Origin of the sequence: Nocardioides sp. NPDC057577, assembly GCF_042801335.1 — a bacterium.
GTDB lineage: Bacteria > Actinomycetota > Actinomycetes > Propionibacteriales > Nocardioidaceae > Nocardioides.
Map to the genome: position 1 here is coordinate 1 of NZ_JBHVGB010000027.1, position 48,385 is coordinate 48,385.

General features: G+C 68.4%; 42 protein-coding genes and 1 pseudogene. 21 read left to right on the plus strand and 22 right to left on the minus strand.

All coding sequences use genetic code 11. The annotated features are described in order from the left end of the window. Window positions 1-160 precede the first annotated feature (160 nt). The 5 genes from infB to rimP all read right to left on the minus strand — a co-directional run bounded on the left by infB (window position 161) and on the right by rimP (window position 5,915). Complete coding sequence (infB, locus tag ACFU7D_RS08255; RefSeq protein WP_378865612.1) at window positions 161-3,088, minus strand: translation initiation factor IF-2; 2,928 nt, start codon at window positions 3,086-3,088, stop codon at window positions 161-163. Between the two features lie 94 nt (window positions 3,089-3,182). Further along, window positions 3,183-3,530 carry a YlxR family protein gene (locus tag ACFU7D_RS08260; protein WP_378865615.1) on the minus strand — a complete coding sequence of 116 codons (348 nt, stop codon included), beginning with the start codon at window positions 3,528-3,530 and terminating at the stop codon, window positions 3,183-3,185. 94 nt (window positions 3,531-3,624) lie between these two features. Further along, the gene (locus ACFU7D_RS08265; RefSeq protein ID WP_378865618.1) at window positions 3,625-4,449 is read right to left on the minus strand and encodes an alpha/beta fold hydrolase; all 825 of its coding nucleotides are present in this window, start codon (window positions 4,447-4,449) and stop codon (window positions 3,625-3,627) included. Window positions 4,450-4,451: 2 nt separating this feature from the next. Next, entirely contained in the window at window positions 4,452-5,429 is a 978-nt protein-coding gene (gene nusA / locus ACFU7D_RS08270; RefSeq protein WP_378727894.1) for a transcription termination factor NusA, read from the minus strand. 3 nt (window positions 5,430-5,432) lie between these two features. Next, window positions 5,433-5,915, minus strand: a complete 483-nt coding sequence (gene rimP / locus ACFU7D_RS08275) for a ribosome maturation factor RimP (RefSeq protein WP_378727893.1) — start codon at window positions 5,913-5,915, stop codon at window positions 5,433-5,435. 167 nt (window positions 5,916-6,082) lie between these two features. Between rimP and ACFU7D_RS08280 the strand changes: the two genes are divergently transcribed. After that, window positions 6,083-6,520, plus strand: a complete 438-nt coding sequence (locus ACFU7D_RS08280) for a hypothetical protein (protein WP_378865621.1) — start codon at window positions 6,083-6,085, stop codon at window positions 6,518-6,520. After that, a complete protein-coding gene (locus ACFU7D_RS08285) occupies window positions 6,517-6,948 on the plus strand; it encodes a DUF4439 domain-containing protein (RefSeq protein ID WP_378727891.1) in 432 nt (143 codons plus the stop codon). Before ACFU7D_RS08280 ends, ACFU7D_RS08285 begins: the two co-directional genes overlap by 4 nt. A 235-nt stretch (window positions 6,949-7,183) precedes the next feature. On the opposite strand, the gene ACFU7D_RS08290 is transcribed toward ACFU7D_RS08285, so the two are convergent. Genes ACFU7D_RS08290 through ACFU7D_RS08305 form a run of 4 tightly spaced genes read right to left on the minus strand, consistent with a single transcriptional unit; the run spans window position 7,184 to window position 11,739 of the window. Further along, entirely contained in the window at window positions 7,184-7,888 is a 705-nt protein-coding gene (locus ACFU7D_RS08290) for an HAD family hydrolase (protein WP_378865624.1), read from the minus strand. 26 nt (window positions 7,889-7,914) lie between these two features. After that, window positions 7,915-9,426: an acetyl-CoA hydrolase/transferase family protein gene (locus ACFU7D_RS08295; RefSeq protein WP_378865627.1), complete on the minus strand. Its 1,512-nt coding sequence runs from the start codon at window positions 9,424-9,426 to the stop codon at window positions 7,915-7,917. Window positions 9,427-9,455: 29 nt separating this feature from the next. Continuing rightward, window positions 9,456-9,950, minus strand: a complete 495-nt coding sequence (locus ACFU7D_RS08300) for a GNAT family N-acetyltransferase (RefSeq protein ID WP_378865629.1) — start codon at window positions 9,948-9,950, stop codon at window positions 9,456-9,458. 19 nt (window positions 9,951-9,969) lie between these two features. Next, window positions 9,970-11,739: a proline--tRNA ligase gene (locus ACFU7D_RS08305; RefSeq protein ID WP_378865632.1), complete on the minus strand. Its 1,770-nt coding sequence runs from the start codon at window positions 11,737-11,739 to the stop codon at window positions 9,970-9,972. A gap of 91 nt (window positions 11,740-11,830) precedes the next feature. Here ACFU7D_RS08305 and ACFU7D_RS08310 point away from each other — a divergent pair, with 91 nt between their 5' ends. Continuing rightward, window positions 11,831-12,817, plus strand: coding sequence for a hypothetical protein (locus ACFU7D_RS08310; RefSeq protein ID WP_378865634.1), 987 nt, complete (start codon window positions 11,831-11,833; stop codon window positions 12,815-12,817). After that, the gene (locus ACFU7D_RS08315; RefSeq protein ID WP_378865637.1) at window positions 12,814-13,812 is read left to right on the plus strand and encodes a hypothetical protein; all 999 of its coding nucleotides are present in this window, start codon (window positions 12,814-12,816) and stop codon (window positions 13,810-13,812) included. Before ACFU7D_RS08310 ends, ACFU7D_RS08315 begins: the two co-directional genes overlap by 4 nt. Window positions 13,813-13,815: 3 nt before the next feature. Here ACFU7D_RS08315 and ACFU7D_RS08320 read toward each other — a convergent pair whose 3' ends face one another. After that, complete coding sequence (locus ACFU7D_RS08320; RefSeq protein ID WP_091049798.1) at window positions 13,816-14,661, minus strand: GNAT family N-acetyltransferase; 846 nt, start codon at window positions 14,659-14,661, stop codon at window positions 13,816-13,818. Window positions 14,662-14,717: 56 nt separating this feature from the next. Beyond that, entirely contained in the window at window positions 14,718-15,398 is a 681-nt protein-coding gene (locus ACFU7D_RS08325) for a hypothetical protein (protein ID WP_378865640.1), read from the minus strand. A gap of 191 nt (window positions 15,399-15,589) precedes the next feature. Here ACFU7D_RS08325 and ACFU7D_RS08330 point away from each other — a divergent pair, with 191 nt between their 5' ends. Continuing rightward, window positions 15,590-17,617: a hypothetical protein gene (locus ACFU7D_RS08330; protein WP_378865642.1), complete on the plus strand. Its 2,028-nt coding sequence runs from the start codon at window positions 15,590-15,592 to the stop codon at window positions 17,615-17,617. Here the strand turns inward: ACFU7D_RS08330 and ACFU7D_RS08335 are convergent. Then, window positions 17,552-18,334 carry an SDR family NAD(P)-dependent oxidoreductase gene (locus ACFU7D_RS08335; RefSeq protein WP_378865645.1) on the minus strand — a complete coding sequence of 261 codons (783 nt, stop codon included), beginning with the start codon at window positions 18,332-18,334 and terminating at the stop codon, window positions 17,552-17,554. The two genes, ACFU7D_RS08330 and ACFU7D_RS08335, sit on opposite strands and share 66 nt — an antisense overlap. Next, window positions 18,318-20,321: a hypothetical protein gene (locus ACFU7D_RS08340; RefSeq protein WP_378865648.1), complete on the minus strand. Its 2,004-nt coding sequence runs from the start codon at window positions 20,319-20,321 to the stop codon at window positions 18,318-18,320. Before ACFU7D_RS08340 ends, ACFU7D_RS08335 begins: the two co-directional genes overlap by 17 nt. Window positions 20,322-20,542: 221 nt before the next feature. Between ACFU7D_RS08340 and ACFU7D_RS08345 the strand changes: the two genes are divergently transcribed. From ACFU7D_RS08345 to ACFU7D_RS08370, 6 genes are all read left to right on the plus strand, one after another. After that, window positions 20,543-20,698, plus strand: coding sequence for a hypothetical protein (locus tag ACFU7D_RS08345; protein WP_160024439.1), 156 nt, complete (start codon window positions 20,543-20,545; stop codon window positions 20,696-20,698). After that, complete coding sequence (locus ACFU7D_RS08350) at window positions 20,695-21,105, plus strand: hypothetical protein (protein WP_378727880.1); 411 nt, start codon at window positions 20,695-20,697, stop codon at window positions 21,103-21,105. Before ACFU7D_RS08345 ends, ACFU7D_RS08350 begins: the two co-directional genes overlap by 4 nt. A 229-nt stretch (window positions 21,106-21,334) precedes the next feature. Next, entirely contained in the window at window positions 21,335-22,348 is a 1,014-nt protein-coding gene (locus ACFU7D_RS08355; protein WP_378865650.1) for a phosphoribosyltransferase, read from the plus strand. A 36-nt stretch (window positions 22,349-22,384) separates the two neighbouring features. After that, on the plus strand, window positions 22,385-23,353 hold the full coding sequence (locus tag ACFU7D_RS08360) for a viperin family antiviral radical SAM protein (protein ID WP_378865653.1): 969 nt from the start codon (window positions 22,385-22,387) through the stop codon (window positions 23,351-23,353). 201 nt (window positions 23,354-23,554) lie between these two features. Then, the gene (locus ACFU7D_RS08365; RefSeq protein WP_378865656.1) at window positions 23,555-23,698 is read left to right on the plus strand and encodes a hypothetical protein; all 144 of its coding nucleotides are present in this window, start codon (window positions 23,555-23,557) and stop codon (window positions 23,696-23,698) included. 3 nt (window positions 23,699-23,701) lie between these two features. Continuing rightward, the gene (locus ACFU7D_RS08370; RefSeq protein ID WP_378865659.1) at window positions 23,702-24,163 is read left to right on the plus strand and encodes a hypothetical protein; all 462 of its coding nucleotides are present in this window, start codon (window positions 23,702-23,704) and stop codon (window positions 24,161-24,163) included. Between the two features lie 182 nt (window positions 24,164-24,345). On the opposite strand, the gene ispG is transcribed toward ACFU7D_RS08370, so the two are convergent. The 5 genes from ispG to ACFU7D_RS08395 all read right to left on the minus strand — a co-directional run bounded on the left by ispG (window position 24,346) and on the right by ACFU7D_RS08395 (window position 31,836). Beyond that, window positions 24,346-25,500, minus strand: a complete 1,155-nt coding sequence (gene ispG / locus ACFU7D_RS08375) for a flavodoxin-dependent (E)-4-hydroxy-3-methylbut-2-enyl-diphosphate synthase (protein ID WP_378865662.1) — start codon at window positions 25,498-25,500, stop codon at window positions 24,346-24,348. A 22-nt stretch (window positions 25,501-25,522) separates the two neighbouring features. Then, window positions 25,523-26,881 carry a M50 family metallopeptidase gene (locus tag ACFU7D_RS08380; RefSeq protein WP_378865665.1) on the minus strand — a complete coding sequence of 453 codons (1,359 nt, stop codon included), beginning with the start codon at window positions 26,879-26,881 and terminating at the stop codon, window positions 25,523-25,525. Continuing rightward, window positions 26,878-27,987, minus strand: coding sequence for a 1-deoxy-D-xylulose-5-phosphate reductoisomerase (gene dxr, locus ACFU7D_RS08385; RefSeq protein WP_378865668.1), 1,110 nt, complete (start codon window positions 27,985-27,987; stop codon window positions 26,878-26,880). Before dxr ends, ACFU7D_RS08380 begins: the two co-directional genes overlap by 4 nt. A gap of 214 nt (window positions 27,988-28,201) precedes the next feature. Beyond that, the gene (locus ACFU7D_RS08390; RefSeq protein WP_378865671.1) at window positions 28,202-30,238 is read right to left on the minus strand and encodes an acyltransferase family protein; all 2,037 of its coding nucleotides are present in this window, start codon (window positions 30,236-30,238) and stop codon (window positions 28,202-28,204) included. Window positions 30,239-30,393: 155 nt separating this feature from the next. Next, window positions 30,394-31,836, minus strand: coding sequence for a gamma-aminobutyraldehyde dehydrogenase (locus ACFU7D_RS08395; RefSeq protein WP_378865674.1), 1,443 nt, complete (start codon window positions 31,834-31,836; stop codon window positions 30,394-30,396). Between the two features lie 117 nt (window positions 31,837-31,953). Between ACFU7D_RS08395 and ACFU7D_RS08400 the strand changes: the two genes are divergently transcribed. After that, window positions 31,954-33,342: an aspartate aminotransferase family protein gene (locus ACFU7D_RS08400; RefSeq protein WP_378865677.1), complete on the plus strand. Its 1,389-nt coding sequence runs from the start codon at window positions 31,954-31,956 to the stop codon at window positions 33,340-33,342. Between the two features lie 17 nt (window positions 33,343-33,359). On the opposite strand, the gene ACFU7D_RS08405 is transcribed toward ACFU7D_RS08400, so the two are convergent. Continuing rightward, window positions 33,360-34,772, minus strand: a complete 1,413-nt coding sequence (locus tag ACFU7D_RS08405; RefSeq protein ID WP_378865680.1) for an amidase — start codon at window positions 34,770-34,772, stop codon at window positions 33,360-33,362. 81 nt (window positions 34,773-34,853) lie between these two features. On the opposite strand from ACFU7D_RS08405, the gene ACFU7D_RS08410 reads away from it, so the two are divergent. Beyond that, complete coding sequence (locus tag ACFU7D_RS08410) at window positions 34,854-35,498, plus strand: TetR/AcrR family transcriptional regulator (RefSeq protein ID WP_378865683.1); 645 nt, start codon at window positions 34,854-34,856, stop codon at window positions 35,496-35,498. Here the strand turns inward: ACFU7D_RS08410 and ACFU7D_RS08415 are convergent. Then, the gene (locus ACFU7D_RS08415; RefSeq protein WP_378865686.1) at window positions 35,469-36,083 is read right to left on the minus strand and encodes a hypothetical protein; all 615 of its coding nucleotides are present in this window, start codon (window positions 36,081-36,083) and stop codon (window positions 35,469-35,471) included. The two genes, ACFU7D_RS08410 and ACFU7D_RS08415, sit on opposite strands and share 30 nt — an antisense overlap. Before the next feature lie 18 nt (window positions 36,084-36,101). Between ACFU7D_RS08415 and ACFU7D_RS08420 the strand changes: the two genes are divergently transcribed. Both ACFU7D_RS08420 and ACFU7D_RS08425 read left to right on the plus strand, forming a co-directional pair. Continuing rightward, the gene (locus ACFU7D_RS08420; RefSeq protein WP_378727869.1) at window positions 36,102-36,278 is read left to right on the plus strand and encodes a hypothetical protein; all 177 of its coding nucleotides are present in this window, start codon (window positions 36,102-36,104) and stop codon (window positions 36,276-36,278) included. 521 nt (window positions 36,279-36,799) lie between these two features. Next, a complete protein-coding gene (locus ACFU7D_RS08425; protein WP_378865689.1) occupies window positions 36,800-38,062 on the plus strand; it encodes a DUF222 domain-containing protein in 1,263 nt (420 codons plus the stop codon). 484 nt (window positions 38,063-38,546) lie between these two features. Here ACFU7D_RS08425 and ACFU7D_RS08430 read toward each other — a convergent pair. Together ACFU7D_RS08430 and ACFU7D_RS08435 are read right to left on the minus strand one after the other, a co-directional pair. Next, window positions 38,547-39,716, minus strand: a pseudogene (locus tag ACFU7D_RS08430) (IS110 family transposase); the annotation flags it as partial. Between the two features lie 584 nt (window positions 39,717-40,300). After that, the gene (locus tag ACFU7D_RS08435; protein ID WP_378865692.1) at window positions 40,301-41,689 is read right to left on the minus strand and encodes an NAD(P)/FAD-dependent oxidoreductase; all 1,389 of its coding nucleotides are present in this window, start codon (window positions 41,687-41,689) and stop codon (window positions 40,301-40,303) included. A 124-nt stretch (window positions 41,690-41,813) separates the two neighbouring features. Here ACFU7D_RS08435 and ACFU7D_RS08440 point away from each other — a divergent pair, with 124 nt between their 5' ends. The 6 genes from ACFU7D_RS08440 to ACFU7D_RS08465 all read left to right on the plus strand — a co-directional run bounded on the left by ACFU7D_RS08440 (window position 41,814) and on the right by ACFU7D_RS08465 (window position 48,328). Then, entirely contained in the window at window positions 41,814-42,287 is a 474-nt protein-coding gene (locus ACFU7D_RS08440; protein ID WP_008363265.1) for an Lrp/AsnC family transcriptional regulator, read from the plus strand. Beyond that, window positions 42,284-43,663, plus strand: a complete 1,380-nt coding sequence (locus ACFU7D_RS08445; protein ID WP_378865695.1) for an NAD(P)/FAD-dependent oxidoreductase — start codon at window positions 42,284-42,286, stop codon at window positions 43,661-43,663. Before ACFU7D_RS08440 ends, ACFU7D_RS08445 begins: the two co-directional genes overlap by 4 nt. Window positions 43,664-43,812: 149 nt before the next feature. Then, entirely contained in the window at window positions 43,813-44,136 is a 324-nt protein-coding gene (locus ACFU7D_RS08450; RefSeq protein WP_378865698.1) for a hypothetical protein, read from the plus strand. Window positions 44,137-44,339: 203 nt separating this feature from the next. Next, on the plus strand, window positions 44,340-45,779 hold the full coding sequence (locus ACFU7D_RS08455) for a hypothetical protein (RefSeq protein WP_378865701.1): 1,440 nt from the start codon (window positions 44,340-44,342) through the stop codon (window positions 45,777-45,779). Then, complete coding sequence (locus ACFU7D_RS08460; RefSeq protein WP_378865704.1) at window positions 45,776-47,017, plus strand: hypothetical protein; 1,242 nt, start codon at window positions 45,776-45,778, stop codon at window positions 47,015-47,017. Before ACFU7D_RS08455 ends, ACFU7D_RS08460 begins: the two co-directional genes overlap by 4 nt. 39 nt (window positions 47,018-47,056) lie before the next feature. Further along, entirely contained in the window at window positions 47,057-48,328 is a 1,272-nt protein-coding gene (locus ACFU7D_RS08465) for a YeeE/YedE family protein (protein ID WP_378865707.1), read from the plus strand. Window positions 48,329-48,385: the final 57 nt, after the last annotated feature.

Below are 48,385 nucleotides of genomic sequence, written 5' to 3' on the forward strand. Positions count from 1 at the left end.
ACATACATGTGAAACCGGTTCACCCGCCGGTCCGGGATCGATGGCCCCGCCGCGAACGGGCGGGGACATCAGAACCGTACAACGAACGGACGGGGCCGATCGACGGATATTGTGCTCCGCCGACCGGCCCCGGACCGGTCACTCCCGGAAGGCGCGGTGCTTACACCCGCGGCTTCTCGCGCATCTCGTACGTCGCGATGACGTCGTCGACCTTGATGTCGTTGAAGTTTCCGAGGTTGATACCGCCCTCGAAGCCTTCGCGGATCTCGGTGACGTCGTCCTTGAAGCGACGCAGACCGGAGATGTTGAGGTTCTCCGCGATGACCTTGCCATCGCGCAGCAGGCGCGCCTTGGTGTTGCGCTTGACCTCGCCGGAGCGGACCAGCACACCGGCGATGTTGCCCAGCTTGGACGAGCGGAAGATCGCACGGATCTCCGCCTTGCCGAGGACCTTCTCCTCGTACTCCGGCTTGAGCATGCCCTTGAGGGCCGCCTCGATCTCCTCGATCGCCTGGTAGATGACCGAGTAGTAGCGGATCTCGACACCCTCGCGATCGGCCAGCTCCGTCGCCTTGCCCTGCGGGCGGACGTTGAAGCCGATGATGATCGCGTCGGAGGCAGCAGCCAGGTCGACGTTGGTCTCGGTGATCGCACCGACACCGCGGTCGATGACCCGGATGGAGACCTCGTCGCCACCCACGTCGATCTTGGCCAGTGCGTCCTCGAGCGCCTCGACCGAACCGGACACGTCGCCCTTGAGGATGAGGTTGAGCTCCTGGCTCTCGCCCTTCTCCATGGAGGCCATGAAGTCCTCCAGCGTGCGGCGTACGCGGCGCTTGGCCTGCTGCGCGGCACGCTCGCGTGCCTCGCGCTTCTCGGCGATCTGGCGAGCCATCCGGTCGTCCTCGACGACCAGGAAGCTCTGACCGGCACCCGGCACCGCCGAGAGACCCAGGACCATCGCCGGACGCGACGGGGTCGCCTCGGTGATCTCGTGGCCGTACTCGTCGATCATCGCGCGGACGCGGCCGTGGGCCGGACCGGCGACGATGGACTCACCCACGCGCAGCGTGCCGCGCTGGACCAGGATGGTCGCGACCGGGCCGCGGCCACGGTCGAGGTGAGCCTCGATCACGATGCCCTGCGCGTCCTGGCTGGCGTTGGCCTGCAGGTCGAGCGAGGCGTCGGCGGTCAGCACGACGGCCTCGAGAAGGCCCTCGATGTTGATCCGCGACTTCGCCGAGATCTCGACGAACATCGTGTCGCCGCCGTACTCCTCGGGGATGAGGCCGTACTCGGTCAGCTGGCCACGGACCTTGGTCGGGTCCGCCTCCGGCTTGTCGATCTTGTTGATCGCGACCACGATCGGGACACCGGCCGCCTTGGCGTGGTTGAGCGCCTCGATGGTCTGCGGCATCACACCGTCGTCGGCCGCGACCACGAGGATCGCGAGGTCCGAGGACTGCGAACCACGGGCACGCATGGCGGTGAACGCCTCGTGACCCGGGGTGTCGATGAAGGTGATCTTGCGCTCGTTGCCGTCGACCTCGGTCGAGACCTGGTAGGCACCGATGTGCTGGGTGATGCCACCGGCCTCGCCCTCGATGACGTTGGCGTCACGGATGGCGTCGAGCAGCTTGGTCTTACCGTGGTCGACGTGACCCATGACGGTGACGACCGGCGGTCGGACCGTCCAGTCGGACTCGTCGCCCTCGTCGCCGAGCTCGATGTCGAAGGACTCCAGCAGCTCGCGGTCCTCGTCCTCGGGGGAGACGACCTGGACGATGTAGTTGAGCTCCTCACCGAGCAGCTCGAGGGTCTCGTCGTTGACGGACTCGGTCGCGGTGACCATCTCACCGAGGCCGAACAGCATCTGCACCAGCTGGGCCGGGTCGACGTTGATCTTCTCGGCGAAGTCGGTCAGGCTCGCGCCACGAGCCAGGCGAACGGTCTCGCCGTTGCCCTTGCGGACCCGGATGCCACCGATGGTCGGGGCCTCCATGGCCTCGAACTCCTGGCGACGCGCCCGCTTCGACTTCCGGCCACGGCGCGAGGGACCACCCGGGCGACCGAAGGCACCCTGGGTCGTTCCGCGACCACCGGGACGACCGGCACCGGGACGACCGCCACCGGGACCGCCGCCGAAGCCGCCGCCACCAGGACGACCGGCACCGCCGCCGCCACCGGGACGCCCACCGGCGCCCGGACGACCGCCGCCACCACCGGGACGACCCGGGGCACCGGCACGACCGCCGGGACCGCCACCAGGACGGGCACCGAACGCGGCCGGGGACTTCGGCATCATCGCCGGGTTGGGACGCGGCATGCCGGGACGGCCACCGGCCTGGCCACCCTCACGGGCAGCAGCAGGACGCGGGGGACGCTGGTCGCCGCCGGCCGGGGCACCGCCCTGGCCACCTTGACCCTGGCCTCCACCCTGGCCGCCGGGACGCGGACGCCCCATGCCCTGGTTGGAGGAGAACGGGTTGTTGCCCGGGCGCGGAGCACCGGGCTTGCCGACCGGACGCGGTCCGGGGCGACCGGCACCAGCGCCGCCGGCACCACCCGCGCCACCGCGGGCCGCAGGGGTCTGCGGACGAGCGCCGGGCTTGGGGGCACCAGGCCGAGGCGCACCCGGCTTGGGGGCGGCCGAACGTCGGTCGCCGCTCGCCGGAGCGGCCGGGCTGGGCTTGGGAGCGGCCGGGGCCGATGCCGCAGGGGCGGCCGGCGCGGGCTCGGCCTTCTTGACCGGGGCCTTCGGGCCCGGCTTGGGCGCAGCCGGCTTGGTCGCCGCAGGAGCCTCGGCAGGCTTCTCGGGCGCCGTGTCCGCAGCCTTCTTGGGAGCCGCGGGCCTGGGAGCCGCGGGCTTGGGGCCGGGCTTGGGGGCAGCAGGCTTCTCGTCCGCAGACGCGGAACCGCCGCCCTTCAGGCCGGGGCCGATCTCCTTGCGGAAACGCATCTCCGCAGGCAGCTCGACGGTCGAGCTCGCCGACTTGACGAACTCCCCCATCTCCTTGAACTTCTCGAGAACAAACTTGCTCTCGACCCCGAACTCTTTGGCGAGCTCGTGGACTCGGGTCTTAGCCACAATTCTCCTTCTGGCCACAGACCCAAATCCTGGGTGAAACCTGTGACCGTTAGTGGTTGTAGAACACGCTCATCGCGAAGTACTCATCGAGTGCTCATGAGCTTTTGCTCCAGTTCCTGGTCGGTTGACCGTCGGCGACGGTCGTGGGTGTCTGGCGCGGGTCGAGGTATTCCTCCACCGGCGCGCTGGAAAGCCCACCCTCGGCCCGCAGGGCCCTGGTGAACGCCTTCCGGCGCACCGCGAGTTCGTAACACTCACGCGTGGGGTGCACATGCGCCCCTCGCCCGGGTGCGGTGGCAGTCGGATCGGGCACCACGGCCGGCTGGCCGTTGCGGTCCGAGCCGGCGGTCACCCGCAACAACTCGCGCTTGGCGGCCCGCTTCCGGCAACCCACGCACGTACGGACAGGTCCGTTCTGCGTAGTTTCTTCGAGGCGTGCCACCGATCCTTAACACTACCGCTTCCGGGGTTCGGTAGACGAAACCGGGGCACCGGTCGTTCTTATTCCGTGACCCGTCCTCAGCAGCTGGCGGCGATCACAGGACGGCGGCGATCTCCGGCCACGCCCGCAGGCCGAGCTCGCGGTCGGCCGCCTCCGAACCACCCCACGCGAGCCGCGGGCTGAGCGGGAGCACCGGCTCGCCGGGCAGCACGACCCGATGGCCGGCATCGGGATGAGTGACCACGATCGTCTCCAGGTCGTGGGCCGTACGCCGCCGCCGGACCGCCTCGGCGGAGAGGACCGAGGGCCACAGCGCGTCGTCGCCCCCGGCGACCAGGACGACGTCGCCGGCGATGCGCTCGACCGGGACGGTCGCGGCAGGCACCCGGTCGGCGTACTTCTCCAGGGCCGAGAGGTAGGCCTCGCAGAATGACGGGAGCTCTCCGTGCGCCTCCGTCACCGCGTCCTCGATCGCCTCGTCGTCGAACGGCACGAACGGCACCTGCTCACCACGCAGCGTCCACGAGGACCGCTGTGGACGCTCCTCGCTCAGGCCCGCCCAGGAGACGTACGTCGGGGAGATCCCGACCACGGCGTCGATCTCTGGGTGCAGGGTTCCGAGCAGGAGCGCGGCCTGGGCACCCCAGGACGTACCGAGCACCACCAGCCGCTCGTAGCGGGAGTGGAGGTCGGCGAGGACGTCGTCGAACGTCTCCAGCGGGATCAGCCGGGCCTGGCCCGGCTGTCCGGGACCACCGAAGTAGCGGATCGACGCCGCAGCCACCCCGTGCGAGGCGAGCATCCGGCAGCGGTCGGTCTCGATCCGCCCCGAGGACCCCGAGAGCACGAGTACGCCGGTGCTGGCCCCGTCCGGCTCCAGCAGGACGCCCTCGGGGTCGGTCAGAGCGGTCTCACGCACGATCAGGCGACCGGGGTCTCCTCGTCGGAGCGGATGTCGATGCGCCAGCCGGTCAGGCGAGCGGCCAGGCGGGCGTTCTGCCCCTCCTTGCCGATGGCCAGGGAGAGCTGGTAGTCGGGCACCACGACACGGGCCGACTTGGTCGCCTCGTCGATGATCTGCACCGAGGAGACCCGGGCCGGCGAGAGCGCGGAGGCGACGAGCACCTTGGGGTCCTCGGACCAGTCGACGATGTCGATCTTCTCGCCCTGCAGCTCGGACATGACCTGGCGGACCCGCTGGCCCATCGGGCCGATGCAGGCGCCCTTGGCGTTGACGCCGGGAACGGTCGACGTGACCGCGATCTTGGTGCGGTGGCCGGCCTCGCGGGCGATCGCGGAGATCTCTACGGTGCCGTCGGCGATCTCGGGCACCTCGAAAGAGAAGAGCTTCTTGACCAGGTTGGGGTGCGAGCGCGAGAGCGTGATCTGCGGGCCGCGCATGCCCTTGCGCACGCTGACCACGAGCGCCTTGATCCGGGTGCCGTGGCTGTAGTCCTCGCCCGGCACGCGCTCGGAGAGCGGGATGACGCCCTCGAGCCGGCCCAGGTCGACGAGCACGTCGTCGGGGTTGCGGCCCTGCTGGATGACGCCGGAGAGGATGTCGCCCTCCTTGCCGGAGAACTCACCGAACTTCACGTCGTCCTCGGCGTCGCGCAGCCGCTGCAGCACGATCTGCTTGGCGGTGGTGGCAGCGATCCGGCCGAAGCCCTCGGGTGTGTCGTCGTACTCCCCCACGACGTTGCCCTCGTCGTCGACCTCGGCCGCCAGCACGCGTACGTGCCCGGTCTTGCGGTCCAGGTCGACCCGCGCCTTCGTGTGGGCGCCCGCGGTCTTGTGGTAGGCGGTCAGCAGCCCCTGCTCGATCGCCTCGACGAGCACATCGAGCGAGATCTCCCGCTCCCGCTCCAGCATCCGCAGGATGCTCATATCGATGTCCATGGCCTACTCCCCCTCGTCGATCCGCTTGAACTCGATCTGCACAAGCGCCTTCTTCACGTCCGCGTACGCCACCTCGCGACGTTTGCCGCTGACCTCGAGGCTCGCCCGCTCGTCGTCGGACTCCTTGACCCGGCCGGTGAAGGCAGAGCCGTCGGTGATGGTGACCTTGACCAGGCGACCCTTGTTACGGCGCCAGTGGCGCGGCAGGGTCAGCGGCCGGTCGACACCGGGCGAGGTCACCTCGAGCGTGTAGGGCTGCTCGCCCATCACGTCGGACTCGTCGAGGACCCGGTTGACCTCACGGGTTGCCTCGGTGACCTCCTCATGGGTGATCCCGCCGTCCTTGTCGACGGCGATCCGCAGGATCCGGCGCTTGCCGGCCGGCGTGATCTCCACGGCCTCGATGTCGAAGCCCAGGGCCAGAAGCGGGTCTGCGAGGGCCTTTTCGATGGCACTCGCGATCGCGTCCTTCCGCTCAGCACTCAACGCGATCTCCCCCTGCATCCTGTTGTCTGTTCCTGTTGTATGCGCCTTCGAGCACGCGGTACTTCTGGTGACACCATACCTGTACGCCTCGGGTGTCTCGAACAGCGCGCGGCGGTGTTGGAAAGCCGCTGACGCGACTCCCGCCGGGTGTCGTTAGGGTTTCTCACGTGGCCAGCGCACGTACCCTCCGGATGCTCTCGCGGCGCACCACTGTGGGTGTCGCCGTGGTTGCCCCACTGGCCGCCTCGGCCTGTTCGGCCTCGGAGGTGCTGGATCCTGTCAAAGCACCTCCACCCAGCACTCCCCCGGCCCCCGCCAACCCCGACCAGAGTGTGATCGACGCCACGGTCGCGGAGATCCTCGGCGCCGACGAGGGCGCCCCGGCCGCGTTCGTGCAGCTTCATCGCGTGCACATCGAGGCACTGGCGCCGACCAAGGGCGTGACCGCGGCCTCGGCGACCGGACGCTGGCAGGAGCGCCAGCTCGCCCTGGTCACCACGCTCACCGCCGCGGCCGGGCGCGCGGCGGACCCGCAGCTGATCACGCTGCTCGCCTCGGCCGCCGCCGGCCAGCAGCAGCTCCTGCACGGACGGGGGCTGGCATGACCACGGCCACCTCGGCCTCGACCGAAGCGGTCCAGGCGGCGCTCGCGGTCGAGCACTCCGCGATCTACGTCCTGGGCGCCCTGGGCGGGCGCACCTCGGCGACGTCCTCGCCGGCCCTGGCGCGGGCGCTCACCGATGCGTACGACGACCACGTGAACGCCCGAGAGGCGCTGGCCGCGCACGTGGTGGCCGCCGGGATCGAGCCGGTCGCGCCCTCCGCCGTCTACGACCTGCCCGGCCGGATCGGATCGGAGGCCGGCATCGGCGCCGCGGCGCTGCGGCTGGAGCAGGACACCACCGCGACCTATCTGTCGCTGGCTCCGAAGGCGACCGGGACCGACCGGACGCTGCTCATCGGTCTGCTCTGCCGGGCGGCCGCGCGGCAGCTCGACCTGGGCGCGAAGCCGCGAGCGTTCCCCGGGACCTGATCCGCACGAGCCGACGTGACCGGCGAAAACGAACGTGGCCCGCGAACCGTCCGGCGCGGGAGACTCCCGAGATGTCTCCCGAGACCGGGCGGCTCGCGGGCCAGGTTTTGGCCTGGACACGAGGCCTGAGAAGCCGCCTGGGGGCGGTACCTCTCTTGCAGAAGTATGCAATCCCCGCCGAGACTGGCCCAGACCCGTAAAATCGCATTGCAAGAACTTGCAACTTTTCCCGGCGTCATTCCCAGGAGCGAATGATCTGGTGTATGTCGCCCAGTCGCTGTGCGACGGCGTCCGGAGAGCCCTCGCTGTGGCCCAGCTGGCTGCTCGGGATGTTGCTGTGCGGGATGTGGATCGCCCGCAGACCAGCCTTCTGAGCACCGTACACATCGTCGTAGAGCCTGTCGCCCACGTAGACGCATCGAGACGGATCCGAGACCTTCACGGCCGCCATCGCCGCGTGGAACGCCTCCTCGGCGGGCTTCGTCCAGGGCACCTCGGAGGTGTAGACGTCGCCGTCGAGCAGGTCGAGCACCCCGTCGCGCTCGAAGAACCCGCGGTGCCACGCGCGCGGCCAGATCGTGTTGGACAGCACCCCGACACGTACGCCGTCGGCGCGGAGCGCCTCCCACAGCGGCCCGACCTCGGGGTCGGTCAGGGTGTGCGGCTCCCAGAACTCGTAGTAGGCGTCGAGCAGCTCCGGATCGTGCTCGAGCCCGGCCTCGTCGAAGAGGTCGCCGATCACCGAGCTCTGCTGGGAGTCGCGGCTGCGGGCCCAGATCGTCTCTCCGGCCTGGTGCAGCCTGGTCGCATTGACCGGGTGGTCGTCGTCGCAGGCACCACTCACGGCCTGGGCGAGCGCCAGCGACTCCGCGTGGAAGTCGATGTCGTGCCACTTCGTCAGCGTGCCGCCCCAGTCGAAGATCACCGCGTCGATCGCCATGGCCACGACCCTACCGACGCCCTGACTCACATACGCCCGGTCTCCACATAGGAGCGGTGCCAGGAGAGCGCCTCACCGAGCAGATGCGGTGTGTGCATCGCGCCCGGACGCTCCCGCTGTGCGCGCTCGAAGTAGTCGGCGAGCCGGTCGCGGTAGTCGGGGTGGGCACAGTTGTCGATGATCTTCCGTGCCCGCGCCCGCGGAGAGATACCGCGCAGGTCCGCCAGACCCTGCTCGGTGATCACGACCTGCACGTCGTGCTCGGTGTGGTCGACATGGCTCACGAACGGCACGATCGAGGAGATCGCTCCGTTCTTGGCGGTCGAGGGAGACACGAAGAAGTTGAGGTAGGCGTTGCGGGCGAAGTCGCCCGAGCCGCCGATGCCGTTGACGATCGAGGAACCGGCGACGTGGGTGGAGTTCACGTTGCCGTAGATGTCGGCCTCGACCATCCCGTTGATCGCGATCAGTCCCAGCCGCCGGACCACCTCGGGATGGTTGGAGATCTCCTGCGGTCGCAGCAGGATCCGGCCCTTGTAGTGGTGGATGTCGTCGTTGAACCGCTGCGCACCCTCCTCGGAGAGCCCGAAGGAGGTCGACGAGACGCCGATCAGCTTGCCCGAGTCGAGCAGGTCGAGGAGGCCGTCCTGGATCGTCTCGGTGTAGGCGGTCAGGTGCTCGAACTCGGCGTCCTGGAGGCCGGCGAGAACCGCGTTGGCGACATTGCCGACGCCGGCCTGGAGCGGGAGCAGGCTGTGGTGCAGCCGGTCGTTGCCTACCTCGTGGCGGAGGAAGTCCACGAGGAGGTCCGCCATCGCACGGCTGTCGTCGTCGATCGGGCGCAGGGGCGAGTTGCGGTCCGGCTGGTCGGTCTCGACGACGGCGACCACCTTCTCGGGATCGACCCGGAGGTACGGATCACCGATCCGCTGCATCGGTGTAGTCAGCTGGATCGGCGCTCGCTGCGGCGGCAGCCGGGTGCCGTAGTAGATGTCGTGGAACCCCTCGAACCCGCGCGGCTGCCAGCTGTTGACCTCGAGGATCACCCGGTCGGCGTTGTCCAGCCAGGTCTTGTTGTTGCCGACGCTGCTGGTCGGGACGAGCAGGCCGTTGGGCAGGATCGCGGCCACCTCGACCACGGCGACGTCGAGGTCGCCGTAGAAGCCGAACCAGCTGTGCTGAGCGACGTGGGACAGATGTACGTCGACGTACTCGACCTCACCTGAGTTGATCTGCTGCCGCAGCAGCGGGTCGCCGTTGTAGGGCAGCCGCTTGGAGACGCCGTGGGCACCGGCCAGCACGCCATCGAGATCGGGTGCCGTCGAGGCTCCCGTCCATGCCTGGACCCGGAACTCCTCGCCCCGCTCGTGCGCCGCTCGCATCCGCTCCGCCAGCGCCGCCGGCACCGCCTTCGGGTGGCCGGCCCCGGTGAACCCCGAGAAGCCCACGGTCTCCCCCGGCGCGATCTGCTCGGCCGCCTCCGCGGCACTCACCACCCGCCGGCCGAGCCTGTGGTCGAGAATCCTGTCCCCCGTCATGGGGTCGATCTTGCCCTACCTCGACGCGGTCAACGCCCGATAACGCGCTCGAAGCAGACGCGGTCGTATCCCGGACCGTCATAGTCGGGCTGAGGCTCGGACACGGAGAACCCCATCGAGCGATGGAACCGGATCGACGTCGCGTTCTGCGGCCCGGTGATCGCCCGCACGACCTCGCCCCCGCGCTCGCGCACCTGCCCGAAGAAGCGCTCGTAGAGCGCCCGTCCCACTCCGGTCCCCCGCAGCTTCGGATCGGTCCCGACGAAGTGGATGTACGCCGCCCGCGGGTCGTCCTGGGACATGAACCCGATCAGGAACCCCCGCAGCTCTCCGCTCTCGTCCTCGACGATCGTCGAGGTGTCGTTGAAATGCTGGAAGAACAGCCGGGTCAGCATCAGGGTGCGCATCATCGTCGCGTGCGGGTCGCCCCAGTCGTCCCACCACTCACCCAGTCGCGCCTGGACCCGCACGTGGTCGTCCTCCGTCGCGGGCCTGAAGGTGAGATCGGGGTGCTCGCTGCTCATGACACGTCGATGCTCCAGGTCAGCTGCGTACGACGCCGACCAGGTGGGCCACGGCGTCGGCGAGGGCGACCTCGGTCCTCTCGCCGCTGCGGCGGTCCTTGACCTCGACCTTGCCCTCGACCAGGCCCTTGCCGACGGTGACGATGGTCGGGACCCCGATCAGCTCGGCGTCCTTGAACTTCACGCCCGGCGAGACCTTGGGGCGGTCGTCGTAGAGCACGTCGATGCCAGCGGCCTCGAGCTCACCGGCGAGCGTCGCGGCGGCCTCGAAGACGGCGGCGTCCTTTCCGGTCGCGACCAGGTGGATGTCGTACGGAGCGACGTTGCGGGGCCAGGCGAGGCCGATGTCGTCGAGGGTGCCCTCGGCGACGGCGGCCACGGCGCGGGTGACGCCGATGCCGTAGGAGCCCATGGTGACGGTGACGAGCTTGCCGTTCTCGTCGAGCACCTGCAGCCCGAGAGCGTCGGCGTACTTGCGGCCGAGCTGGAAGACGTGGCCCATCTCGATGCCGCGGGCAAGCGTCAGCGGGCCCGAGCCGTCGGGAGCCGGGTCGCCCTCACGGACCTCGGCGGCCTCGATGGTGCCGTCGGGGGTGAAGTCGCGGCCGGCGACCAGGTCGATGACGTGCTTGCCCTCGACGTTGGCGCCGGTGACCCAGCGGGTGCCGGTGACCACGCGCGGGTCGACCAGGTAGCGGATCTTCGAGACCGACTCCTCGCCCAGGGCCTCGGGACCGATGTAGCCCTTGACCAGCTCGGGGTGCTTCTTGAGCTCGACGTCGTCCATGGGCTCGACCTCGATCGGCTCCAGCTGGCCCTCGAGCCGCTTGATGTCGACGTCGCGGTCACCGGGCAGGCCGATGGCGAGCGGCTCGATGGTGCCGTCGGGGTGACGCAGCGTCACCAGCACGTTCTTGAGCGTGTCGCCGGCCTCCCAGGCACGGTCCTCGCGCGGGAACGCCTCGTTGAGGTGGTCGACCAGCGTCTGGATCGTCGGCGTCGCCGGGGTGTCCTCGGCGTGGGCGGCGGGCACACCCTCGAAGGAGAGCGCCTCGGGGGCCAGCGTCGTGACCGCCTCGACGTTGGCGGCGTAGCCGCCGGGCGAGCGTACGAAGGTGTCCTCACCGGCCTCGGAGACGGCCAGGAACTCCTCGGAGGCCGAGCCCCCCATCGCGCCGGAGGTGGCCTTGACGATGACGTACTCGAACCCGAGGCGGTCGAAGACCTTGACGTACGCCGCGCGGTGGGCGTCGTAGGCCGCCGACAGTCCCTCGTCGGTGTAGTCGAAGGAGTAGGAGTCCTTCATGATGAACTCGCGCCCGCGCAGCAGCCCCGCGCGGGGACGCGCCTCGTCGCGGTACTTCGTCTGGATCTGGTAGATCGCCAGCGGCAGGTCCTTGTAGGAGCCGTAGAGATCCTTGACCAGGAGCGTGAACATCTCCTCGTGCGTGGGCCCGAGCAGGTAGTCGGCGTCCTTGCGGTCCTTGAGCCGGAAGATGCCGTCGCCGTACTCCGTCCAGCGGCCGGTCGCCTCGTAGGGCTCGCGCGGCAGCAGCGCCGGGAAGTGCACCTCCTGGGCGCCGATCGCGGCCATCTCCTCGCGGATGATCTGCTCGACCTTGCCCAGCACGCGCAGCCCCAGCGGCAGCCAGGAGTAGATCCCCGGAGCGGCGCGGCGGATGTAGCCGGCGCGGACGAGCAGCTTGTGGCTCGCGACCTCGGCGTCGGCGGGATCCTCACGCAGAGTCCGCACGAAGAGCTGTGACATACGGGCTGTAGTTCCGGGCATGCGGGCAAGCGTACGGCTCGCGGGACCGCTCCCGCGAACCGGTTGGAATTGGCGTTGCAACCCCGGCAGCACCCCGCGCATCTTTACTTTCATGAGAGGTATCCGAATCCCGGCACTGGCCACGGCCATCCTTGCTGCTCTCATGCTGTCGGCGACGCTCCTGTCGCCGGCTTCTGCCGCTCCGTCCATCAGCGTCCGACCGCTCCCGCTGCCCATGGGAGAGCCGCCCACGGTCCCCTACATCGCGGGCTCCGCGGGTGACTACGACGTCGTCGACGGTGACACGAGGATCTCGATCCCGATGTCCGGATCCGGGCACGCCAACCTTCTCGGCGCCTCCGGCAACGGCTATCTGGTGCGCGTCTTCCCTGAGCACCGCATCGTGCGCGTGGAACCGGGGAAGGCGCCGAAGGTGCTCATCGACCTGGGCCTGTCCGAAGACGCGAGGCTCTCCTCCAACGGCCGCTACCTGCTGGTGCTGACCTACCCGAATGACAACGCCGTGGCACGGGTCCTGGACGCCACGACGGGGCGTCAGGTGAGCGCTCACGGGTTCCGGGTCCGCTCTCGGGTGATTCCCCTCGACGTACGCGGGACGACGGTCCTGGTCGGCGCCCACTCACCCGCCCGTACCCTCACCTGGAACTGGAGCACCGGAGCGATCGTCACGATCGCGAACCGGACGGCGTACGTCGCTTCCTACGCCACCGATCGGCTGGCGACCTACGACAGCTTCTCGGGGCAGCCGGAGTGCACGTACGTCTCGAAGATCTCCACGCCCGGCGCCACGACCTGGCGCACGTGCTCCGAGAAGGTCGTCTCCTTCTCCCCCGACGGCGCTCGGATCGCCACCGCGCAGAACGACGGCGGCGCCGAGCACGTCATGCGCCGCAGCATCAACGGCACCCTGCTGACCCGTTACACCAACATGAACGGAGTCTGGGTAGGACCTTGGGAGACCAGTTCCCGGATCCTGCTGCAGTCCTATCCCAACGACCGTACGACCTCCTGGCTGGTCCGCTGCGAGGCCTCGGTCTGCGAGCGCGCCGCCAAGGGACACATCGAGGACCTCCGATGAAGACGACACTCATCCGCGTGCTGGCAGGGACCGCCCTGGCCGCCACCACACTCTCGCTGCTCATGTCGCCGGCATCCGCCGCTCCGACCGTCGACGTACGTCCCCTGCCCCTGCCCGTCGGCGAGAGACCGACCGTTCCCTACCTGCACCGGCCCGCGGACACGTCGGTGTCGGTGGTCGACCCGGCGACCGGCATGAAGACGCCGGTCGAGCTGGTCGGCGACGACCTCGACCGGTTCGAGCTGCTCGGCCGTTCCGGGAAGGGGTTCGTGCTGCGGGTCACCAACCGCAACATCGACGACATCGTCCGGGTGCAGCTCGATGTCCCGCAGAAGACCCTGAAGTCCATGTACTACGCGGACAGGGCCAGGCTGTCGGCCGACGGCCGCTACCTGCTCAACACCGCCACGTTGACCAGCGGCGGGATCCAGGCCCAGATACGCAGCGCCAGCACCGGCGCCGTCGTCGCCCGGCACACCTTCAAGGCGTCCACCAGGCCCGACCCCATCGACGTGAGCGGCACCCGGGTGCTCCTCGGCGGCTTCGGTACTCCGCGCACGATGATCTGGGACTGGCAGTCCGGCACGATCAAGACGATCGCTTCCCGGGCAGCGTACGCGGGCAGCTTCGCATCCAACCGTCTGGCGACGTACACGAAGGACCCCTCGAACCTGGACGCCTGCTCGGTGGTCTCCACCGTCTCCGCCCCCGGCACCACGCTGTGGCGGGGCTGCCTCGAGGCGGTGGCGTCGTTCTCGCCCGACGGGGCCCGGTTCGCGACCAACGCGATCGAGCACGAGAACCATGCGGACGTGGTCCGCCGCCGCAGCCTCCGGGGCACGCTGCTGACCACCTACCGCAACCCGAACGGGGTGTGGATGTACGCCTGGGAGACCAACACCCGCGTCCTGATGAGCTCTGCCGCCACCCGTGAGTCCTGGCTGGTGCGCTGCGAGGTCGCGGACTGCGAGCGAGCCTGGAGGTCCTACAGCTGAAACTCAGAACATGATGGTGGAGAAGCGGGCCGTCTCAAGGAAGCCGGCCCGCTCGTAGGCACGACGCGCGGGAGCGTTCCACTCGTTGACGTAGAGAGAGACGCGTGGGGCGATCTCGCTGCGGACGATGTCGCAGACCGCGGCCATCCCGCGGGCGGCGAGGCCCTCGCCGCGGCGGTGCTCGGGCACCCAGACCCCCTGGATCTGGGCGGCCTCGGGGGTCGCGCAGGCGACCTCGGCCTTGAAGACGACCTCGCCGTCCTCGATCCGGGCAAAAGACCACCCGCGCGAGATCAGCTGGAGCACCCGGGCACGGTAGAGGTCGCGGCCGCCGCCGGTCTCCGGCGAGATCCCGACCTCTTCGGTGTACATCGCCACGCACGCCGGATAGAGAGCGTCCATGTCGGCGCGGACGGTGCGGCGCACGAACGGGTCCGGATCGACCATGCTCTGCAGCTGCTGCTCGAGATGAGGCTGCTCCCAGCGCTGGTCGCGCGGTGTGCCCCAAGACTCGCCGATCGATCCCCACAGCGCCCGCACCGCGGGCTGGCGCCCGACGATCGTCGAGACGGTGCGGATGCGGCTGCGGGCCCGCTCCCCGAAGGCGTACGCGTCCTCCTCGGTGGCCTGGATGGGGACCAGGTTGGCGCCGACGTGACAGGCCGCGACCAGGTCGCCGCCGTCCCAGCGGCCCCAGATCTCACCGCCGAGCCAGCGCGGCTCGAGGTTGGTGGTGCGCGCCCGGTATTCCGCGAACACGTTCACCACCGGATCCTGTGCGGTCAGGTCGAGGAACGCGCTGAGATCACCCGCATGCAGCGGGCGGATCCCCTGGCGCGTCGTCAACATGTCACCGAGCCTAGGGCCAATCCGGTCGTACGTCGCCCTACGGCTCGCGGACCGGATCAGGCGCCGCTGTCGAAGGCGGCTTGGATCTGCGTCATCCGCTCCCGAAGCACCGTCTTCCGCTCGGCTTGGGCCATGCCTACGGTATCGCCCCACAGCGCCCGGCCCGCCATGACGCCGCTGGCCCCCAAGGCCTGTGCGTCGACGAGCCGCTCCCGGAACTCGCCCCAGGACATCCCATCAGACCTAGCGACCCACCGTCGAGGAGGAACCCCACTCATCCGCAACGCATCCGTCGTCGCCTGGTCCGGCGCCAGCTTGAGATAGACGTCGCGTGAGGTGAAGTCGGTCAGCCTGGACAGCATCGCCAGGCACTGCGGCTCCCGACAGTACGGCTCGATGAACACGAAGCCATAGGTATGGACCTTCGCCAGTACAACCGCGGCTGCGGCAGCACATCCCATCGGAAGGTGAGTGAAGCCGATCTTGATGGCCGAGGTCGGCTTCGAGGGCACCGGGAGCGCGCGAAGGTCGGCGGTGGACCTGACGTCTGCCATGCCCACACAGGTCGGAACAACCCGCGCTTCATTGGCTCTCTCCTGCGATACGACCAATCCCCACTGCGGCATGTCCAACACCAAAGGGAGCACCTCAGGTCGAATGTCGACACCGCTGACGCTCGTGAACAGGCGAGTGTCAGCGTGATCGATGGCGATCCACAACGAGGTCATCTGCATCAAGTCCTGAAGGAACTCCTCGGCTCGACGTAAGCCTCGAGGACGCGCACAAAGTATCAGACAAGACGCGCCGTATCTCACATGCTCACGGCGAATAGCGCATCGTTTCCAGTCCTGAAACGTGTCCGTAATTCCACCCCCTACCGGCGCCGCGACCGGGCATACTGAAATGCCAGCAATCGCCGAGGTCGCCCGTGGAATACACCGCCAGTGCCTTCAATGAAGAGTTCCGCGCCTGGGTCAGGGGCGTCACCGGCAGCTCAGTGGGCGAGTTGCCCGGGCACTCCAAGTCGATCAACTACAAGATGACCTCCGCCGACAATCTGCTGGTGCTACCGGTCCTTCGCCAAAAGGTCGAGGCCTGTGCCCCGAAAAACTTGGCCGGTGAGGCGCGAGACGCCTGGGTCAGGCGTGAGTTGGACGACTGGGAGGTCAAATGGCGGCTGGCCGAGAGGTCATCGAGAAGCCAGACGCGCAGTGTCGAAGCGACCAGCCGTCCAAAGTCGAACCACCTCAGCCTGCCGCGAGCAAGGGTCACTCACCTACAGCCCCCAGGCAAGACCGAGAGTCCGCTGGCCGCAGTGCTGGACGATTGGCTCTCGAGGACCTGGTCGAACCTGATGTTCATCAGCGGGTCATCCGGATCGGGCAAGACGACGGAGATCCGCCTGTGGATGGCGCAACAAGGAGCCGCCCACTATCTGACCCTGCTCGATGGACCGATCGTCGGACGACTCCGGTCGGTCCCCCAGACGCAGGACAATGTCATCGTCATCGACGATTTCGACCCGTTCCCGTCCCTCGCCAACGGAGGCAAGCCGGACCTGAGCAAGCTGCGCAGCCTCTTCGCCGCCAACTACCGGTGCATCGTCTTGAGCAGGCGCAATCCGAAGGCGGAACTGGACAACCTCGCCCAGCAGCTTCGAGACACCGACCGGCTCGACAGGATCGGCGCAAAGGCGCCGGAGGTCGTCCTGGTCAGGCCTTTGACCCAAGGGGCACTCAGGAAGTTCGGCCAGGAACGCAAGGACGCCGAACTCATTCGCCTTGCCGATGTGATCCCGCAGGCATTGAGCGACGAGCTGGCCAGCCCTATGGTCCTGCGGCAGCTGTCCATGCGGTTGGACAAAGACGCATCCGTGCCGAAGACACGGTGGGAGGCGTACTCCGTCTACCTGTCCTATCTGACCAAAACCACGTCAGACGACGGCTCCCACATCCCGCCCCAGTGCAGGCACCGGATCTACCAAGACATAGCGTGGAGCATCTGCACCAGCCCGAACGAAGTTGATCCCCTTCGACCGCTCTCCATCCCCACCACGCAGGTCGGCACGACCATCATGGCGCAGGTTCGCGAGGAACCGAATGTTCCGCATCCTGACGACCTCGAGCCTCGCGAGTGGACTACCGACTTTCTTCGCTTGGACGAGATCTTCAGGACTCTGACCGGAACACTCGACAAGCGCGGCGCAGCCAGATTCACGCACCAGAGCTACTACGAGTTCTTCGTCGCTGCCGCCATCACCGCGCGGCTTCGACAGCCCGAGACACTTGACCTCAAGGCGGCAGGGGTGGCTGAAGCGATCATGGACTCGCCCGTCATGACGTTTCTGAAACCAAGTCTGTCCGAGACGGACCATCAGACCCTCGAGGGCTTCTGCGCCGTCACAACACTGCCATGGCTCGACAGGCTCCTGTACCTGTACCTGCTGGAGGAGCGTCCAGGATTCAGAGACCTGCTGGCTCGGGCGCCAGCTGACTACTGGGCACATCTCGAGTCCGCGCGCCAACCCTTCGACTCCCGTTTCCTCCAGAATGCCATCCTCTACCAGCGCGTCGTCGCCGAGCGCGCGACGGCCTGGGAGTACGTCAGACGTCTGAGAGCCGATGAGAAGAAACCCAACCGCGCGCAGAGGGAACAGGCACTCGCCTTCGAACGTGACGTCCAGGGATCGTCCGCCGAGATCTCAGCGTCACTGGTCGCACGACTGACGAACCCCGAACTGAAAGCGGCAATACCGATCACGGTCTTCCGCCTCGGTCAGATGGGCGACGAGAGCTGTATTTCGGTGCTCAAGGACCTCCGTCGCGGCGACCGACGGCTGGACGACGCCGTGCGGCGTGCCGTCGCGGGTATCGAGCGCCGACAGGCTCAGTCAGTACTCGCCGCCGTCCGCGACGATACATTGCCCGTTGATGGCGCTGGCGACGTCAGAGGCTAGGAAGACACAAACTTTCGCGACGGCATCGGCGGTCACGAACCGGTGTCCGGGGATGCGTGCGGCCCGGTAGGAGATGTACTGATCGACAGTGACACCCTCCTTGCGAGCGTGCTTGACGAAGATCTGCCGCGACGACTCGCTCCACATCGGGCCTGGTGCGACGACGTTGGCCCGGACGATGCCCTCCTCCTCCTGCGCGATCGCCTGGGCGAGCCCGGTCAGCGCGTGCTTGGACACGCCATAGGCAGCCCGTCGTGACGGCGTACGGATCCCGAAGACCGAGCTGACCAGGACGACCGCGCCGGACCGGGCGGCCCGCAGCTTGGGCAGCGCGAGCGAGGCCGTGCGCCACGCCGAGGTCAGGTTGAGGTCGAGGGTCAGCTGCCACTCGGCCTGGTCGATCTCGGCGACGGTGTCGGGGCTGGGGTTGATGCCGGAGCAGTTGATGAGCCCCGACAGCGTCTCGAACCCGGCGAGCGTCTCGGCCAGGGCATCCACGCCGTCGTCGGTGGTCAGGTCAGCCTCCACCCGTGCGAGGGCACCGGTCTCGTCGGCCAGGTAGGCCAGCTCGGTGGTGCGGCTGTAGCCATGCACGATCACCGGCGTGCCGTCGGCACTGAGCCTGCGGGCAACTGCACTGCCGAGGTCGCCTGTGGCTCCGAGGACAAGCACCGGTGGCCGAGACTGCGCGCCCGGCGACTCAGGCAGTGTGCTCATGGCGCTCCTTGATCCGTTGGATCGCCGTCCTCACCACGACCTCGTGGGTGGGCGGCAGACCAGTGAGAGCTTCGAGATGGCTCAGGCAAGTGATATCACCCATTTGCCCGAGCCGATATGCGGTTATCGGAATCGCCGGCGCGAGAACCGGATGCTGCAGCCGTCGGATCAGAGCCCCGGTGATGTCGGTGTCCATACGGAGCGCGTCGCGCTCCCGACCGACGGTGCGTGGATCCTCCTCACGGTCCAGGATCCGCAGGTAGCCGTCGACCGGCACCCGGCCGCGCAGGATCAGCTGGAACATCGCCGCCTTCCGCAGGAACAGCGACTGGAACGCCTCCAGCACGAACTCGAGCTCGTCCCAGTAGCGCTGCGGCGCCTGGTCGAGGAGGTCGCCGTAGTCCTCCCGCTCCTCGGTCAGATACAGGCAGATCAGCCGGTCCATCCAGGACAGGCTCTCGCGTACGCTCAGCCGGGCCACCGCGTCGAGGTCACCGGGCTGGAACCCGGCCTTGAGGAAGGTCATCACCATCCCGCCGAGGTGCATGTGGACGAAGCGGGCGCCGTCGAGCGCCATCGCGCGGCCGTCGCGTAGCCGGTCCCGGATGCTCTCGGCGACGAAGTACCGATAGAAGGTCTCGTGGGCGAACTCCGCCGACTCCACCGAGTCCCTGGTCCGGCCGGTCACTCCGAAGGCCTCGGAGTGATCGAGCAGATCGGCGATCCACTCGTACGTCAGGAAGTCACGCTGCCTGGTGATGTCGAGGTCACGCTGCAGGTTGGCGAAGAGCCACTCCGAGACGCGCGGGACCGGGATCAGGTCCTGCTCCTGCGAGCCCGGCTCATCCATCCCGGTGAACAGGTCCCACGCGATGTCGCGGTAGGTCTGGAACCGCACCCGACTGGGGATGCGGGAGCTCTTCCGGTCCCAGGGCTGACCGCAGATGTGCTTGAGGTGGACGGTGTAGCCGTCCCACAGCGTCCGGGGAGCCGGAGCGCCCTCCTCGATGGAGGCGTAGAGCTGCTTGAGGACCATCGGCGTCGCCGGAAAGAACCCACCGCCCCGCTCCATCTCCGCTGCCAGGTTGCGCAGCTTCTCGTCGCCGCCGCGCTCCTCGCCGAGGGCGCGGACCTCGACCGGGGAGATCGGCTCGACGCGTACGACCATCGGGTCCTCGACGCCGAGGTCCTCCAGCCGGGCCGCACTGCGCAGCTGCTCGGCGAGCTCGTCGCGCTCGGTCTGCAGGTTGCGTTTGCTGATCACCACGAACCGTCCACCCCGGCCGAACGCCGAGCGCAGCTCGCTCAGGTCGGGCCGGGTGACGCCGTGCTCTTCGGCGCTGGAGGAGATCAGGTCGAAGTCGTCGATGACGATCGGCGAGCGGTCCTCGCCGACCATGTCGCCGTAGTCGACCGCACCGTCACGCAGGCTGATGTAGCGCACCTGCTGCTTCGAGGCGGTCCACTCCCTGGCCTCGATCGTCTTCCCCGAGCCCGAGGGTCCGGTGAGGAAGAACAGGTTGGACTCGGTATTGTCGAGCCACCGGCCGAGGGCCTCGACGAGCGGGATCGTGGCCTGCTCGGTCGTCAGCCCGCTCAGCGCCGCCACCCGAGCCCGCGGGAAGGTCAGCCGGGAACCGGTGGCGGGCACCGGTGCCGCCGTCGTCGCTGGGCCCAGCACAGGCACGGCCACCGCGGTGTCCTCGCCACGCCAGGCGTACGCCTTCCACCACTTCGCCTGCCAGATGCCTGTGTTCTTCCGGATCCACTCACCCCGATGGGCCGGGTCCAGGGTGCGCGGCACAGCGCCGCCGACCACGCGGATGAGCTCGTCGAGCGGCATCAGCTTCGAGCCGGACGTACGCCGGTAGAAGGTGCTCCGGGCCATGGCCACACCGGCGCCGCCGTCAGCTTTTCCGGTCACCTGGCGGACCCAGGCGCGCAAATCGCCGTTGAACTGCTCGGGTGAGAGAGATTCGTCGGTCATTTCCCCTCGCCGAGTCGTCGCGAACGCGGTTGAGAGTATCTCGCAGGCGTCCCAATTCTGTCCCAGAAACGTCCCAACTGACCAGGGACTGTCTTTACTTCGTCTCCACTCCCACCCGGCTACTGGCGAGTTGGATGTGGCGTCCGCCACCTTGGAGATGTCCCGATCAGGGACAGCGCCGGCCCCACCTTCGGGCCCCACCGCTGAAGGAGATGATGACCATGAGGAACCACAAGTTCAGCATCGCCACCTTCGCCGTCACGCTTCTTGTCGTGTTCGGCTTCAACCAGCTGCTCAGCGCCGAGCCGCCCACGTGCCAGGCAGCCGCCGGCACCTCGTCCGTGTCCGTCGTCCTCACGGAAGGAGTGCTGTCATGAACAGCTTCATGCGCCCCGGCGAAACCGTCCGGGCCCGCGGCGGCACCCGCTCCGGAAAGCGCGGTGTCGTCGTCGCCACCGCCGCAGGCCGCACCAAGGTCCGCTTCAACGGCAGCAGCGGCACCCGCTGGGTGCGCACCGGCAACCTGAGGTCCACCGGCAGCGGCTCGCTGTCCTGGATCCTCCCGGTCAAGGCCGCACTCGTCCTGTTCCTGGTCGTACCGGGCCTCCGGTTCGTCGTCGTCCACCTGTGGACCCACGGCGGACTCGACGGCTTCGCCACGGCCCTCGGCAACCAGATGGGCCAGGCCGCCCTCGCCTGGGGCCACCTGGTCACCACGGACCCGCTCGGAGCACTGCTCCACCTCGGGTTCCTCGGCGTGGTCTCCAGGCTGATGCACTGGTGAGACCACAACACCTTCGAGGCGTACGCAGGGGGACGTCTCGGAGCAGAAGACGGAAGCCCGGTCCGAGTGAGGACCGGGCTTCCTGCGTACGTGGGCGGCGATCCGACGACTTCTCCCGAAACGGATGCTCGGTCAAGACCACGACGATAGATTTGCTGGACTCCAGCGGGACTGGATCAGGACGGATCCGGGACCCACACGTGAAGAGGCGGCTTCAGGGGAGGACGAGATGGCCCTCGAACCTGACGACAGTCCAGCCGCCCTCAATCGAGACCTCCGCATCTGGGTCAAGAACTGGACCGGCAAGGGCATCGGCCAGGTGGCGCTCGGCGCGAACATCAGCAACAGCCGTGCGTACGCGGCCACCGCCAACACCAACCTCGTCCCCCGCGACCTCCTCCTCGCCATCGTGCGCGCCGCTGTGCCCATCACTTACGACAGCGAGCAACGCACCGACTGGATCCGGCAATGGAGTCGGGAGTGGGAGCGGCGATGGGAGCGCGCAGAAGCAACTACTCGCGGCGAGCGTCCCCGGGATCTCCAACCGGACCCGGCGATTCAACAGATAGCCGAACCGCCGGCTCGTCCCAATCGGGCGGTGCGGCTGGATCCAAGACTGGCCATGCCTGCGCTCGATCGCATCACGGACGTGACGGTGCGGGCGATCACGTCCGAGTACGTCTTCGTCACACAAGATCCGCTTCTTGTCGGATACCACAAGCGCAGCCCCATCACCGTCTACATCGACCTCCACTCCGCGTCATGCTCATCTCACCATCGCGAGAGCCTCGCCCAGTTCTTGGCACGCAGGGTTCGCCGGAAGCTCGGAGGGCTTGACCCCGACAGAACCGTGATCGCAACGGCTCGAGAGGGCAACATTCTCGTCGGCAACCGAGTCGCCGAGCTCTGCGGCGTACCTTTCCTCATGGTTCGCACGACCTCTCGTCCGCCGCGATTCGGCTACGCGGTAGAACGCACCTTCGGCGACGAGATCGACGTTGCTATCAACAACGGGGTCGAGGCCATCATCGTCGACGACATTGTCATGGGTTCTCTGAATTCGAAGGTCGCCAAGCTCTTGCGCGTGCACGAGGGCATTGCCACACGCAACTGTTTCAGCATTTTCGAGCGCGCAGATCTGAGCGTCCAGGACCGGCTCGCGGATGCGGATCTCGTCTTGGACTCTGCGTTCACGATCGACGACGATCTCGTCGCAGATCTCAAGCGTCGGGCCGAAGGTTGAGAAACGTGTCAAAATCGGGAACGTCATTACCCAGAGATGAGCGAGTTCATCTGCAAAGATGCGGCAGTGACCGATGTCGAGATGGTCGTCAATTTGCATGTCACAGAACGTTGCAACTACCAGTGCACGTACTGTTTCGGCAAGTGGCTCCCGCTAGAGGGATTTACCAAAGACGAGACCGCTTGGGCCGAGACCGCGACTGCTCATAGCATCATGTCGGAGCTCGCTGCCCGGTTCCGCAGAGACAGAAGCGAAGGCAGCCCCCTGCGATTCAACTTCGTGGGAGGCGAACCTGCGCTGCTTCCAAACGTCGCCGATCTGATCGAGTACGCGCGTCACGACTTGCAGGCCCGCGCCTCGTACGTCACCAACGGGCTCATGCTTCAAAGATTCACCCCCGAGTGGACCGTCGAGAACGTCGCAATTGTCGGGGTCAGCATCGATTCCTCCATCTCGACGACAAACCTCGAGATCGGACGCGCGACACGCAGCGGCATGGCCTTCGACCTCGGCAAGGTGGCCGACCAGATTGCTGGCATCCGCGAGGCGGCGGATCGCATGAAGGTTGCCCCGCCGGAGATCAAGGTGAACACCGTCGTCAGCGCGTTGAACGTCGGGGAGGACTTCGAGAATGTCCTCACATCAGTCCGCCCGGATCGCTGGAAAATCCTGAAGATGCTGCCGGTCTACTCATCAGAGACAGCCGTCAGCGACGAGGCATTCAGGGAGTTCGCGCGGCAGTACGAGGCATTCGTGGACAATCGCTCAGGCCTCACGGGCGTGGTCATCACCACGGAGGACAACGACGAGATGACCGGCTCCTACGCAATGGTCGACCCACTCGCCCGGTTCTTTTGGTACGACGAGGTACCCGAGAACGGCTACGGCTACTCCGAGCCGATGACCGAGGTTTCCGTGGACGAGGCGTGGAACGCCGTGCCCTGGGACCAACAGAAATTCGACTTGCGCTACACCGAACTCATGGGCGACATGAGCAGGCCCTAGACCGGAGCCCGTCCCGCATACCGCCAAGATTCATGCAGTTTCTGTCCGACAACCGTCCTGCGAGCGTCCTGATTCGGGCGCGGTTGTCTTGATCTGATCCTCTCTTCGGCTCTCACGCTACCGCCGCGGCCGCAGTTGGCATCACCCTGGAGACGTCTCCTTTCGAGACGGTGTCGAAACCACCAGGGGGAGGGATCAGCGATGAACCACAAGTCCAGTTTCGTCGTGTTCGCCGTCACGCTCATCATCGTGTTCGGCTTCAGTCAGCTGCTCAGCGCCGAGCGGCACTCGTGCAAGACCATCATCACCGCGTACGCCGCCACCGACCTTACGGAGGTGGAGTAGCCGATGATCAGCAGACGAGCTCGGCCCGGCGACATCGTCCGGGCCCGGCGCACGATCCATCTGAGCCTCGGCGACCGACTCGCCGGGCGAGGAGTCCGGACCGGCAGGCGGGGCGTGGTGATCGCGACCACCGGTCGTAGGGCCAAGGTGACGTTCGATGCCCGCCACGGTGGCAGCGGATGGGTGTCCACCCGCAGCGTGGGGGTGGCCCGGCGTTTCGCAGAACCGGTTCCGTGGATCGTTCCGGTCAAGGCTGCGCTGGTCGTGTTCCTCGGTGCTCCGACACTCGGGTTCGTCGTGGCGTACGCCTGGGAGAACCGTGCCTTCGACGGGCTCCCCCACGCAGTCGGAGTCCGCATGGGCGAAGGAGCACTGGCGTGGGGCGAGTTGGCGGCACGCGATCCAGGCAGTGCAGCTATCCACCTCGGGTTCCTCAGCCTGGTCGCCTTGCTGATGAAGTGGTGAGGACTCGCAGCACAGTTGAGGGGGTGTGCTGCGAAAGGAGCGGCCCGGTCCGACCATGGCGGACCGGGCCCTTCTGCCTGGGGAAGCCGACCGAGGTAACTCGGTGAGCTCGCACTCACCTCGTGGAACTCCACGAAGGAAGCGAGTGTTCACCGAGTTACCTCGGTGAACATCCACCCACCTCAGCCGCTGACCGACACCTGAGCGCCGGCGCCCTCGACAGGCTCCATGCCCTCGGCGATCTTCATCGCCTCCTCGATGAGCGTCTCGACGATGGCGGCCTCGGGGACGGTCTTGATGACCTCGCCCTTGACGAAGATCTGGCCCTTGCCGTTGCCGGAGGCGACGCCGAGGTCGGCCTCGCGGGCCTCGCCGGGGCCGTTGACGACGCAGCCCATGACCGCGACGCGCAGCGGGACCTCGAGGCCGTCGAGGCCGGCGGTGACCTGCTCGGCGAGCGTGTAGACGTCGACCTGGGCGCGGCCACAGGAGGGGCAGGAGACGATCTCGAGGCGGCGCGGCTTGAGGTTGAGCGACTCCAGGATCTGGATGCCGACCTTGACCTCCTCGACCGGCGGCGCGGAGAGCGAGACCCGGATGGTGTCGCCGATGCCCTGGCTGAGCAGGTGGCCGAAGGCGACCGCCGACTTGATCGTGCCCTGGAAGGCCGGTCCGGCCTCGGTGACACCGAGATGGAGCGGCCAGTCACCGGCCTCGGCGAGCAGCTCGTAGGCGCGCACCATCACGACCGGGTCGTTGTGCTTGACCGAGATCTTGAAGTCGTTGAAGCCGTGCTCCTCGAACAGCGAGGCCTCCCAGATCGCCGACTCGACCAGCGCCTCGGGGGTGGCCTTGCCGTACTTCTCCAGCAGCCGCTTGTCGAGCGAGCCCGCGTTGACGCCGATCCGGATCGAGGTGCCGTGGTCCTTGGCGGCCGCGGCGATCTCCTTGACCTGGTCGTCGAACTTGCGGATGTTGCCCGGGTTGACCCGGACCGCCGCGCAGCCGGCCTCGATGGCGGCGAAGACGTACTTCGGCTGGAAGTGGATGTCGGCGATCACCGGGATCTGCGACTTCTTCGCGATCGCCGGCAGCGCGTCGGCGTCGTCCTGGCTCGGGCACGCGACCCGGACGATGTCACAGCCCGAGGCGGTGAGCTCGGCGATCTGCTGCAGGGTCGAGTTGACGTCGGAGGTGAGCGTTGTCGTCATCGACTGCACGGAGATGGGGCTCTCGCTGCCCACGCCCACCGAGCCGACCTTGATCTGGCGGGTCTTGCGGCGAGGGGCGAGCACCGGGGCGGGAGCCTCCGGCATACCGAGGGGGATCGACGTCATGTCTACCAATCTTACGTGCGGGTCAGGCCTGGAGATGAAGCGGGACGACGAGGTCGGCGACGATCAGGACAACACCCATCACCAGGAGCGCCGAGGCCACCACGTACGCCACCGGCAGCAGCTTCGCCGGGTCGGCATGTCCCGGGTCGGGCCGCCGGAAGACCTTGGCGAAGGCGCGTCGGATGCCCTCCCACAGTGCCGTCGCGATGTGACCGCCGTCGAGGGGCAGGAGCGGGACGAAGTTGAAGATGCCGATGAACAGGTTGAAGCCACCGACCAGGAACGCGAAGCTGGCGACCTTCTCGCCGACGTCGAGGCCATCGTGGGCGGCGATCTCGCCGGCGATGCGGCCGCCGCCGACGATGCTGACCGGACTGTCGGCCGAGCGCTCCTCGACACCGACGATCGCGAGCGCGACGTGCCAGACCTTGACCGGCAGCCTCAGCAGCGAGTGGACGGCGTTCTCGGCCATCGCACCCATCTCCTTGAGCGCGTAGACCGGCCCCTCCTTGGTCGTGACCACGTGCGAGGTGGGAGACATCCCGAAGAAGCCGACCTTCGCGGTCTCCGGGTCAGCACTGGTGTCGTCGACATCCTTGACCCGCTCCTGCACGACGGTCTGGGTGCTCAGCGTCATCTGCTCGCCGTCGCGCTCGATCACGATGGTGGCGTCGCCGTCCATGTTGTCGCGGATCAGCTCCTGGGCCACGGCCCACGAGGTCAGCTCGGTGCCGTTGAACGAGATCAGCTCGTCGCCGGGCTTCAGGCCGGCGTCGGCGGCGGGGGTCGGCTTGTCGCTCGCGCGGCACTCGCGGCCCTGGTCCTCCCAGGTCAGCAGGCACTCCTGCAGGCTCGACACGACCGGATGCCCCTCGTCGACGACGTTCTCGTGGACTCCGTAGATCCCGAAGACGCCCCAGAACACGAAGAACGCGATCGCGATGTTCACCGTGGGCCCGCCGGCCATCACGATGACCTTCTTCCACCAGGCCATCTTGTAGAAGAGCCGCGGCTCGTCCTCGGGACGGATCAGCTCCCACTCGGCCGAGCGCGCGTCGCTGATCAGCTGGGTGAACATGCCGGTGTTGGACTTGCGCACCTTGAGCGCACCGTCCTCGGTGCGCTCCCCCAGCTGGTCGGCACCGGGCGGCAGCATCCCGAGGATCTTCACGTAGCCACCGAGCGGGATCGCCTTGAGGCCGTACTCGGTCTCGCCGACCTGCTTGGACCACACCGTCGGCCCGAAGCCGATGAAGTACTGGGTCACCTTCCCGCCGAACGCCTTCGCCGGGATCATGTGTCCGAGCTCGTGGAGCCCGATCGAGACCAGGATCGCGACGACGAAGCCGATCACGGCCAGCGTGTAGAGCAGGACACTCATTGACGGGACTCCAGGATCCGAGTGGTCTCTTCGCGCGCCCAGGCGTCGGCGGCGAGCACGTCCTCGATCGAGAGGGTGCTTTCAGAGCGTACGCCGTGGTGGGCTGCCAACACCTCCGCAATCGTGTCCACGATGCCGGTGAACGGGATCCGTCCCTCGTGGAAGGCGTCCACGCACACCTCGTTGGCCGCGTTGTAGACAGCGGGGTGGGTGCCGGCGCGGGTGCCGGCCTCACGGGCCAGCCGCACCGCGGGGAAAGCGATGTCGTCGAGCGGCTCGAAGCGCCAGTCGGCGGCCTTGGTCCAGTCGATCGGGGTCTCGGCGTCCGCTACCCGCTCGGGCCAGGCCATCCCCATCGAGATCGGCACCAGCATCGTCGGCAGCCCGAGCTGGGCCACCACCGCGCCGTCGGTGAACTCGACCATCGAGTGGATGTACTGCTGCGGGTGGACGACGACGTCGATCCGGTCGAAGGGTACGTCGAAGAGCAGGTGTGCCTCGATGACCTCGAGTCCCTTGTTGACCAGGGTGGCCGAGTTGGTCGTGATCACCCGGCCCATCGCGAAGTTGGGGTGCTTGAGCGCCTGCGCCGGGGTGACCTCGGCGAGCTCGTCGCGGGAGCGGCCACGGAACGGGCCGCCGGAGGCGGTCAGCACCAGCTTGCGCACCTCGTCGGCACGACCGGCGCGCAGCGACTGCGCGATCGCGGAGTGCTCGGAGTCGACCGGGACGATCTGCCCCTCGCCCGCGATGCGTTTGACCAGTGGGCCCCCGATGATCAGCGACTCCTTGTTGGCCAGGGCGAGCGTGTTGCCCGCCTCCAGTGCGGCCAGCGTCGGGCGGAGCCCGACGGCGCCGGTGATCCCGTTGAGCACCACGTCGGCGGGCTGGGCGGCGGCCTCGACCGAGGCCTCCTCCCCCAACCCGGAGAACCTCGGCGCGAACTCGGCCACCTGCGCCTCGAACAGCTCCTTGTTGGCCCCACCCGCGGTCAGCCCCACGACCCGGAACCGGTCCGGGTTGGCCCGCACCAGGTCGAGGGCCTGGGTGCCGATGGACCCGGTCGAGCCGAGGATCACCACGTCGCGTGGTCGCTGATCGTTCACCTGCCCATCCTCCCAGCAGAGGCTGAGAGGGCGCCAAACGGCCAGGCCTCGTCAGGCACGCCTCGGCCCGAAAGGGTCAGAAATAGCAGCAGCCCCGGACTCCCCCACGGGTCCAGGGCTGTGCATGAAACGTTTTGCAACGTCTGCCCACAATTAAGCCACAAAGATGCACGTAAAGGCAAATCCCGAAACGGGCATCCCAGTTAAATTCGCATCAGATCAGCGGATCGAGGATGGCCCCGAGCCGCGGCGTGACGTGACGGACCCAGGACTCGGTCAGGTGCGAGTCGTCGTAGTAGGTGACCTTCTCCCCCACGACCAGCGGGCAGCGGTCTTCGGCACACACGAATCGCTGGGTGTCGACGTACGCGGCCTCGGTGCCTTCCAGCGCCGTCTCGGTGAGCTCGTTGCTGCTGGTCTCGCGCGAGTCCTGGTCGCTGAGGCAGGAGCGCTGGTCGGCCTCGGGGTCGCTGAGGCAGTCGGCAGGATTCTGGTCGACCTTGGGCACGTCGCCGAGGACGACGACCTTGCGGGAGATCTCCCGGTATGCCTTCACCGTGGTGCGCACCGCCCGGGACCACTGCTCGTCGCGGTCCATCCCGTCGTACGTCTTCGGCATGAAGAGCTGACCGCGAGCCGTCGAGACGATCGTGTCGGGGTCGAGGCGCTCGAGGTGGTCCGCGGACCAGTCGCGGAAGTCGTCGCACTCGGCCTGGGTCATCTTCTTGCCGCGGTGCTGGACCGGGTAGGGAGCGCAGCCGACCTTCACGACAGGCACCACCCGGAAGCCGTTCTCCTTGCCGAGGTCGTCGAAGGCGGTCAGCCACATGCCGGCATGGGAGTCGCCGACGACGGCGACGGTCTTCTTCGCATCGGTGTCGCCGAGGGTGCATTCGGCGCCGCGGGTGTCGCCGTAGTTGGCGTAGCAGTCGCCGTAGGACTTCTGCCACCGATCGTCGGTGATGTCCTCACCGAGCACGCCCGGCGGGATCGGACCACCACGGTCTGCGATCTCGAGCGCGGCACGCAGTTCGCGCTGAACCTGCGGTGGGCCGCCGGTCTCGGCGGCGGTGTCGGGGACCTCGTGGGCCGCGAACCACGCCTGCGCCTCGGCGGCCCGCTCCTTCTCGGCGTAGGCGGCATAGCCGGTGGTCAGCCAGCCGCTGCCGACCGCCAGCACGAGCGCGACCGGCCACAGGGCCAGCGCGCGCAGTCCGTGCGAGAGCACCGGCACCTGCTTGTGCTGAAACGGGAGCTCGACGAAGCGGTGGCTCAGCGCCGAGAGCATCACCGCGACAGCGACCGCGACCGTCATCTCGAGGGCGGCGTTGCCCAGGTGCAGGAGCTCAGGGGCCAGCACGATCAGCGGCCAGTGCCACAGGTAGAGGGAGTAGGAGATGTCGCCGACGTACCTCAGCGGGCGGATCGCGAGCAGCCGCGCGGTCGGGGCGTTCGCGCCCGAGGCCAGCAGCGCGACCGTGCCGAGGGTGGGTACCAGTGCCTGCCAGCCGGGGAACGGGGTGGCCTCGCTGAACAGGACGGTGGAGGCGAGGATCGCCGCGGCTCCCGCCAGGCCGGCGATGATGCTCGCAGCGCCCTTGAGCCGGCCGCCCCAGCAGGCCAGCAACGCGCCGGCGGCGAGCTCGTAGGCTCGGGCCGGGGTGGAGAAGTAGGCGGCGGTCGGGTTCTCGCCGGTGGCGTGGATCGACCACCCCAGGCTCACGACGGCGATCACCGCGGCGACGACCGTGAAGCCCTTGCGGCCGAGCCTGGGGATGAGCAGGAGGGCGAGCACCGGCCAGACCAGGTAGAACTGCTCCTCCACCGAGAGCGACCAGTAGTGCTGGAACGGCGAGGGCTCGCTGGGCTGGAAGTACTGCACGCCCTCGGCCGCGAAGTGCACGTTGGCCAGGAAGAACGCCGCCCAGGTGCCGTCGGCGGCCGCGTCCGTGAGCCGGGTGGTGGGCAGCTGCCAGGCGGCGTACGCCAGGACGACCAGGATCACGAGAGTGGCTGCCGGCAGGATCCGGCGGGCACGACGCGCGTAGAACTGCGGGATGCTGACCGTTCCCGATGTGTCGGCCTCGCGCAGCAGCAGGGTGGTGATCAGGAAGCCGGAGAGGACGAAGAAGACGTCGACGCCGACGAACCCGCCCTCGGTGTGCGGGATGCCCGCATGGGCAGCGACGACCAGGCCTACGGCAATGGCCCGGAGACCTTGGACATCTGTCCGCCATTGCTTGGCTGACATGTGGGGTGCACCTCGTGTGGGGGTCGACTGCTATCCATTGCTGGGTCCGTGACGCGGAGGTACGCGAAACGGCCCTCGATGCTTTCACGGACATGGTCTGCTCTCACATCGAGGGTCGCCGACCGACCTGTTGAATTGCTGTCCCCACTGATGTCTCAGCCTCCGATGTAGGACATCACGTGCTTGATCCGGGTGTAGTCCTCGAACCCGTAGACGGATAGGTCCTTGCCGTAGCCGGAGTGCTTGAAGCCGCCGTGGGGCATCTCGGAGATGTAGGGGATGTGGGTGTTGATCCAGACGACGCCGAAGTCGAGGCGCTTGCTGACCCGCAGCGCGGTGGCGTGGTCCTTGGTCCACACGCTGGACCCGAGGCCGTAGTCGACGTCGTTGGCACATCTGAGCGCTTCGGCCTCGTCGGCGAACCGCTGCACCGTGATCACCGGGCCGAAGATCTCGTGCTGGATCTGCTCGTCGTCCTGGCGGAGCCCGGCCAGGACCGTGGGCTGGTAGAAGTAGCCGTTCTCGCCGCCCTCGACCCGTGCCGGTGCACCTCCGGCGGCGATCGTGGCGTGGTCCGGGAGGCGGTCGACCATGCCCTTGACGCGGGCGAGCTGACCGGGGTTGTTGAGCGCGCCGACGTCGGTGTTGTCGGCGGGGAGACCGACGGTGGTGTCGCGGGCCGCCTCGGCGAGAGCCGCGACGAACTCGTCGTGGATGCCCTCCTGCACCAGCACCCGGGTCGCGGCGGTGCAGTCCTGGCCGGCGTTGAAGTAGCCCGCCGCCGCGATGCCGGCGACCGCCTTGTCGATGTCCGCGTCGTCGAAGACGATCACCGGCGCCTTGCCGCCGAGCTCGAGGTGGACGCGCTTGACGTCGGCTGCCGCAGTGGCGGCGACCTCCATGCCGGCGCGCACCGAGCCGGTGATGGCGACCATCTGCGGCGTCTTGTGCCGGATCAGCGCGCGGCCGGTGTCGCGGTCTCCAGTGACGAGGTTGAGGACACCCGGCGGCAGGAACTCCTGGGCGATCTCGGCCAGCAGCGCGGAGCTGGCCGGGGTGGTGTCGGAGGGCTTGAGCACGACCGTGTTGCCGGCGGCCAGGGCCGGGGCGATCTTCCACGACATCATCGCGAGCGGGTAGTTCCACGGCGTGACCTGCCCGATCACGCCAATCGGCTCGCGACGGATCCAGGAGGTGTGGTCCGGTAGATACTCGCCTGCGCTCTTCCCCTCCAGGGTCCGTGCGGCGCCCGCGAAGAACCGGAAGTGGTCGATCGTCGGCGGCAGCTCCTCCTCCAGGGTCAGCTGATAGGGCTTGCCGGTGTCCTTGACCTCCACCGCGGTCAGCTCCTCGGCCCGGGCCTCCATCGCGTCGGCGATCCGGAGCAGAGCCAGGCTGCGCTCCTGGGGCGTGGTCTCACCCCAGCTCTCGAAGGCCGCTGCTGCGGCGGCGTACGCCTGGTCGACGTCGGCCTGCCCCGACATCGCGGCCTGCGCGTAGACCTCGCCGGTGGCGGGGTCGACGACGTCGTACGTCGCGGCGTCGGCGGCCTCGCACAGCTCGCCGCCGATCACGTTCCTGAAGGTCTGGTCAGCCATGCGCTAGAGACTAACTCCTTCCTGTAACAGGGATGTCACAACTGAATCCGAAGTGATAATCGCACTTTGAAACGGATTCGCTTGCGAAAGCCAGATGCGGTGGGTGACCATGGAGTCATGACCGGCAACTACGAGCAGCTGCAGCGCGACGCCAAGGACCATCTCTGGATGCACTTCACGCGGCATTCGAGCTACGCAAAGACCGACGTGCCGATCATCGCCAGGGGTGAGGGCGCCTACATCTACGACATCGAGGGCAACCGCTACCTCGACGGGCTCGCGGGGCTCTTCGTCACCCAGGTCGGCCACGGGCGCGCGGAGCTCGCCGACGCAGGCGCGGAGCAGGCGAAGCAACTGGCCTTCCACCCGCTGTGGTCCTACGCGCACGAGCCGGCGATCGAGCTCGCCGCGCGGCTGGCCTCGCTCGCCCCCGGCGACCTGAACCGGGTCTTCTTCACCAACTCCGGCTCCGAGGCCGTCGAGACCGCGTGGAAGCTCGCCAAGAACTACTTCAAGCTGCGGGGAAAGCCGGGCAAGCACAAGGTCATCGGGCGCAACATCGCCTACCACGGCACCACCCACGGGGCGCTGTCGATCACCGGCCTGGCCGACATCAAGGCCCCGTTCGAACCGCTCGTGCCGAGCACCTTCCGGGTGCCGAACACCAACATCTACCGGGCCTCGGAGATCACCGGCGGCCTCATGGACGGGAGCGACCCGGAGGCTTTCGGACGCTGGTGCGCCGACCAGATCGAGGTCGTGATCCGGGCCGAGGGGCCTGACACCGTCGCCGCGGTCTTCCTGGAGCCGGTGCAGAACTCGGGCGGCTGCTTCCCGCCTCCCCCGGGCTACTTCCAGCGGGTGCGGGAGATCTGCGATGCGTACGACGTCCTGCTCGTCTCCGACGAGGTCATCTGCGCCTACGGGCGACTGGGCACGATGTTCGGCTCGGAGCGGTTCGGCTACGTGCCCGACATCATCACCTCGGCCAAGGGGCTGACCTCGGGATATGCGCCGCTGGGCGCCACGATCATCTCCGACCGGCTGATGGAGCCGTTCCTCTCCGGGGACGAGACCTTCTACCACGGCTACACGTTCGGCGGTCACCCCGTCTCCACCGCGGTGGCGATGGCCAACCTCGACCTCTTCGAGGCCGAGGATCTGCTCGGCAACGTGCGCCGCAACGAGGGGTTGTTCCTGGCGACGCTCGAGAAGCTGAAGGATCTGCCGATCGTCGGCGACGTGCGCGGCACCGGCTACTTCTACGGCATCGAACTGGTCAAGGACCGCGCGACCAAGGAGACCTTCACCGAGGAGGAGTGCGAGCGGATCCTCTACGGGTATGTCTCCAAGGCGCTGTGGTCCGAGGGCCTCTACTGCCGAGCCGACGACCGGGGCGAGCCGGTCATCCAGCTCTCCCCGCCGCTGACCGTGGGTCAGGCCGAGTTCGACGAGATGGAGCAGATCCTGCGCCGGGTGCTGGAGAAGGCCTCGACGATGCTCTGAGGGTGCTCACTGCTGGCTCAGTTGTCCTGGATGGGCGGCCACGGCGACTGCTCCTCGAGGGCGTAGGCGAGCTCGAGGAGGGTCCGCTCGTCCCCGTACGCCGCGGAGAGCTGCACCCCGATCGGCAGTCCCTCCTCGCTGAGCGCCATCGGCAGCGAGATCGCCGGCGCACCGGTGATGTTCTGCAGCGGCGTGAACGCGACGTGCCGCCGGAGCCGGTCGACCAGGTCGTCGAACGGCACGTTCGGGGAGAGGTGCCCCAGCGGCGGGGTGACGCCGGCGACGACCGGGCACAGGACCACGTCGTGGTGGTCGAAGATCGTGGCGTACGCCCCGGCGGCCCGCCGCAGGCGGGCGAGAGCACCGGGCGTGCGGCGCCAGCCGCCGGCGGTGAAGGCGCGACGCAGGCCGTCGGTGAGGCCGTCGAGGCGGCCGGTGTCGAGCGTACGGTCGATGGTCAGGCGGCCGAGGTTGCCGGCGAGGAAGGCGAGCAGGCCCCAGTAGCTGAGGAAGTCGTCGCCGAAGCGGGCGTCGATGGGGATCGGGATCGGCTCGACGCTGTGCCCCTGCTCCTCCAGGAGGGTCGCGGTGCGTTCCACGGCCGCCTTCGTCTGGGTGTCCACGACGGCGTCGGTCACCGACTCCATGATCATCGCGACGCGGAGCCGCCGTCGCGCGGGGCCCTCGACCAGCCCGAGGGGCGGCAGAGCCGGGTTTCGCCAGTGCCGCTCGAGCGCGGCATGGAAGGTCGCGGTGTCGCGGACGGTCCGCGTCACCACCCCCTCGCTGACCATGTTGATCGGCAGGGTGCGGGCGGTCTCGCCGTCGATGTGCCTCCCCCTGCTCGGCTTGAGCCCGACGAGTCCGGCGGCCGCGGCGGGGATCCGGATAGACCCGCCGCCGTCGTTGGCGTGCGCGATAGGCACCGCTCCGGCTGCGACCAGAGCCGCGGACCCGCCCGACGAAGCCCCGACGGAGTGGTCGGTGTTCCAGGGGTTGGGCGTCGGCGGGCCGCTGCGGAACTCCGTGGTCGCGTTGAGCCCGAACTCCGGCATCCGGCTCTTGCCCAGCACCGTCATCCCTGAGCTGAGGAACTGCGTGGTGTAGCGCCCGTCATGGGACGCCGCCCGTGCGGCGAACGCCTCCGAGCCATGGTTGGTCGGCATCCCGAGCAGATCGGTGTTGTCCTTGAGCAGGGTCGGCACGCCGTGGAGCAGGCCGGTGTCGGCGTCGGCGCGACGGGGCGCGTCGTAGGCCTCGTACGCCAGCGCGTGCAACTCCGGGACCACCTCTCGTAGCCGGTTGATCGCCGCTGCCTCGACCTCTGCGGCGCTCAGCACTCCCGCCCGGACGAGCCGGGCGAGCTCGACGGCGTCGTGGTCGCCGAGGGCGTCGTCGGTGAAGGCATGTACACGGTCGGGTGCGGTCATGTCGGACAGCCTTCTGGATCGGCCTCCAAAAGTCTAGAAGATCTTCCAGACTTTGTGGCGGGCCCGTGAAACACTCAGCCCATGAAGCGACGTCACGGCGACAGCGCCAGGCAGCGACGCGACGCCCTCATCCGGGCCACGATCGAGGTGGCCGCCGAGAAGGGCATGGCCGGGGTCAGCCACCGGGCCGTGACCGAGCGCGCCGGGCTACCGCTGGCCACGGTCGGCTACTTCTTCGACTCCATCACCGACCTGGCGGCCGAAGCGCTACGCACCGGCGTGGCCGAGGACGTCGCCCGGCTGCGTACCCTCGCCGACGAGCTCGCCGCGACGGGGTCGGGCACCGACGCGATGGCCGAGGCGTTCGCGGCGGCGCTGATGTCACCCCCGACCGACTCGCTCGCCTTTCTCGAGGGGTTGCTCCACGCCGCCCGCGAGCCGCAGTTCCGCCCGGTGGTCGCCGAGGCGCTCACCGCCGGCCGCGCCGTCGCGGACCGCGCCGCGACCGTGGCGGGCGCGACCCGGACCGACCCCGACTCCCTGCTCGCCCTCGTGCACGGCTACCTGCTGCACGCCCTCGCGGCGCCCGACCTGGTCGAGCCCGACGCCCTGCTGCGCGGGCTCCGTGCCCTCGTCATCGGGACGCTCGTCGAGCGCGGCGAGGTCACGCTCGCGCTCCGGCTCGCCGGCCACGGGTCAGCCGACGACGCGTACCTCGCTCCCTAGGACCGCGCGGTCCTGCAGGGTCAGGTGATCGCCGGACCAGAAGCGACCCGGGTCGTAGTAGTTGGTCGGGCGCTCGTCGTCGAGCAGACCCATCTCCTGGTACGTCGCGGCGACGACCTCGGCGCAGAAGACCTGCTCGAGCCCGGCCTTCGAGCGCACCCTCCCCCGCGCCCAGCGTCCGGCCAGCGCGGCCGTCGACGGGAACGGCGTGCCGTCGAGCCGGGCGATCGTCCGGAGCAGCGCGTCCTCCTTCGGGCGGTCGATGTCGGCCGTCAGCTGGCGCAGCCACACCTGCTGCTCGTAGCGGCCGGCCCACTGCTCGACCGCGGCGCGCAGATCATGGAGCTGTACGCCACGGTGGTGGGTGCCGGTATAAAGATCGAGCAGCCCCTTGCCGAGCTCGGCGTGCCACATCAGCGGCGGCAGGTCGTCGAGCACCACCGCCATCCCGACATGGTTGACCGGGGCGTTGCTGAGCATCCGGATCGCCCGGTCGGCGACCGAACGGCCGCGGAAGAGCCACAGATCGCCGGTCCGGGTCTGGTCCACGGCGTCTTCGAGGGAGATAGTGGTGTCGTCAGACATCTCGAGCAGGGGGTCCTCATGAGTATCGGTAGTGCAAGCGTGTGGAAGATCGTCGGCCTCGCCGGACTGGCCGGGGTCACCGCGACCGGTGTCATCATCGCGCGCAACCACCGCCAGCGTACGCAGCGCACGCCGGAGGAGATCCACGCCAAGCTTCGTGAGCGGGTCGCGGCGGCGCAGCACCCGGCGGCCTAGCCCCTGGTTGGTGGTCTTCTCGATCTGGGCTGATGTCGAGGTCGCCCTGCGGGCGTTGGTTTCGTCGGTCTGAGAGCTGCGGCGACGTACGCCGCGGGCGGATCGTGTCTCCGGTGGTCGAGCTTGTCGAGACCATCTGTCGTGTGACCGTTTCTTTGTGGCTGGTGTGGGCCGCCGACCCTCGCTTTGAGGGTCTTCTCGCCGGACCCCGGAGTAAAGGACGGCCTTCGGCCGCCGGCTTCGCCGGCCGCTATCGCGGTCCTTGACACCGGCGCCCGTCGAGAAAGATTTGGCTGGCTATCGGGGCGGCGGCCCGGGTGTGGCGCAGCGCATTCATTGCCGGGAAGGGTGGGGCTTGTGGGGTGGAAGGGGTGGCCCTTCGGGCCACTTACCATCCACAGAAGCGACGCCGTTCGCTCACCGCGAAAATGGCTCTTGACCTGCACCTATAGGTGGTTAGGTATCCCGCTCGAGGCATAGAATCAGACCCATCACAACACACCTCTGAAGGGAGGGACACGATGAGTCTCGAACACGACGTCAACCACTGGGGCACCAACCCTGGTGATCCGATCGACGCCGAACTGGCCGCCATCGAATCCTCCCTCGACAAGCTGCTGACCCGGGACCCGGCCTACTGGCGCACCGGCCAGAAGAAGGACCGCCTGGCCCAGCTGGAAAAGATCCACGCCAAACAAGCCGCACTGAAACTGCGGGTCCTCGCATCCGCCGGAGACATCGCCGAAGAGACCGGCGCCAAGGACGCGTCGGGGTGGCTGCGGACCGAGCTCCTCGTCGACAAGGGAGTGGCTCGCTCCCAGATCAAACTCGCTACCGGCCTCGCCAAGTACGACCTGGTCGCCGCTGGTCTGGCCGAGGGTGTGGTGTCCCAGGACAAGGCGAGGGTGATCACGAAGGCGCTCGATGCCGTCGAGTCCGACCCCGCGGCCAGCGGCGAGGACCTGGCCCTGGCCGAGAAACTCCTCGTGGACTACGCCAGCCAGTTGACCGCCAACGAGCTCAAGATCGCCGGACGCCGGGTCCTAGCCGAGATCGACCCCGCACGATTCGAAGCCGCCGAGGCCAAAGCACTCCAGCGGGAAGAGGAACACGCCGCCCGGCGTACGTTCTTCTCTTCCCGTGACAACGGTGATGGCACCATCGACATCCACGCGAGGGTCTCCCGTGCGGTCGGGATGCGGTTGCGCACGATGCTGGACTCGCTGGCTCAGCCCCGGAAGTGGTCGGCCGAGGACAAGGGCCGCAAAGCCCCCTACGACCGCCTCCTGGGGCAGGCCTTCGCGCGGGTGGTCGAGACCTACGACGTGGACCTGCTCCCCAGGCACGGCGGTCATGCCACCACGATGTTCATCACCATGAGCGTCGAGGACCTCCGCAACGACCTCGGCACCGCCGCCCTCGGGTTCGACGGGGACCAGATCACCGCCGCCGAAGCCCGCCGCCTGGCCTGCAACGCCAACCTCGTCCCCACCGTCCTCGGCACCAACTCCGAAGTCCTCGACCTCGGCCGCACCGCCAGATTGGCCCACCCGATCCAACACCGAGCCCTCCGGCTCCGAGATCAAGGCTGCCAAGCCGAAGACTGCGACGCCCCCGCTGCCTGGACCGAAGCGCATCATCTGAAACCTTGGTCCGAAGGTGGCAAGACCGACCTGGCCAACATGGTCCTGCTGTGCCCGAGTGATCATCGCCGCATCCACGACGCCGGCTCGAGGTATGAGCGACTCCCGGACGGACAGATCAGGTTCACCCGGCGGACCTGAAACAGCCATGCCCGAGCCAGACCGACCCACCACCCGTGTTCGCCGACACGCGTCCGCGGCTGTCGAGGCGAGCGGTGCCGACTCGTTCCCGCGACCCTGGTGGGACTGACCGTCGTCGAACCGTTGCCGGCCCTTGAACCGGTGCCGATCGCCGGTCCGCTGCTGATCACCGGACCGCACCTGTGCTGGACGCGGAACCGTGCCCTGGCTTGGTCGCCTATTACGTCATGGAGGTGGCTCCCCACTGCTGATGCCACCGCACTACGACAGCTTCTCCACGCTCAGGAGCAGGGAAACCGACATCACGGTGGGACTACCCGTACCCGCGGGAAACCCGGGAACAAGTCGCACCCTTCGCTGCTCGAGCAGTCGCCTCGAGGCACCAGCAGCAGAACCGGCGCTGGTGCCAGCCGCGGGTCTGCCGCCCCGAGCTGCGACACCTTGTGAATCCGCCTCCTTCACAAGGTGATGCTCCTATGGCCTGTCAAGCGGCGAGGAGCCATTCACGGTAGGCGTTGGTGAGGTTGTCGTCGCGGCGGTTTCCGCGTTCGAGGTTGCTGATGACGGCGGGCCAGACGCCGAGGTGGTTGGCTGCGGCGGTGAGGGTGAGGTTCTTGGACTGGCGCAGGGGTCGTAGGTCGGTGGTCTTGGGCACGGTGACGTGCTGGGTGAGGTAGCGGTACATCTCGCGGGCGATGGCGCGTTTGAGGACGCGGAGGAGTTCGAGGCCGACGCGGCCGGTGGCTCGTTGGCGGGTGGCCCACTCGCGGGTTCTGGGGTCGCTGGACAGGCGGACCAGGGCGATGGTGTGCAGGGCGTTGTTGGCGGCGCGGTCGCCGCCGCGGGAGAGCCGGTGGCGGGTGGTCTTCCCGGAGGAGGCCGGGACGGGTGCGGCGCCGCACAGGGCGGCGAAGGCTGCCTCGTTGCGGAGCCGGTCGGGGTTGCCGCCGGCGGTGATGAGGAGTTGGGCGGCGGTGACCGGGCCGAGGCCGTGAGCGGTCAGCAGGCCGGGGTTGACCGCTTGGACGAGATCGCGCAGCTGGGCTTGGAAATCGTCCGCTTCTGCGGTGAGCATCTGGTGGCGGCGAGCCAGGGTGCGCAGCACCCCGAGGACGGTAGAGGCGGCCGGGGACAGGGTGGTGGTCGTGGCGTGTGGCTTAGCCGCGGCGAGGGCTTTGACCAGCGCTTTCTCCTTCAGATCGCGGTAGCGTTCGCGGACCTCGAGGGGTGCGGTGACCAGGAGTTGGTGGATCTGGTTCATCGCTGCGGTGGTGGCCTTGACCGCGGAGTTGCGGGTGTTGTGGACGGCGCGGATCGCGTCGATGGTCTCGTGTTTGGGGGCCGCGGTTGCGCGCCCGGACGCGGCTGCGTGGGCGGCTTGGTAGGCGTCGATCGGGTCGGACTTGCCACGGCGTCGGCGGTGGGCGCGGTCGGGTCGGTTGACCTCGACCACGGCGATCCCGGCGGCGGTGGCGGTGCGCGCCAGGCCGGCGCCGTAGGAGCTGGTGCCCTCGATCCCGAACAACACGACCGTGCCGAAGGTGGCCAAGAACGCTAGGGCTGCGGTGTAACCCGCGGGGCTCGTGGGGAACTCACGATCGCCGAGCTCGTGACCAAGTCTGTCGATCGCGGCCACGTGGATGGTGTCGGCGTGGGTGTCCGCGCCCCCCGTAGATGCTTGGCGGGGTGGCGGGCAGGGATGTCATGCTGGTGGTGCCTTCCGTTCGTCGAACAGGTGGGTCGACGCCGGTCGGGCGAGCAGACAGGACAGGAATGAGACTCTTGCCAGGCTCTTATTAGGTCATGTCCGTCCGGCCGGCGCACGGGCCCCGGGGCACCGGGCGAACCACTTTGAGGTCAGGCCAGCAGGTCGACAGTCATCGTCAGGGTCACAGTGACCCGGGTTGTTTCATCATTCCTGTCATCGTCTAGTAAAAGCCCCGCGACCCCGCCGTCCACCTCAGGGACATCGACGCCAATTCCCAAGCCCATACCCACCTCAGGGAATCCGCACCAAACCCTGCCGCCGACCCGATAGCCAGCCAAAATTCTCGGCGGAGCCCGGTGTCAAGGCGATGTATCGAGCTTGTCGAGATGATCGCCGCAGGTGACCGGCGAAGCCGGCGGCCGAAGGCCGTCCTTTACTCCGGGAACCGGCGAGAACACCCTCCGTAACGGGTCGGCGGCCACCAGCCCAAGAAGCAACGAACACCCAGCGTCCCGCCCAGTCAACCCAACCTACGAGTCGAACCCCAGCCCCAACCGATCCATCGTCCGCAGGAACAGATCCCGACGACCACCGTTGGCGTCGGCCTTACCGAGCGAGCGGACCATCATCGAGATGCCCGCGTAACGCGCCGGCTCGGGCGGGAACGGAAGCGGCTTGGAGCGCACCATCTCCAGCGACGTACGTTGCGTCTGCTCGCCGCTGAGGAGGTCGAGCATCACCTGAGCGCCGAAGCGGGTGGCTCCGACGCCTAGACCGGTGTAGCCGAGGGCGTAGGCGACGCGGCCGGCGTACGCCTTGCCGAAGAATGCCGAGAAGCGGGTACAGGTGTCGATGACGCCGGCCCAGCGGTGGGTGAAACGCAGCCCCTCGAGCTGCGGGAAGGTCTCGAAGAAGTGTCCGGCCAGCTTGTCGTGGGTGGCGCCGGTCTCCAGCTCCGGCGAGATCTTCGAGCCGAAGTGGTAGATCGCGTCGTAGCCGCCCCACAGGATCCGGTTGTCCCTGGTCAGGCGGTAGTAGTGGAAGTGGTTGGCGGAGTCGCTGACGCCCTGCCGGTTGGCCCAGCCGATCGCATCCAGCTGCGAGGGCGAGAGCGGCTCGGTCATGAGTACGTAGTCATAGACCGGCACCGTCATCATCTTCAGCCGCCGCAGCAGCGGCGGGAAGGCGTTGGTGGCCAGTGCGACGCGTCCAGCCCGCACCGACCCGGTGAGAGTCGAGACCCGCATCCCCGCGCCGTCGCGGGCGAGGCCGGTCACCGCGGAGCCCTCGTGGATCACGACCCCCGCGTCCAGGCAGGCCTGCCGCAGCCCCCAGGCCAGCCGCGCCGGCTCGACCGTGGCCGTGTCACCGAGCACCTCCAGGCCACCGAGAAAGGTCGGCGAGCGGAGCTCGTCCCGCACCGCGGTCTCGTCCAGCAGCCGGTGCTTGATGCCGTGCTCGGTCAGCGCGGCCGACCACTCGGCGAGGTCCTCGACCTCGTGCGGGCGGGTGGCGACGTTCAGCGCACCGGTCAGCCGCCAGTCGCAGTCGATGCCGTGCTCCTCGATGGTCGCGGCCATCTCATCCAGGTTCTGCTGACCGAGCCGGTCCAGCGTCGCGAGCTCGTCGGGCCAACGCTCCAGGCCGTTCCAGAATCCATGGGTCAGCGACGCCTCGGCGAAGCCGCCGTTGCGGCCCGATGCCTGGTCCCCGCACTGGCCGGCCTCGAGCAGCACCACCGACCACGACGGAAACCGAACGCGCGCCAGAAGTGCCGTCCACAGACCCGAGTAGCCACCCCCGACGACCACCAGATCCGCCGATGCCACCCCGAGCAGAGGCGGCAGCGGCGCCGGCTTCACCGGGTCGTCCAGCCAGTAGACGGCGGGCTTCGCATCGGTCAGCGAGACATGGTTCACGACGCCCACTATGACAACTCCGGAGGCCGTGAGCCACACAGAATCTGCGGAATCATGGAAATTGTTCGTTACACACGACGGATTTCGTTGCATCTGACACCGGAAAACAGGTTCACTGGGCGCCATGACCACTCGCAAGCGCAACGGGGGCGCTCACCTCGACGAGGTCAACAAGCTGATCATCGAGCAGCTCCAGCAGGACGGGCGGCGCAGCTATGCCGCGATCGGCAAGGAGGTCGGCCTGAGCGAGGCCGCGGTGCGCCAGCGCGTGCAGCGCCTCGTCGACAGCGGCGTCATGCAGGTCGTCGCGGTCACCGACCCGCTCGAGCTCGGCTTCGCGCGACAGGCCATGATCGGCGTACGCACGTCCGGGCCGATCGAAGGGATCGCCGACGAGCTCGGCAAGCTCGACGAGGTCGACTACATCGTCATCACCGCCGGCTCCTACGACCTGCTCGTGGAGGTCGTCGCCGAGAGCGACGAGGCCCTGCTCAACCTCGTCTCCAGCAAGATCCGCGCCATCGAGGGCGTGGTGAGCACAGAGACGTTCATGTACCTCCACCTGCACAAGCAGACGTACGCCTGGGGAGTCAGGTGAGCGGTTACGCCGAGATCAGCCTGTGGCACGCGACGGCAGGCGATGACTGGGAGCCGCGGCCGGCGCTGATGGGCGACATCGAGGTCGACGTCGCGATCGTGGGCGCCGGCTACACCGGACTGTGGACGGCCTACTACCTGGCCGAGGCCAGGCCCGACCTGAAGATCGCGATCCTCGAGGCCGAGGTCGCCGGGTTCGGCGCTTCCGGCCGCAACGGCGGCTGGTGCTCGGCCCTCTTCCCTGCCTCGCTCGACAAGGTGGCCGCGGGCTCGAGCAGGGAGGCCGCGCTCGCCCAGGACCGGGCGATGCGGGCGACCGTCGACGAGGTGATCCGGGTCGCCGGGGTCGAGGACATCGAGGCCGACATCGCCAAGGGCGGCACGGTCGTGGTGGCCCGTACGGCCGCCCAGCTCGAGCGCGCCCGCGACGAGGTCGAGCACGCCCGCTCCTGGGATCTCGGAGACGCCGAGATCTCCCTGCTGGACCGAGCCGCTGCCGAGAAGCGGCTCGCCGCGACCAACACACTCGGCGCGACCTACACCCCCGACTGCGCTGCGCTCCATCCCGCGAAGCTCGCCCGGGGCCTGGCCCGCGCCGTCGAGGCCCGCGGCGTCACGATCTACGAGCAGACCCGGGTCACCGCGATCGAGCCGCACCAGGTGCGAACCGCGCGTGACGTGGTCACCGCCGACGTCGTCGTACGCGCCACCGAGGGCTACACCCCGACGCTGGCCGGCCTCGAGCGCGAGGTCATCCCTGTCCGCTCCCTCATCATCGCCACCGAACCCCTCTCCGACCTGGTCTGGTCGAGCATCGGCCTGGAGGAGCGAGAGACGTTCTCCGACGGCCGGCACCTGCTGATCTACGGGCAGCGCACCGCGGACGACCGGCTGGTCTTCGGCGGGCGGGGCGCTCCGTACTCCTTCGGCTCGAGGATCACCCACGCCGACGCCTCCGACCTGCGCACCCACAACCGCCTGCGGGCGACCCTGATCGAGATGTTCCCGGCCGTGCGCGGCCACCAGGTCACCCACCGGTGGGGCGGCGTGCTCGGCATCCCGCGAGACTGGCACGCCTCGGTCGGCTACGACCCGGCCAGCGGGCTCGCGCATGCCGGCGGCTACGTCGGCGACGGCGTCGCGACCACCAACCTGGCCGGCCGTACGCTGCGCGACCTGGTCCTTGGCGAGGACTCCGATCTCACCGCACTCCCCTGGGTCGGACACGTCTCCCCTCGTTGGGAGCCCGAGCCGTTGCGGTGGCTCGGCGTCAACGCCGGACTGCGTGCGATGACCGTGGCCGACGCCGAGGAGTCCGCCACCGGCAAGGGGTCCCTGGTCGCCCGGGCCGTCTCGCCGCTGGTCGGCGGCCACTGACCCTCCCGTTCCACGACGCCGCTCCAGGGATACCTGGAGCGGCATTGTCGTCTTTCGAGACTCCCGTGTAACTCTGTTGTCTTTCCCAGGAAACTCTAGTTGTTTTATTAGGAAAGACTTATTCAAAGTTCATCTCGGAGGTGACCGCAGTGATCCTGCAACGCCGTAGCACCAGATCCCATCTCGTCAGACCCCGGCGCCGAAGGCTGATCCCCGCCGCGGCCGCCCTCGCCGTCGTCGCCGGCGTGCTGACACTGACCCCGTCGACCGCGGTCGCTGAGGACGACGCCCCGGTGACCAGCGACAAGGGGATCGGCGAGCTGTTGACACAGCTCGAGACCGGCAGCGACATCCTGACCAACAAGGACGCGGTCAAGGGCGGTGACGACAAGAGCTACTGGATCAAGAACCACGTCGACTCCAGCCTGCTGCCGCCGAACCTGCTCCAGCAGCTGGGGTCGACCAGGCGCTGATCAACCTCGGCCTGGGCGGGCGCGACTCCGGCGGCACCGTCGAGGACGACGGCCTGCGACACGAGTACCTGGTCGTCTGGGCAGGCGACAACAACATCCTGGACAAGTCCGGCTCCGAGCTGCTCGACCTGCCGAAGTCGATCGGCCTGGACCTGATCGGACAGAAGAACCTCATCGGCCCCGACTTCTTCGCCGTCGTCGACGTGACCAAGGGCGCGAAGTCGTACGGCAAGGTCGTCAACACCGTGACCGTCGGCCCGCTGGTGGAGAACGAGCCACACCACATGCAGTACCTGTGGCACAAGGGCGACAACATCTTCGCCGGCGGCCTCTTCACCGACGTGACGTACGTCCTGGACACCTCGCAGCTCCCGAAGCTGCAGCTCAAGGGGATCAACCTGCCCACCGACACACTGTGCGGGTCGGTGCCGGATGCCTACTGGGTGACCAAGGACCACAAGGCCTACGGCACCTACATGGGCGGGCCGGACGTGCCCGGCCCGTGCACCTACACCGACGGCTCGGTGCGGGTGGGCAACGGGTTCGCAGGCTCGCCGGGTGAGCTGGTCCGACTCGACGCCAACGGGAAGACGATCGCCGAGGCGCCGGCCGCCACCACGAAGGCCGAGACCGAGCAGAGGTGCGACAGCATCCCGCTGCTCTCCCTGCCGACCTGCGCCAACCCGCACGGCGTCCAGGCCCGCGAGGACCTCGACACACTCGTGACCAGCGACTACAACGAGCCGCGCAACATCATCCTCAACCCGGTGCAGCCGCTCTCCTCCTACCTGCGGCGGCCGACCGTGAGGTTCTGGGACATCTCCGAGCAGGACAAGCCGAAGCTGAAGTCGGTGACCTTCCTGCCCGACGGACCCCGCAAGGGCCGGGTCGCGCACCACGAGGAGTCGCGGGCCGCGATGGAGGTCACCGTGACCAACCGACCGGGCCACAAGGGCGCGTTCGCGGAGACGATGCAGGGCGGCGCGATCTACTACACGCCCGACATCACCGTCGACGAGCCGAAGTGGCAGCAGGTCTTCGACCTCGGTATCACCAACAAGCAGGTCGACCCGGCCAGCGACGCCTACGGCGGCGGCAGCAACGGCGCTTGGATCCAGACGTCGTTGGACGACAAGTACCTCTACCATGCAGTCGCCGGCCGAGGCGCCACCAGCGACGACAAGGGCTCCAAGCCGTACATCCTGACGTTGGACATCCAGAAGCTGCTCGCCTCCGGCGACAGCCCGGCCTGCCGGATCGACACGCTCGAGGAGAGCCACGAAGGTGGCGCCGAGAGCGACTGCCCGGCAGTCGTCGACACCCTCGAGGCGCCCGGCGGGCCGCACTGGGGCGCCCTCGACAACCTCGAGCTCGGCTCGGACGGCTACTACCACGAGACCACGGACGTGAAGCGGCTGGCGTACTCCAACTACTTCGTCGCCCGCACCGGTCTCAACGGTGACCACCGGCTGTGCCTGGTCGACATCGAGGACGGCAGGCTGACCCGTGACGAGGAGTTCCGGGACGAGAACACCGGCAACACCTGCATCGAGTTCAACCGGGGGTCGTGGCCGCACGGCGCCTGGGGCCCGGCGAAGCCGCACTCGATGCTCTTCGTCACCGCGGACGCGGACATCAAGTGACGCTCGGTGACAGCACCTCCTGGCGGGACCGCATCCTGCGGTCCCGCCGGGCGGGCGTGCTCGTGCTCGCTGTCCTGCTCGCCGTCGGGGGCATCGGCTATGTCCTGTACGCAGGAACGCCCGGTGACTCCTCCGACTCGTCGCGGTGGTCCCGCTCGGTGGCGGAAGCCACGCCGCAGCAGATCCTCGGCGGCGAACGCCGGCCCGGGTTCCCGTCGGTGCAGCGGACGGAGCACGACGGTCTGGTGTTCACGGTGACCGTGGCGCCGGCGCTGCCCGGCCGCAACCTGGTACGCGTCGACGCAGTGCCCCTGGAGGGCCACGCGCACGAGAAGGCCGACGAGGAGCTGACCGTCGAGGTCGACGGCGGCGCCGCGCCGGTCGAGCCGACGAAACGACCCGGCGCCGACGGGCTCTGGGCCGTCGTCGACCTGCCCACCGGCAATCCCACGGTCCTGGTCGCGCACGGACCCGAGCATCGCGTCCCGGTGATGCTCGAGACCGGCGCTGATGGGTCCGCGGACCCACTGTGGGCCGGTCCGGACGGTCCCGAGTGCCTCCAGGCGGCCACCGCTGCCGTCCTGGCCGGCGGCAAGGCGCCGACCTCGTGTCCCGCCGCGGGGTTGCGCGACGCGGACCGTGCCGGGCTGACCAGCATCGTCACGACCCTCGCGTCCCGAGGGGTCGAGGAGGTCGCGCTCTCCACCGACGCCTCTCCCCGATCGGCGGCCGCCTCGAAGCTCGTCCGCCGCCTGGCCGCCGCCGAGCACGTCCGGGTGGTCGCACCCTCGGCCCGTCCCGGGTCACGCAGCGCCCTCGTGGTCGTCACCGGCTGGCAGCCGGCCGCGGAGCGTCTCGCCGCGGTCTCCAGCCTGCCTGTCGAGAAGCAGGCGCTGCGCTCGGACGGGGTCTGGCTGGCTCCCTGGCTCCTCGCCCCCGGCGTCGTCGACTCGACCACCGGCGCGGTGATCCCGCTCGACTTCGACATCCGTGACTCGGCGGCCCAGCAGTACAGCCAGACGCTGGCGAAGTACTTCCCCGAGCAGGCACCGACCGGGTCGGCGTACCTCGCCTGGCGCGGGGCCCGCGAGGGCGCCGACGCGCGTGGGGAGTCCGCCTTCTATGCCGCCTCGCGGGCTGCGTACATGCCTGCCGAGCCCGGCCACAGCAGCCACGAGAGGACCGTGTCCTGGTTCCCCGGCGGCACTGTCACCCGGATCAGCCTCCCCACCGGCTAGCCCCACATCAGCTAGGCCTACTCAGAAAGGGTCCCCACCATGTCTCTCCTCGATCGCCTCGGCACCAGCCGTGGCCTCTCCCCCGACCTGTCGATAGGCCAGGCTCCGCCCACGAAGACCGAGTCGCCGGCGCAGGTACGCGTCATCATCCTCGGCGCGCTCGCAACCGTCGCGCTGGGTGCGTTCGTACTGCTCCAGAAAGGCACGCTGCCGGCGATCCTGTTCACCCTCGGGGTGGCGCTCGGGTTCGTGCTGTTCCACAGCCGATTCGGGTTCACCTCTGCCTGGCGTCAACTGGTCTCGGTGCGACAGGGCACCTCGCTGCGGGCGCACATGCTGATGCTGGCGATCGCGGTGACGCTGTTCGCCCCGATCCTGGCCAACCAGTGGACCTACCAAGGCGTCCCGGCGACCGGGGCTGTCGCGCCGATCGGCTTCGGCCTCTTCGTCGGCGCCTTCATCTTCGGGGTCGGGATGCAGCTCGGCGGTGCCTGCGCGTCCGGCACCCTCTTCGCGGTCGGCAGCGGGCAGAGCGCGATCCTGATCACCCTGGGCGGCTTCATCGTCGGCTCCGTCCTCGGCGCGCTCTCCCTGGCATGGTGGAACGGGCTGCCCGCGCAAGAGCCGGTCGACCTCTCGGTCACCTTCGGCGGGTACGCCGGTGGCTGGGCCGCCACGCTGGTCATCATCGGGCTCGTGGTCGCAGCGACGTACCTGGTGGGACGCGGCCGGGAGAAGCCGCCGGTCGACCGGGCTCCGGTGGCCACCGGACTCGCCCGCGCGCTGCGCGGCTCGTGGCCGCTGTGGGTCGGGGCGATCGGGCTGGCCCTGCTCAACGCGCTGACCCTCTACTTCTCCGGGAGCCCCTGGGGCATCACCTTCGCCTTCGCCCTGTGGGGGTCCAAGATCCTCGACGCGGTCGGGGTCGACGTACTGTCCTGGCCGTTCTGGCAGGACCCCGCCAACCTGGCCAAGTACCAGGCCGGCATCTTCGTCGAGAAGACCTCGATCATGGACCTCGGCATCGTCCTCGGTGCGCTGCTCGCCTCCGCGGCCGCCGGGGCCTGGCTGTGGCACCGCCGGATCCCGCTGAGGCTCGCGGTCGGTGCGGTGCTCGGCGGGATCCTGATGGGCTACGGCGCCCGGATCGCGGGCGGCTGCAACATCGGCGCCTACTTCTCCGGGATCGCCTCGATGAGCCTGCACGGCTGGCTGTGGGGTCTGGCCGCGATCGCCGGGACGTTCGGCGGCCTGGCGCTGCGCCCGCTCTTCGGGCTCACCAACCCGAAGCCGACCGACTCCGCCTGCTGACCGAATCTGTCCGAATAAACCTGTTGCGTACGCCGGTCGCGGTCCTCCACCATGGAC

Bases quoted from the DNA above. Each gene is read 5' to 3' on its own strand.
- nusA (WP_378727894.1), bottom strand. From the start codon at position 5,429: ATGGACATCGATATGAGCATCCTGCGGATGCTGGAGCGGGAGCGGGAG.
- ACFU7D_RS08285 (WP_378727891.1), top strand. From the start codon at position 6,517: ATGACCACGGCCACCTCGGCCTCGACCGAAGCGGTCCAGGCGGCGCTC.
- ACFU7D_RS08290 (WP_378865624.1), bottom strand. From the start codon at position 7,888: ATGGCGATCGACGCGGTGATCTTCGACTGGGGCGGCACGCTGACGAAG.
- ACFU7D_RS08295 (WP_378865627.1), bottom strand. From the start codon at position 9,426: ATGACGGGGGACAGGATTCTCGACCACAGGCTCGGCCGGCGGGTGGTG.
- ACFU7D_RS08300 (WP_378865629.1), bottom strand. From the start codon at position 9,950: ATGAGCAGCGAGCACCCCGATCTCACCTTCAGGCCCGCGACGGAGGAC.
- ACFU7D_RS08305 (WP_378865632.1), bottom strand. From the start codon at position 11,739: ATGCCCGGAACTACAGCCCGTATGTCACAGCTCTTCGTGCGGACTCTG.
- ACFU7D_RS08310 (WP_378865634.1), top strand. From the start codon at position 11,831: ATGAGAGGTATCCGAATCCCGGCACTGGCCACGGCCATCCTTGCTGCT.
- ACFU7D_RS08315 (WP_378865637.1), top strand. From the start codon at position 12,814: ATGAAGACGACACTCATCCGCGTGCTGGCAGGGACCGCCCTGGCCGCC.
- ACFU7D_RS08320 (WP_091049798.1), bottom strand. From the start codon at position 14,661: ATGTTGACGACGCGCCAGGGGATCCGCCCGCTGCATGCGGGTGATCTC.
- ACFU7D_RS08335 (WP_378865645.1), bottom strand. From the start codon at position 18,334: ATGAGCACACTGCCTGAGTCGCCGGGCGCGCAGTCTCGGCCACCGGTG.
- ACFU7D_RS08340 (WP_378865648.1), bottom strand. From the start codon at position 20,321: ATGACCGACGAATCTCTCTCACCCGAGCAGTTCAACGGCGATTTGCGC.
- ACFU7D_RS08345 (WP_160024439.1), top strand. From the start codon at position 20,543: ATGAGGAACCACAAGTTCAGCATCGCCACCTTCGCCGTCACGCTTCTT.
- ACFU7D_RS08350 (WP_378727880.1), top strand. From the start codon at position 20,695: ATGAACAGCTTCATGCGCCCCGGCGAAACCGTCCGGGCCCGCGGCGGC.
- ACFU7D_RS08355 (WP_378865650.1), top strand. From the start codon at position 21,335: ATGGCCCTCGAACCTGACGACAGTCCAGCCGCCCTCAATCGAGACCTC.
- ACFU7D_RS08360 (WP_378865653.1), top strand. From the start codon at position 22,385: ATGAGCGAGTTCATCTGCAAAGATGCGGCAGTGACCGATGTCGAGATG.
- ACFU7D_RS08365 (WP_378865656.1), top strand. From the start codon at position 23,555: ATGAACCACAAGTCCAGTTTCGTCGTGTTCGCCGTCACGCTCATCATC.
- ACFU7D_RS08370 (WP_378865659.1), top strand. From the start codon at position 23,702: ATGATCAGCAGACGAGCTCGGCCCGGCGACATCGTCCGGGCCCGGCGC.
- ispG (WP_378865662.1), bottom strand. From the start codon at position 25,500: ATGACGTCGATCCCCCTCGGTATGCCGGAGGCTCCCGCCCCGGTGCTC.
- ACFU7D_RS08380 (WP_378865665.1), bottom strand. From the start codon at position 26,881: ATGAGTGTCCTGCTCTACACGCTGGCCGTGATCGGCTTCGTCGTCGCG.
- ACFU7D_RS08390 (WP_378865671.1), bottom strand. From the start codon at position 30,238: ATGTCAGCCAAGCAATGGCGGACAGATGTCCAAGGTCTCCGGGCCATT.
- ACFU7D_RS08395 (WP_378865674.1), bottom strand. From the start codon at position 31,836: ATGGCTGACCAGACCTTCAGGAACGTGATCGGCGGCGAGCTGTGCGAG.
- ACFU7D_RS08400 (WP_378865677.1), top strand. From the start codon at position 31,954: ATGACCGGCAACTACGAGCAGCTGCAGCGCGACGCCAAGGACCATCTC.
- ACFU7D_RS08405 (WP_378865680.1), bottom strand. From the start codon at position 34,772: ATGACCGCACCCGACCGTGTACATGCCTTCACCGACGACGCCCTCGGC.
- ACFU7D_RS08410 (WP_378865683.1), top strand. From the start codon at position 34,854: ATGAAGCGACGTCACGGCGACAGCGCCAGGCAGCGACGCGACGCCCTC.
- ACFU7D_RS08415 (WP_378865686.1), bottom strand. From the start codon at position 36,083: ATGTCTGACGACACCACTATCTCCCTCGAAGACGCCGTGGACCAGACC.
- ACFU7D_RS08420 (WP_378727869.1), top strand. From the start codon at position 36,102: ATGAGTATCGGTAGTGCAAGCGTGTGGAAGATCGTCGGCCTCGCCGGA.
- ACFU7D_RS08425 (WP_378865689.1), top strand. From the start codon at position 36,800: ATGAGTCTCGAACACGACGTCAACCACTGGGGCACCAACCCTGGTGAT.
- ACFU7D_RS08440 (WP_008363265.1), top strand. From the start codon at position 41,814: ATGACCACTCGCAAGCGCAACGGGGGCGCTCACCTCGACGAGGTCAAC.
- ACFU7D_RS08465 (WP_378865707.1), top strand. From the start codon at position 47,057: ATGTCTCTCCTCGATCGCCTCGGCACCAGCCGTGGCCTCTCCCCCGAC.